Raw genomic sequence first — 57,082 nt, 5'->3', positions numbered from 1 at the left:
CGAGCGGATCGTGCGGCCCGGCGCCAGGACGGCACCGTCCAGCGGCGTCAGCGCGTCCCGCACGACGGCGTCGCTGCCCGGGGCGTCGTACGAGTAGAAGCCGCGGCCGGACTTGCGCCCGGTCAGGCCCGCCTCGCTGAGCTGCTTGAGGATGGGCGCGGGGGCGTGCAGCCGGTCGTGCGACTCGGAGTACATCGCCTCCAGGACGGTTCGCGCGGTGTCCACACCGATCAGGTCGAGCAGCGCGAGCGGGCCCATGGGCAACCCGCAGCCGAGCTTCATCGCCGCGTCGATGTCCTCGCGGGAGGCGTACTTCGCCTCGTACATCGCGGCCGCCTGGTTGAGGTAGCCGAAGAGCAGTCCGTCGGCGACGAAACCGGGGCGGTCGCCGACCGCGACGGGCTCCTTGCCGAGTTCGAGCGCCAGGTCGGTGACCGCGGCGACGGCCGTCGGCGCGGTCAGCACCGAGGAGACGACCTCGACGAGCTTCATCGCGGGCGCCGGGTTGAAGAAATGCAGGCCGAGCACGCGCTCGGGGTGGGCCGAGTCGGCGGCGAGGCGCGTCACGGACAGCGCGTTGGTGCCCGTCGCGAGGATCGCCTCGGGGCGCACGATGGTGTCGAGGGCCCGGAAGACCTGCTGCTTGATCTCGTACGACTCCGGGGTCACCTCGATGACGAGGTCGGCGTCGGCGGCGGCCGCGAGGTCGGTGAAGGTGCGGAAGCGGGCGAGGGCGTCCGTGCGCTCCGCGTCGCTCATGTGCTCGCGGCGCACGGCGCGGGCGGTGGAGGCTTCGAGGGTGGCCACGGCCTGGGCGGCCGCGGCTTCGCTGATGTCGATGCCGATGACGTCACGGCCGGCTCGGGCCAGGACTTCGGCGATGCCGGTGCCCATGGTGCCGAGGCCGATGACGGCGACGGTCTTCAGCGGGGACAGAGGGGTGTCGGACAGGGGAGTGGCCATCGCGGGACTCCTGGAAGAGGTGACGTCTGAGGAGCGCACGCGGGTACGCCGACAGGCGCACACCGTGCGGAGGTTGCGGGTGTTTCCGGGCTGACGAGCGCACACGCCCGGTGCCGTCCCGAAGCGCCGACGAACGGGCGCCCTTGGGCGGTGAAAGCCGACCGGCCCTGTCCCGGAGCCATGTCGTACTGAGGTACCTGAGGTACCGAACCGACTGCTCTCACGATGGCTGCGTCACCAGGCCACCGCGAGGTTCGATGCGAGTGGGTAACTCGCTCGTCTGAGCTTAACCCGTCAGTAACGAGCGCGCCAGCCCCCGACTTTGTGATGTACGTCCCCGCACCTCACGGGCCTGCCTAAGCTCGGCCCATGGACGAAGCGTTGCGATCACTCACGGAGCGTCTGCGGACCGAGGCCGGGTCCGGGGCCTCGGCGGCGTTCGAACGTCTTGCGGTGACCGAGGACCCCGACGTGCTGGCCGCCGCGCTGACCGAGCCCGGACAGCCGCTCTGGGCAAGGGAGTTGGCTGCCTTCCGGCTCGGCACGGCCGGGGACCGGCGGGCCTTCGAAGCGCTCGTCCTGCTGCTCAACCACCGCGATCCGCAGCGCTGCGCGTCCGCCGCGCACGCCCTGGCCCGGCTCGGCGACCCGCGTACGGCCCGCGCCGCCGCGGCGCTCGCTACGAACGAGCTGCGGGTCGCCTATGCCCTCCAGCCGGTACGGCTGCTGGTCGAACTGCGCGCGCCCGAAGCCGTACCCGCGCTGATCACCACCCTGGAACGCAGGCTGCGCCCGCACGACCCGTACCGCAGGGTCGCCCTCGCCTGCGCGGAAGGCCTGGGTCTCCTGGGCGACGTCCGCGCGAGACCGGTCCTGAACGAAGCGCTGGCCCACCCGGCGCTCGCGGAGACGGCCGTGCGCGCCTTGGCCCGGCTGCCCAAGGAGCAGGTCTAGGCGCACCTGCTCGTACGTCCCTCCGCTCACGTCGGCCGACGGCGCGCATGTACCGGTGCCTGCGCACGCGGTCCGCCGTCAGCGCGCACCGCCGTCTGCAGCCGGAGCGCGGCGTGAGCCCCAACCGGCTGCCCCTCGGTCGAGACCGGCGCCGGCTCGGACCCGGCCTCCCTCAGCCGAGCCCCGTGCCGGTCAGTACGCGCGCGTAGCGCACCTCGGGCACCTCGACCCCGGCCGCCTCGAAGGGCTCCTCGGCGCCGTCGGGGCAAAAGCCGGCCCGTTCGTAGAAGCGGCGGGCCGTGGTGTTCTCCTTGAGGACCCACAGCAGCATGCGCTCGTGCCCGGCCGCCGCACAGCGGTCGGCGGACTCCCGCAGCAGGGCGCGCCCGACCCCCTGGCCCAGGTGGTCGGGATGCACGTAGATCGCGTACAACTCGACGTCCCCGGCGCGCACTTCGCTGTCACGGTGCGGTCCGTGGCAGGCCCAGCCGACCACGGAGCTGTCCCGCTCCGCGACCAGGTTCACGATGCTGCCGTCGCGCTGTTCGAAGTTACGCCGGCGGCGCGCCGCGTCCTCGGCGACGCTGAGCCCGTCCAGGTACGACTGCGGTATCAGGCCCTTGTACGCGCTCTGCCAGCCACGCACCCGGATCTCGGCCACCCGCGGACAGTCGTCCAGCGTCATCTCACGGACCCACAGCCCGCTCACCCGCCGACCACCGCGAACGCCTCGATCTCCATCAGGAACTCGGGACGGATCAGCGCGGCGACCTGGACCGCCGAGGCGGCAGGAAGACGGTCCGCGGGTATGTGGGCGGCGCGGGCCGCCCGGATCGCGGGCATGTGGGCCATGTCCGTGACGAAGAAGGTGAGTTTGACGACGTCGTCGAAGGTGGCTTCCGCCGCCGCCAGGCACCGGCGCAGATTCTCGAACACCTGGCGGGCCTGCGCCTCGGCGTCACCCTCGCCGACGAGCTTGCCGTCCTCGTCCAGGGGGAGCTGGCCCGACACCGCGACGAAGCGGCCCGTGCCCGTCACGACATGGGAGTACGCGGCGGCGGGGGCGAGCCCGTCGGGGGCGGGGATGCGCGTCGGCCTGCTCATGGGTCCATGGTGGACCATGGGTCCGACAACGCCCCCGACGGGCGTCACCGCGAGGGAGGTTCAGCCCCGGTAGCCGAGCAGTCCGTGCAGCGTCGAACCCCGCGAGGAGGTGGACGCGGCCTTCGTGGCCAGCGGCTTCGGGTCGGGCAGTGTCCTGCACACCGCGTCGGCCTCGCCGCTGCCGTGCGGCACCTTGCCGTTGGTCAGATACGCCGCCAGGTACTTGTCTAGGCAGGCGTTGCCGCTCAGTGTGATGCCGTGGTTCCCGCCCCCCTGCTCGACCACCAGGCTGGAGCCGCGCAGTTGGTGATGGACGGTGACGCCCCCCTCGTAGGGAGTGGCCGCGTCGTTGGTGGCCTGGAAGAGCAGGGTCGGCGGCAGGTGGCGGTTGGAGATGTTCACCGGCCGGAGCGAGTCCGTGGGCCAGAACGCGCACGGCGCGTTGTACCAGGCGTTGTTCCAGGCCATGAAGGGCGCCTTGTCGTACACCGCCCAGTTGTCCTCGCGCCACTGGCGCCAGTCGCGCGGCCAGGACGCGTCACGGCACTGCACCGACGTGTAGATGCTGTAGCCGTTGTCGCCCGAGGCGTCGACGGCGGCGAAGTTGTCGTAGGCCTCGACGAGCGCGTCCGAGTCCTTGCTGTTCACATAGGACGCGAACGCCTCCGCGAGGTAGGGCCAGTAGCCGTTGTAGTAGCCGCCCGGGATGAAGGTGTCCTCCAGCTCGGAGGCGCCCACCTTCTTCTGCGCGGGGTTCTTGGCGAGCGCCGCGCGCATCGCGTACCACTTGGCCTCGACCTTGGCCGGGTCGGTGCCGAGCTTGTAGGCCGCGTCGTTCTTGGCGACCCACGCCAGGAACGCCAGGTGACGGTCGTTGAAGGCGTAGTCCTGGCTGAGGTTGTCGTCGTACCACACACCGGTGGGGTCGACGATGGAGTCCAGGATCAGCCGGCGGACCCGCTGCGGGTAGAGCTTGGCGTACACGGCTCCCAGGTAGGTGCCGTACGAGTAGCCGAAATAGTTGATCTTCTTGGCGCCGAGCGCGCCGCGGATCGCGTCCATGTCCCGGACCGCGCTCACCGTGTCCATGTACGGCAGAAGCTTCGCGTACTTCGTGCCGCACGCCTCGGCGAAGGACTTGGCGCGACTGAGGTTGGCCTTCTCGATGGCCCGGGTGCTCGGGACGGTGTCGGGGCGGACCGGCTTGAAGTGCCCCGGCTTGCAGTCCAGCGCGGGCCTGCTGGCGCCGACCCCGCGCGGGTCGAAGCCGATGACGTCGTACTGCGCCGCCACGGCCTTGGGCAGCGTGGAAGCGACGAATCCGGCCAGCGTGAGCCCGCTGCCGCCGGGACCGCCCGGGTTGACCAGCAGCGGCCCCTGGTACGTCTTCGCGGTGTGCGGGACGCGGGACAGGGCGAGGGTGATCCGCTCGCTGTACGGGTTCGTGTGGTCCAGCGGCACCTTCAGGGACGCGCATTGGAGCGTCGGATAGTCGCTGGTGCCGCACTTCTTCCAGCTGGGTTTCGCGGACGGGGTGGAGGTGGTGCGCGGTGCGGCAGCGGAGCCGGCGCTCGCGTCGGCGGGGATCGAAGTGATCATCCCGGCCAACACGGCGGCCGCCCCGCACAGAGCAGCTGCGCGTTTCTTCACAAGGCCTCCCAGGACGGAGGATTTGAGCCGTGCACGCCACGGCCTTCGCCGTATCGTCCCGGACGGGGGTCCCGGAAGAACGCGTTCCGGGAAGACTCGACCCGATTGGATCGCGGGATGCGCTCGGATGCCGTCAGAAGCGCTGCCTGCGGCCGTCGGGGATCCGACGGTTTCGCGGAAGCGCGCGAACCCCCTGTCGTGCTGGATTGCCGTGCTGGATTGCCGTGATGGATCGTCAGAGCAGCGTCAGCTGAGTCGGTCCGGGTGCCGCGGACGCCGATGGCGCCGTGGGCACTATGGGGACCGCGGGCTCGGGGGCGGTGATCCGGCGCGGCATTCCCGCGCGCGTGGGACCGATGCCGTACTCCTGTGCCAGCTCGTGGACCTGACGGGTGATCCGGCGCTGGTACCACTTCGGGGCGTAGGCGCCCTCCGCGTACAGCCGCTCGTAGCGCGGTACGAGGTGGCGGTGGTGGCGCTCCAGCCAGGCCATGAACCACTCGCGGGCGCCGGGCCGCAGATGCAGCACCAGCGGGGTCACCGAGGTCGCCCCCGAGGCAGCGACGGCCCGTACGGTGGCGCGCAGCTGGGCGGGGTGGTCGCCCAGGAAGGGGATCACGGGGGCCATCAGGACGCCGCAGCCGATGCCGTGGTCCGTCAGGGCGCGGACGACGTCCAGGCGGCGCTCGGGGGCCGGTGTGCCCGGCTCCACGGTGCGCCACAGCTCGGTGTCGGTGAAGCCCACGGAGACGGAGATCCCGACGTCGGTGACCTCGGACGCCTGCCTCAGGAGGTCGAGGTCGCGCAGGATGAGCGTGCCCTTCGTCAGGATCGAGAAGGGGTTCGCGTGGTCGCGCAGGGCCGCGATGATGCCGGGCATGAGCGCGTACCGGCCCTCCGCGCGCTGGTAGCAGTCGACGTTGGTGCCCATCGCGATGTGCTCGCCGAGCCAGCGGCGCGAGGCGAGCTGGCGGCGCAGCAGCTCCGGGGCGTTGACCTTCACCACGATCTGCGAATCGAAGTCGAGTCCGGTGTCGAGGTCCAGATAGCTGTGCGTCTTGCGGGCGAAACAGTAGACACACGCGTGCGTGCAGCCCCGATAGGGGTTCACCGTCCACTCGAAGGGCATGCGGGACGCCCCCGGCACCCGGTTCACGATCGACCGCGCCCGGACCTCGTGGAACGTGATTCCCCGGAACTCCGGAGTGTCGAAGGTCCGCGTCGTCACCGCGTCCGCGCCGAACAGGGCGGCGTCCCGGGCGGGGCCCCCGGCGGGGTCCGCGGTCAGGTTCTCCCAGCGCATGGCGCCTCCTCGATAGCACTGGACAGAGAATAGAACACATGTTCCCTTGATCGTGCGACCTGTTTCCGGCGGCACCCCGCCCGTGTGGCCCGCATCCCCACGGGGACCCCGATTTGGGTGGCCGGGCCGCCGGGTGGTTGGCTGACCGCACACCCCCGAGGAACCAATTGCTGGAGGAAGTGCCATGGCGCAGGTCGAAGCGACGACGGAGCGGGTCATCGCGGCGGACGCGGAGGCGGTGTTCGACGCCCTGGCCGACTACAGCGGCACGCGCCCGAAGCTGCTGCCCGAGCACTTCAGCGAGTACGAGGTGCGCGAGGGCGGCGACGGCGAGGGCACCCTCGTCCACTGGAAGCTCCAGGCCACCAGCAAGCGCGTCCGTGACTGTCTCCTGGAGGTGAGCGAGCCCACCGACGGCGAACTCGTCGAGAAGGACCGCAACTCCTCGATGGTCACCACCTGGCGTGTCACCCCGGCCGGTGAGGGCAAGTCGCGCGTCGTTGTCACCAGCGTCTGGAACGGCGCGGGCGGCGTCGGCGGCTTCTTCGAGAGGACCTTCGCGCCCAAGGGTCTCGGCCGCATCTACGACGCCCTGCTCGCCAACCTCGCGACGCAGACCGAGAAGTAGCCCCCGGAGGCCCGGAGACAGGTGACTCCCGGGGGCCGAGGTGCGGCCCCCGGACGGCGACTTGGCGGGCGCGTCCGCCAAAAGGCCGCGCCCGAGGGCGTGTTGTGCCCTCACCGTTTAGGGTGGATCTCCCCTTCGTATGGCAGTACGCCGTAACTCGTCACGCTTGCTCGCAGTTGTCGCGATTAGCGGGAATTGTGCGATGGGTGCGACGAGGGGAGCGGTACGTGGGCGGGATCACTCTGGTGCAGGACGAACCGGCCGTCGCACCCGCGCGGAAGCCCGCTCCGGTGGCCGCCGAGCCTGTCCGACCGGCCCCGCGCCAGGTGCGGTTGATCTTCTGCGGGCTGATCCCGGCCCTGCTCCTCGCCGCACTTGAGCAGATGATCGTGGCCACCGCGCTCCCGAAGATCGTCGGAGAGCTACACGGCCTCGACCGGATGTCCTGGGCGATCACCGCCTATCTGCTCACCTCCACCGTCGGACTCCCGGTGTACGGCAAGCTCGGCGACCTCTACGGCCGCAAGGGCGTCTTCCAGTTCGCCATCGTCGTCTTCGTCATCGGCTCCGCGCTCGCCGGACGGGCACGGACCATGGACCAGCTGATCGCCTTCCGCGCGGTCCAGGGCATCGGTGCCGGCGGCCTCATGATCGGCGTGCAGGCGATCATCGCGGACATCGTGCCGCCGCGCCGACGGGGCCGGTTCATGGGGCTGATCGGCGCCGCGTTCGGGCTCGCCTCGGTCGCGGGACCCCTGCTGGGCGGCTACTTCACCGACCATCTCTCGTGGCGGTGGTGCTTCTACATCAACGTGCCCTTCGGCCTGGTCACGCTGGCCGTCGTCACCGTCGTACTGAAACTGCCGAAGCCCGCCGTCCGAGGACGTGTCGACGTCCTCGGAGTGGTGCTCCTCGCCGCCGCGTCGACCTGCGCGGTCCTGCTGACCAGTTGGGGCGGCACCGAGTACGCCTGGGGCTCACGGGTCGTCCTCGGACTCGCGGCGGGCGCGGTCGCCACGACGGTGCTCTTTCTCGTCGTCGAGCGCTTCGCGGTCGAACCCCTCATCCCGCTACGGCTGTTCAGGGACCCCGTCTTCAACGTCACCGCGCTCGTCGGTCTGGTCGTCGGAGCCGCACTCTTCGGGGCCGCCGGTTATCTCCCCACGTTCCTGCAGATGGTCGACGGCGCCGGTGCCACGGAATCCGGGCTCCTGATGCTCCCCATGATGGGCGGCATCGTCGTCGCCTCCGTCGTCTCCGGGCAGCTCATCAGCCGTACCGGCCGCTACAAGGTCTTCCCGGTCCTCGGCTGCGCCCTCTCGGCCCTCGGCATGTGGCTGCTCTCCCGCCTGGATGCCGACACTCCCCGGCTGCACTACAGCGTCTGGATGGCGGTCCTCGGCGTCGGCATCGGCATGGTGATGCCGGTCCTGGTCGTCGCCGTGCAGAACTCCGTGCGCGTGTCCGACCTCGGCACCGCGACCAGCGCCAACAACTACTTCCGGCAGATCGGCGGCAGCATCGGCGCCGCCGTCTTCGGCACGCTCTTCGCCGACCGGCTGGCCGACGCGCTCGCCGACCGCCTCCCCACGCGCGCGGGGACGACCCCGGACTCCGAGTCCATCACACCGCAGCTCGTCCACGCGATGCCCGCCGCGCTGCGCGACCAGTACATCGGCGCCTACGCGGACGCCATGCCGCGGATCTTCCTCTACCTCGTGCCGGTCCTCGTCCTCGGCCTGTTCATCGCCTTCTTCCTCAAGGAGAGACCGCTGGTGTCCCACAACGCATCCACCTCCGACCCGGAGGCCGCGCGGATGAACGTCCGCATTCCGCAGGCCCGTTCGGGGTACGCCGCCGGGATCCCCGTCTGCGGCACGGTGCAGCACCCCGACGGCACCGCCGTGGCGCGCGCCGCGCTCACCCTCATCGACATCGGGGGACAGCAGATCGGGCGGGGCGCCAGCGCGGAGGACGGCCGGTACGCGCTGTCCACGCCCGGCGCAGGCTCGTACGTGCTGATCGCCGCGGCAGGCGGCCACCAGCCGCAGGCCGTCTCGGTGACCGTCGGCGAACGGCCGGTGGAACTCGACGTCGTGCTCGGCGGCGCGGGGCGCCTCGCCGGCAGCGTGCTGACCGCGGACGGCACCCCGGTGCGGGACGCCACCGTCACCCTCACCAACGCGCACGGCGAGGTGGTGGCCACCACCCGCAGCGCACGCGAGGGCGGTTACGTCATCACGGAACTGGTGGCCGGCGAGTACACCCTCGCCGCCGGCGCGCCCGCGTTCCGCCCGGCCGCGCTCCCGGTGACCGTCCAGGCGGCCCGGGAGACCCGCCAGGACGTCGAACTCGCGGGTGGCGCCGTGCTGCGCGGCACCGTCCGGGCGGGCGGCGGACGGCCCGTCGAGGACGCGCGCGTGACGCTGCTGGACGCCGCGGGCAATGTCGTGGACACCCTCACCACCGGCCCTGACGGAACATTCCGGTTCATCGATCTGTCGTCCGGCGAGTACACCGTCATCGCGGCCGGCTACCCGCCGGTGGCCACCGTGCTCCAGGTCGCCGGGGGCGGCCGGACGGAACGGGACCTGCAACTCGGGCACGAGGACTGACCCAAGGTCACGCGCGATCCGGGTATGCGGTCCGGGTCGGCGGGCTGGGTGCGCGATGTGGGGACCCGGGCCGGGTACCCGGCCCGGGCCCACGGGCCGGGCGGACCGGAACAACAGGCGTCCCGAGGGGCGCGCCGCGCGCCGGAGCCGCCCCCGCGGAGGTCAATTCACCTGTTGCCACACATCTCGACGGGCCGCCGCCGTACGGTAGTGGGGGCGGCGCAGATCTTGCGGAGCCGTGGGGAGAGAGGGCCTGGGCCATGGACCGTGGCACCGAAATGGGCGCAGCTCCCAGCCGCGGAGCTGGGAACGGCGCGGTGGGGCACGCCGCCGCCGGTCGCATCCCGCTGGCCGTGGTCGTCGTGGATCGCGGCGGGCTCGTCTCCCACTGGAGCAGCGGCGCGCGGCGCATGTTCGGCGCCCCCAAGGAGGAAGCGCTGGGCCGGCACGTCGTCGACCTGCTCCCCGTCTCCGGCGCGCTCCCCGAGGACACGGACGCGGCCCCCTTCGGGAGTTACGCGACGTACGACGGACTCGGGCGCGGCCTGGAGTCCTCCCTGGACGGGCGGCTCTCCTATCCGGCCGCCGGCCGCGCCCGGCTCACCGTGGCGGGTCCCGGCCGGATCGACGTCCTGTGGTGGGCCTACCCGCTGGTCGGCCCCGGCAAGGAGCGGCTGCTCGTGCTCGCCGCCGACGCGGCCGCGATGCGGCACGAGGACGACGTCTCCTTGGAGCGGATCGCGCCCGGCTTCGCGCTGCACACCGACTTCCCCGGTTCCGAGGAGCTGGCTCGCCGGCTGCCCGAGATCCTGCCCAGCATGAGCGTCGGCGAGAGCGCCCGGATCGTCTCGCAGGTTCTGGAACTGGGCTATCCCGTCCTGGAGTTCAGCCAGAACGATCTGGTGCCCGTCACCCCCGACTGGGGAGTGCCCAGGCGCGCGGAACGCAAGGCGCGCCGCGAGCGTGCGGCGCGGGCGGCGGTCTCCGGCGTGCCCGTGACGCAGAACCTCCCGGACGACGAGGGCGAGGACCTCGAGTACGTCGCCGTGCGTGAGCGCCTGGAGTTCCTGAACGAGGTCAGCGGGCGCATCGGAACCTCCCTCGACCTGTCGCAGACCATCCTGGAGGTCAGCCGGGCCGTCGTGCCGCGCTTCACGGACGTGGCGGGCACCTATCTGCGTGAGCAGGTCGTCGCCGGTGAGGGCTTTCCCGAAGGCGTGCCCGACACCACCACGATGTGGCACCGGGTCGCCCTGGAGCACACGGACGAGCCGGGTCGCTGGGACGATGTCGTGCCGGTCGGCGAGGCCATGCCCTTCCCGGCGCACACACCGTTCTTCCAGTGCATGACCACCGGTGAACCCGTGCTCGTGCCGCGCATCAGCGAGCAGATGGGACACATGATCGCCGCGCAGTTCGAGAAGCGCGACATCAGGCCGCTCATCACCCACCGCTCCATGCTGGTCGTGCCTCTCAAGGCCCGCAATGTGGTCCTCGGGTTCATGATCCTGCTGCGTCACCCGGAGCGCGTCGAGTTCAACGACATGGACCGGGTCACCGGCGCCGAACTGGCCGCCCGCGCAGGCCTGGTGCTGGACAACGCGCGCATGTACACGTACCAGGAGAGCGTCGCCGAGACCCTTCAGGACAGTATGCTGCCGACCATCGCGCCCCGGATGGCCGGCTGTGACATCGCCACCCGCTATCTGCCGGGAACGCTCCTCGGACGCGTCGGTGGCGACTGGTTCGACTCGGTGAAACTGCCCGGCTCGCGCACCGCCCTGGTCGTCGGAGACGTCATGGGTCACGGCCTCAACTCCGCCGCGATGATGGGCCAGTTGCGCACCGCCGTGCAGACCATGGCCGCGCTCGACCTGCCGCCCGCCCAGCTTCTGCGCAACCTCGACGACCTCGCCCAGCGCCTCGGCGACAACTATCTCGCGACCTGCCTGTACGCCGTCTACGACCCGATCGCCGGAAAGCTGCACATCGCCAACGCGGGCCACATCCCGCCGGTCCTGGTCCGTGCCGGGGACGGCCGCAGCGAGCTGCTCGATCTGCCGACCGGAGCGCCCATCGGGGTCGGCGGAGTGCCCTTCGAAGCGGTCCACGTGCGCGTGGAGCCCGGCGACCGGCTCGTGATGTGCACCGACGGGCTCGTCGAGGTGCGCGGCGAGGACATCGGTGTCGGCCTCGCCACCCTCTGCGAGTCCGCCGCCCACCCGGCCGCCTCCATGGACCACGCCTGCGACACCATCATCCGCGCACTCAACACCCGCGGTGGGCGCAAGGACGATGTCGCCCTGCTCATGGCCCGGCTCAACGGAATCGAGTCCGCGGACGTCGCCGCATGGCGCCTGGTGCTCGACCCGGTCGAGGTCGGCAGGGCGCGCGCCGTGGTCCGCGAACAGCTGCACGTGTGGGGTCTGTCAGGCCTCGCCGACAACGCCGAGCTGATGGTCGGCGAGCTGGTCACCAATGCCGTACGGCATGCGCACAGCCGCCGGATCGAGCTGCGGCTCGTTCGCGGCGACACCCTGCTGTGCGAGGTGGACGACGACGACCACACACTCCCGAACCTGGTCAGCGCGGGTCCCGGCGACGAGTTCGGGCGCGGCCTGCGACTGGTCAGCGCACTGTCCCGCGAGTGGGGGGCCAGCCGCACGAGCGCGGGCAAGACCGTGTGGTTCGAACTGGCGCTCCCGCGAAACTGAGTTGATCCCGCGACGCCGTCATGTCCTCCCGGCAGAAGGTTCGTTCCCGTGATGCGGACACGCATCCGTGACGCCCGCACGGCATGAGGCAGGCTCGGCGTGCGAGGGCGTACGGACTTCGAATGCGCGGTGAAGGAATGCGCCGTCGGCTTGTCGCCGCACGCCGGGCGCGATAGACCGAGCAGGCCCGCCGGGACCCGGCGGGCGCGGTCGCGACCCCGGGAGCGGGCATGAGCGTGAGCAGTCGGTACAGAGGGGCCTGGGAGGGCTTCTGGCGCGAGGCCCCCGGCGAACAGGGCGGGGTCTTCTGGGACGCCGAGCCCGCGCTCACGGCCGCGGTCCACCTCGCCCTCTTCGAGCCGCGCTTGACGGCACCCGACCTGCCCCTTGTGGACCTCGGCTGCGGCAACGGCACCCAGACCCGCTTCCTGGCCGACCGTTTCCCGCAGGTCGTCGGCACCGACCTCGCGCCGGCGGCGCTCGACCACGCCCGCACCGCCGATCCGACGGGCCGGGCCCGCTACCGCCTGCTCGACGTGGCGGACAAGACCGAGACCGAGGCGCTGCACGCGGAGCTCGGCGACGCCAACGTCTATATGCGGGGCGTGCTCCACCAGACCGAGCCGGACGACCGGCAGCCGCTGGCGGACGGACTGGCCACTCTGGTGGGGGAGCGGGGCCTGGTCTTCCTGGTCGAGCTCGCCGAGGCCGCCGGTCCGCTCCTGCGGGGGCTGGCCCAGAGTCCGGACGGCCCTCCGGCCAAGCTGGCCCCGGTGTTCCGGCACGGCATCGCCCCGGGCGAGGTCACTGACAACGCCGTCCCCGAGTACCTGCGGCAGGCGGGCCTCCTGGTCCTCGCGAGCGGCGAACTCCCGCTCGTCACGACCGAGCACATGCCCGACGGCACCGCCATCGAACTTCCGTCGCGGTGGCTGGTGGCCGGACGCTCCGGGTGACATCAGTGGTCTGGACCGGTGAGAGTTGTCCACAGGCTCTGCCGGGCCCAGGCCGAAGCGCGTACGGTTTCGGGCATGAAGATCCTCATCAGCGCCGACATGGAAGGCGCCACGGGTGTGACCTGGCCGGCCGACGTGCTGCCGGGGACACCCCAGTGGGAGCGGTGCCGCGCGCTGTTCACCTCGGACGTGAACGCCGCGGTCCTCGGCTTCTTCGACGGCGGCGCCGACGAGGTGCTGATCAACGAAGCCCACTGGACCATGCGGAACCTGCTGCTGGAGAGGCTCGACGAGAGAGCGGAGATGCTCACCGGGCGGCACAAGTCGCTGTCCATGGTCGAGGGCGTGCAGCACGACGACGTGGACGGCATCGCGTTCGTCGGCTACCACGCCGGAGCGGGCATGGAGGGCGTCCTCGCGCACACCTATCTGGCGAACTCCATCACGGGCGTGTGGATCAACGACGTACGGGCCAGTGAAGGGCTGCTCAACGCCCACGTCGTCGCCGAGTACGGCGTACCGGTCGTGCTGGTCACCGGCGACGACGTGGCGTGCGAGGACGCCCTCGGGTACGCGCCCGAGGCGCTGAAGGTCGCCGTGAAGGACCATGTCTCGCGGTACGCGGCCGTGTGCCGCACACCGGTCAGGACCGCCGCGGACATCCGGGCGGCGGCCAAGGAGGCGGCGGCGCTGGCCGTGCGGCACGAGCCGGTCGTCGGCGGCCCGTTCACCATCGCCCTGGAGTTCGACGCCGAGCACCTGGCGATGGCCGCCACCGTCGTACCCGGTGTCGGCCGCGTCGGGGAGCGGAAGATCGCGTACACCAGCGACACCATGTACGAGGGGATTCGGACCTTCAAGGCGGTCACCACGATCGTCTCGGCCGCGGTGGAGGAGCAGTATGGCTGACGCACGGGCACTCGAAGAGGTCGTCCGGTTCACCTCCGACCTCATCCGGATCGACACGACCAACCGCGGCGGCGGAGACTGCCAGGAGCGCCCGGCCGCCGAGTACGCCGCCGAGCGGCTGGCCGAAGCGGGCCTCGAACCCACACTCCTGGAGCGCACCAAGGGGCGTACGAACGTCGTCGCCCGGCTGGAGGGCACCGACCCGTCCGCCGACGCGCTGCTCGTCCACGGTCACCTGGACGTGGTGCCCGCGCAGGCCGAGGAGTGGAGCGTCCACCCGTTCTCCGGAGAGATCCGCGACGGCGTCGTCTGGGGACGGGGCGCGGTCGACATGAAGAACATGGACGCGATGATCCTCGCCGTCCTCCGGGCCTGGGCGCGCGAGGGGGTACGGCCCCGGCGCGACCTGGTCATCGCCTTCACCGCCGACGAGGAGGCGAGCGCCGAGGACGGCTCGGGCTTCCTCGCCGACAAGCACTCCGGACTCTTCGAGGGCTGCACCGAGGGCATCAGCGAGTCGGGCGCGTTCACCTTCCACGACGGCAGCGGCCGACAGCTCTATCCGATCGCGGCGGGCGAGCGCGGCACCGGCTGGCTCAAGCTCACCGCCCGGGGACGGGCGGGCCACGGCTCCAAGGTGAACCGGAGCAACGCGGTGACCCGCCTCGCCGGCGCGATCACCCGCATCGGCGCCCATGAGTGGCCGCTGCACATCACCCCGACCGTGCGGGCCGCCCTGACCGAACTCGCCGCCCTGTACGGCGTGGACGGCGGCCTGGACGACGTGGACGCCCTCCTGCGCAAGCTCGGCCCGGCCGCCGCGCTCGTCGAGCCGACCGTCCGCAACAGCGCCAACCCGACCATGCTGAGCGCCGGTTACAAGATCAACGTGATTCCGGGGGAGGCCGTCGCGTACGTGGACGGCAGATATCTGCCCGGCGGCGAGGAAGAGTTCCGTTCGACCATGGACCGGCTCACCGGGCCCGACGTGGAGTGGGAGTTCCATCACCACGAGGTGGCCCTCCAGGCGCCGCTGGACTCGCCGACGTACGCGAGGATGCGCGCGGCCGTCGAGGAGTTCGCACCCGAGGGCCATGTCGTGCCGTACTGCATGTCGGGCGGCACGGACGCCAAGCAGTTCTCCCGCCTCGGCATCACCGGCTACGGCTTCGCGCCATTGAAGCTCCCGGAGGGCTTCGACTACCAGGCACTGTTCCACGGAGTCGACGAGCGCGTCCCGGTCGAGGCGCTCCACTTCGGCGTCCGCGTTCTCGACCGCTTTCTGCGTACGGCCTAGGGGGACGAGATGCAGACCACGCCATACGGCTCATGGCCCTCGCCGATCGACGCGACGCTCGCCGCCGCGCACGACGGACATCCCGAGTTCGTCGGCTTCGTCGGCGACGAGGCCTGGTGGACCGAGCCCCGGCCGACCGAGGGCGGACGGCGCACACTGGTCCGGCGGAAGACGGACGGCACCGAGGAGCCGGTGCTCCCGGCCCCCTGGAACGTGCGCAGCCGCGTGATGGAGTACGGCGGCAATCCCTGGGCGGGGGTGATGCGACCCGAGGGCCCACTGGTCGTCTTCGTGAACTTCGCCGACCAGCGCCTCTACCGCTGTGAACCCGGCGGTGAACCGCGCCCGTTGACCCCCCTCTCGACGGTGGGAGGCGGACTGCGCTGGGTGGACCCGCAGCTGCGGGTGGAGCGTGGCGAAGTGTGGTGCGTCATGGAGGAGTTCACCGGGGACGGACCCACCGACCTGCGCCGGGCCGTCGTCGCGGTGCCGCTGGACGGCTCGGCGGCGCAGGACCGGGACGCCGTGCGGGAGCTGTCCGACGGGCGGTACCGGTTCGTCACCGGGCCCCGGCTCTCGCCCGACGGCCGGCAGGCGGCCTGGCTCGCCTGGGACCACCCCCGGATGCCCTGGGACGGCACCGAGGTGATCCTCGCGGACGTCACCGAGGACGGCACACTGTCCGCCCCGCGGACCGTCGCGGGGGGCCCGGACGAGTCCGTCGCACAGGCCGACTGGGCGGCCGACGGCACCCTGCTCTACGTCAGCGACCGCAGCGGCTGGTGGAACCTCCACCGGCTCGGCGCGGACGGCGAGGCGATCGCCGTCTGTCCGCGCGAGGAGGAGTTCGGCGGACCCCTCTGGAGGGTCGGACAGCGCTGGTTCGCGCCCCTGGACACCGGCCTGGTCGCCGTCGTCCACGGACGGGGTGCCACCGCGCTCGGGATACTGGACCCGGAGACCGGCGAGCTCGTCGACGCGGCCGGCCCCTGGACCGAGTTCGCGCCGACACTCGCCGTGCGGGGCAGCAGGGTCGTCGGCGTCGGAGCCAGCCCCCGCAGCGCCCACGAGGTCGTCGAACTGGACGCCAGCACCGGGCGGGCCCGGGTGATCGGCGCCGCCCACGACGACCCGGTCGACCCCGCGTACTACCCGGAACCCCGGATCCGCACCTTCACCGGCCCCGCCGGACGCGAGGTCCACGCGCACATCTACCCGCCGCACCACCCCGACCATGTCGGCCTCGGCGACGAACTCCCGCCGTACGTCGTATGGGCCCACGGCGGGCCCACCAGCCGGTCGCCCCTCGTTCTCGACCTGGAGATCGCCTACTTCACCTCGCGCGGAATCGGCGTGGCCGAGGTCAACTACGGCGGATCGACCGGCCACGGACGGGAGTACCGCAACCAGCTGCGCGAACAGTGGGGCGTCGTCGACGTCGAGGACTGCGCGGCTGTCGCGCTCGCGCTCGCCGAAGAGGGCACCGCCGACCTCCGCCGGCTCGCGATCCGGGGCGGCAGCGCGGGCGGCTGGACCACCGCAGCCTCGCTGGCCACCACCGACGTCTACGCCTGCGGCACGATCCTCTATCCCGTCATCGACCTCACCGAATGGGCCTCGGGCGAGACCCACGACTTCGAGTCGCAGTACCTGGAATCGCTGGTCGGTCCGATCGCCGAGGTGCCGGGCCGGTATGCGGAGCGGTCGCCGTCCACCCACGCCGACCGGATCACCGCGCCCTTCCTGCTGCTCCAAGGACTCGATGACGCCGTCTGCCCGCCCGTGCAGTGCGAACGCTTCCTCGCCCGTCTCGAGGAGCAGGGCCGCCGTGTTCCGCACGCCTACATCGCCTTCGAGGGGGAGGGGCACGGCTTCCGGCGCGCCGAGACGATGGTGTGTGCCCTGGAGTCCGAACTCTCCCTGTACGCCCAGGTCTTCGGACTGAACCCGCCCGGCATTCCCACTCTGGAGCTGTCCAAGTGAGGCCGCCGGCCGTCGGGGAGCGGACCGGGCCGAGCCGGGTCGGTTCGGGTCGGTTCGGGCCGCCGTGGCAGCCTGGACCCTGTCACGCGGCCCTTCGCGAGCCCCGGCGCGAGACGACCGCGACCGGATGAAGCACCAGGAACTGGAGCAGTACGAGTGACCCGAACGACCGCACCGATCACCGCCCTGACCCGACCCGCGCGGCTCGCCGCCGGGGCCGGGGTCGCGGTCGTCGCGCCCAGCGGGCCCGTCCCCGAGGAGCGGCTGGAGGCCGGTCTCGACATCCTGCGCGGCTGGGACCTCGACCCGGTCGTCGCCCCCCATGTCCTGGACCGGCACGCCGAGTTCGGCTACCTGGCGGGCACGGACGCGGACCGGGCCGCCGACTTCCAGGCGGCCTGGTGCGACCCGGACGTGGCCGCGGTTCTGTGCGCCCGTGGTGGTTACGGCGCCCAGCGCATGATCGACCTGCTCGACTGGGACGCCATCCGGGCCGCGGGCCCCAAGGTCTTCCTCGGCTTCAGCGACATCACCGCACTGCACGAGGCGTTCGCCACGCGGGTGGGGCTCGCGACCCTGTACGGGCCGATGGTCGCGTCCGTGGGCTTTCTGAAGAACGCCCGGTCGCAGGAGCATCTGCGGGCGACCCTCTTCGAACCCGAGTCGGTGCGGACCATCGCCTCCGGCGAAGCCGTCCCGCTCGTTCCCGGGAAGGCCCGCGGTGTCACGCTCGGCGGCTGCGCGAGTCTGCTGGCCGCGGATGTCGGCACACCGCACGCCCGTGTCTCCGCCCGGGACGGGCTGCTCCTGATCGAGGACATCGGCGAGGAGGCCTACCGATTGGACCGGATCCTGACGCAACTGCTGCGCACCGGCTGGCTCGACGGGGTGGCCGGGGTCGCGCTCGGCTCATGGGTGGACTGCGGACCGTACGACGGACTGCGCGCAGTGTTCGCCGACCGGCTCGGCGGTCTCGGCGTTCCGGTCGTCGAGCACTTCGGGTTCGGGCACGCGGAGGGGACGCTGACGATGCCGTTCGGCGTCCGCGCCGAACTCGACGCGGACGCGGGGACACTGACACTGGACGAGCCGGCGCTGCTCTGACGTCACGGGAGCGCCGCGCTGAGGGGTGCGCCCCTTTCGCGGTCGTCGGCCGTCCGCGCTCGTGCGTAGCTCACGGTCGCGCCCCATTCGTGGTCGCGTCCCGCACGCGTCCACCCTGGTCATGGCCGGTCGGGGGCGCGGTCCTGGGCGCCGTCGCGGGCGCGACGCCCGGGACGCCGGCAGGCCGGTGCCCCGGTGGCCGGGGACGAGCGGCGCCCGTCACCTCGGTCACCCGGAGGATGCTCCCGCCGCGCGTACCGGCGCCTTCTGGATCATGCTGAGCGCATGAGCCCGAAGACTTCCAAGAGCGCCGGTACGAGCGGCGGCAAGGGCACCCGCGAAGGGCCGCTGACGCCGGCCAGGGTCGCCGTCCTCGTACTGGCCGTCCTTGCCCTGATCTTCATCTTCGAGAACACCCGCAGCACCAGCATCCGGCTGCTCATCCCCGAGGTGATCATGCCGCTGTGGGTGGCGCTGCTCGCCACCGGGCTGATCGGCCTGGTGTGCGGTGCGTACGCCGCGAGACGCAGACGCTGAAACACCTGCTCGCGTAAGGTGACGGGATGCCTGAGAACGCCGGTTGTCTCGCCGAGGGCCCCCGTGTGGGCATACGGCATTTCACCCTCGACGACGCCGCGGAGTTCACCGCGCGGGCCAGGGAGAGCAAGAGCCTCCACCAGCCGTGGCTCTTTCCGCCCGGCAGCGTCGACGCCTATGCCGCCTACGCGGGGCGGCTCATCGAGGACCCGACCAAGGCAGGGTTCCTCGTCTGTGAACGGGACGGCGGGGGGATCGCCGGTTTCATCAACGTCAACAACATCGTCGAGGGCGGCTTCCTGTGCGGTGCCCTCGGCTACGGCGCCTTCGCGCACGCCGCGGGGCGCGGGCTGATGACCGAGGGGCTCGGTCTCGTCGTGCGGTACGCCTTCGGGGAGATGGGCCTGCACCGGCTGGAGATCAACGTGCAGCCCGGCAACGCGGCGTCGATCGCACTCGCCCGGAGCTGCGGTTTCCGGCTCGAAGGCTTCTCGCCGGCCTTCATCCACATCGACGGTGCCTGGAGGGACCACGAACGGTGGGCGATCACCGCGGAGATGGTCACGCCCCGCTGACGACAGCCCACGCCCCGCTGACGACAGCCCACGCCGGCCGACGACAGCCCACGCCGGCCGAGGACCGCTCGCGGGTGAGCGCGGGCGGGCACCCCGGGAGACGGCACCTACTGTGGCTCCCCGGTACACGCGGGCACCCCGGCCACCCCGGCGCACGCGACTCCCCCGGGCACACATGCCTCCCCCGGGCACACATGCCTCCCCGGGCACACATGCCTCCCCGGGCGCACATGCCTCTCCGGGCATACATGCCTCCCCGGGCATACATGCCTCCCCCGGCATCCGCGACTACGACGACCGCGACGAACTCGCCGCACTGAAGATCCCCACGACGACCGTCAGGGAGCTGCGCACCTGGGGGGTGGACGCGATCGCGCGGGCCACCCTGGCGACCCTCGAACTTCCGCACCTGGACGGCTTCTGGGTGCATTTCGACGCCGACGTGCTCGATCCGACCGTGATGCCCGCCGTGGACAGCCCGGACCCCGAGGGCCTGTTCCCCGACGAACTCCTCACGCTGCTCGGCCCGTTGGTCCGCTCCCCGCACTGCGTCGGCCTCAACGTCACCATCTACGACCCCGACCTGGACCCCGACGGCACCGCGGGAGCGCTCCTCGCGGACCTGGTCGTCGGCGCCTTTGCGGAATCCTGACCTGATTCTGACGAGCGGATACCCTGGTCAGGAGGCCGATGACCATGTTCCATGGTCATCGTGACGACGATCCGACGTGACGTACTGACCCTCCCGGCAGCGGAGTTGGGCCCGAGCAACCCGCTGCCGCCCCTGCGGACCCTCGACGAGATGCACACCATCGACGACCGCGACCGCGTCGGCCTGCCGAGCGACATGGCCCGGCAGATCGGGTACGAGCCGCTGCGCAGCGTGCTGCCTGAGCGCATACGGGACGGCTACGAGCGAGAACGGCCGCTCCGCGAACTCGACACGATCGTGATCGAGAACGACCGGCTGCGGGCCACCGTGCTGCCCGGCTTCGGCGGCCGTATCGTCTCGCTCTTCCACAAACCCTCCGCGACGGAACTCCTCTACAGCAACCCGGTGCTCCAGCCGGCCTGCTTCGCCCTCAACGGCGCCTGGTTCTCCGGCGGCATCGAGTGGAACATCGGCGCGACCGGGCACACCACCCTGTCGTGCTCACCCGTCCACGCCGCCCGCGTTCCCGCCCCCGACGGCGGCGAGATGCTGCGGCTGTGGGAGTGGGAACGGCTGCGCGACCTCCCCTTCCAGGTCGACCTGTGGCTGCCGGACGGCTCCGACTTCCTGTACGTCGGCGTCCGCGTCCGCAATCCCCACGAGAAGCCCGCCCCGCTGTACTGGTGGTCCAACATCGCGGTCCCCGAGGGGCGCAGGGTGCTCGCCCCGGCCGAGGAGGCCTATCACTTCGGCTACGAGCGACGGCTGCGCCGGGTACCTGTGCCGACGTACGACGGGATCGACCGGACGTACCCGCTCAACAGCACTTTCCCCGCGGACTACTTCTACGAGGTGCCCGACGGGCGGCGCCGCTGGATCGCCGCGGTCGACGACGCGGGCGAGGGGCTGGTCCAGACGTCCACCGATGTCCTGCGCGGGCGCAAGCTGTTCGTCTGGGGCTCGGGGCCCGGCGGGCGGCGCTGGCAGGAGTGGCTCACCGAGCCGGGGACCGGCGGGTACTGCGAGATCCAGGCCGGACTCGCCCGCACCCAGCTCGAACACGTACGGCTCGAAGCCGAGAGCGATGTTTCCTGGCTGGAGGCCTACGGGCCGTTGTCCGTGAGTGCGGAGACGGCGCACGGGGCGGACTGGGAGGCCGCGCGGGCGGACGTCGAGGGCCGGCTGGAGAGCGCCCTCACCCGGGACACGGTCGACGCCGCGTACGCCGCCTGGCTGCCGCACGCCGACTCGGATCCCGGCGAGGTGCTCGCCGTCGGATCCGGCTGGGGAGCACTCGAAGTGCTGCGCGCCGCCCACAAGTTGCCCGGTACGCCCTTCGACGAGAGCACGCTCGGCGACGACCAGGCGCCGTGGCGGGAACTCCTGCGGTCCGGCGCGTTCCCGGAGCCCCGGCGGGTCGGGCCGCCCGGCGAGACCCTGGTGGCCTCGCACTGGCGCGACATGCTGGAGACGGCACCGGCCGTACCGATCGCCGAGTACCACCTCGGAGTCGCCCAGTGGCATGCCGGTGATGTCGCCCAGGCCGTGCGGAGTTGGGAACGCGCACTCGAACTCGCGCCGTCGCTCTGGCCGTTGCTGCGCTGCCTCGCCGTCGCCGACCAGGAGGCCGGCAACCACGAGCGCGCCGCCGACCGTTACGCCGAGGCTTTCGACGACCTGTGCCGGGAGCGTCGCGACGACGGGGAACGGTGGACCGCGGCGACCGCCGCGCTCGGCCGCGAGGCCGTCGAGGCGCTGCTGACGGCCCGCCGTCCGGCGGACGCGCGGGCCGTGTGGGATCGGCTGCTCCCCGGAACCCGGGACCGGGGCCGGTTCCGCCTCGTCGAGGCCGAACTGCTCCTCGCCGAGGGCCGCCGCGAGGACGCACGGGCGATCTTCGACGCGGGCTTCGAGGTCGCCGACCTGCGGGAGGGAGCGGAGACCATCGACCGGCTGTGGTCCCGGCTCGGTGACGAGCCGCTGCCGGAGCGCTACGACTTCCGCATGCGGCCGCCGTCCACGCTCTGAGCCCGCCGCGCGCACGACCTCGCATGCTCTGAGCCTGCCGCGCGCACGACCTCGGGTGTCCCACCGCACGGCGGGGTGGGGCACCTGAGGTTTGTCGCGTCTCAGGTCCGTCGCGTCTCAGGTCCGGTGCGTCCGCGTCTCAGCTCCGGCGGTCCGCGTACTCGTACACCGACCCGTCCGGATGCACGGCGATGAGGTTGCGGCCCCCGGGTGTCTCCACCGGGCCCGCGACGACACGGGCGCCGAGGCCGGTGAGGACCCGGCCGGTCTCCTCGACGTCCTTGACGGCGATGGTCGCGGCGATCTTGCGCAACACGTCGAGTTCGGACTCGGGCCCGCTCATCAGCAGGAAGCAGCCGATCGCGGCGACCGACACACCGCCGCGCTCGAAGCGGAGCGCTCTGCTGCCCGCGAGCTGTTCGTAGAAGGGGACCGCAGTCTCCAGGTCGTCGACGCAGACGCGCAACGTGGTTCCCAGAATCTCCATGGGAACGAGCCTAGTTGGGGCGGGCGGAGCAGGAGATCGTTTCGGCTGGTAGCTGGTAGCTGGTAGCTGGTAGCTGGTAGCTGGTAGCTGGAAGCTGGTCGCCGGTCACCCGGTCACCGGTCGCGGGTCGCCGACTGGTGATCGTCGGGCGCCCGGGGCCTTCCCGTTACGGGTCCGGTCGGCCGGGTACCCGCACACCATGAAGCGCATCGAGCACCTGGAACATCTGGAGCATCTGGACAGGGAACTCGTCGACGAACTCACCATGGTGGCCCGCCAGACCATCAGGGACGAGCTGCGCGAACAGACGGGCAAAAAGCGCCGGACGGCCGCGTTGTACGCCGCTTCGGGGGCCGCCGCGCTGTACTCCGGTGCCGCCCTCGTCCTCGCCCTCGGACTGGCGCTCGCGTCGGTGCTGCCCGGATGGGCCGCCGCACTGATCGCCGCCGCGGTGCTCGGGGCCGTCGCCCACGTGCTGCGGGGCATGGCCCGGCCGTCCGCGCCCCGGCCCACGACCCGACACGCGCACGAGCTCGCGCCGCCCGGCCGGGTCGTCGGCGGCAGCCCGCCCGCCTTCCCGCCCGGCGGCATGGGCCTGCCGTATCCGCCGATCCGGTCCGGGACGCCCGATGTCCGCGGCACGGGCACAGGTACGGGCCTCTCCGACGACCCCGAGGCATGGCTCCGCCGGGCGCGATGACCTGGGCCCCTTCGAAGCCTGCGAAAAGTCGGAGGTGCCCATGTTTGGGCACCTCGGTCAGGGATACGCGGAAAGCCCCCGTACGACGAGCGATTCCGTCAGAGGAGCACCGTGAGTCGACCCCGCATTCTGATCGTCGGTGCCGGCTTCGCCGGGTACCGGACGGCCCGCGTCCTGTCGCGGCTGGTCCGGCACGAAGCCGACATCACCCTGCTGAACCCGACCGACTACTTCCTGTATCTGCCGCTGCTGCCGCAGGTCGCCGCCGGTGTCCTGGAGCCACGCCGCGTCACCGTCTCGCTCTCCGGCACGCTGCCCCACGTACGTCTCGTGCTCGGTGAGGCGCAGTCCGACGGGATCGACCTCGAAGCGCGGACCGTGCGCTACAGCGGCCCGGAGGGCGACAGCGGCACGCTGACGTACGACCGTCTCGTCCTCGCCGTCGGCAGCGTGAACAAACTGCTGCCCGTACCCGGTGTCGCCGAGCACGCGCACGGCTTCCGCGGGCTGCCGGAAGCGCTGTATCTACGGGACCACGTGACCCGGCAGATCGAACTCGGCGCCGCGTCGGACGACCCGAAGAGCCGCGCCGCGCGCCGCACCTTCGTGGTCGTCGGCGCCGGGTACACCGGGACCGAAGTCGCCGCCCAGGGAAAGCTGTTCACCGACGCGCTGGTGCGCAAGCGGCCACTGCGTGAAGGAACCCGACCGCGCTGGCTGCTGCTCGATGTCGCCCCGCGTGTGCTGCCCGAGCTGGACGAGAGGCTCTCGCGCACCGCCGACCGCGTACTGCGGCAGCGCGGCGTCGACGTGCGCACCAAGACGTCGGTCGAGGAGGCCACTCCCGACGGAGTCCGGCTCAGCGACGGGGAGTTCGTCGAAACCCGGACGCTGGTGTGGTGTGTCGGCGTACGGCCCGATCCGCTGGTCGAGGGACTCGGGCGGCCCCTTGAGAGGGGGCGGCTCCTCGTCGATCCGCATCTCCAAGTGCCGAGCCATCCAGAGGTGTTCGCCTGCGGGGACGCTGCGGCGGTGCCCGATCTGGAGAGGCCCGGTGAGTACACGCCGATGACGGCCCAGCACGCCTGGCGCCAGGGGAGGATCGCCGGCCGCAATGTCGCCGCCTCGCTCGGAATCGGCGAGCGCCGCGCCTACCGCCACCGTGACCTGGGTTTCACCGTCGACCTCGGGGGCGTCAAGGCCGCGGCCAATCCGCTGGGCATTCCCCTGTCGGGTCTGGCGGCCGGAGCCGTCACCCGCGGCTACCACCTCGCCGCCATGCCCGCCAACCGGGTCCGGGTCGCGGCCGACTGGCTCCTGGACGCCGTACTGCCGCGCCAGGCTGTGCAGTTGGGCCTGGTCCGCTCGTGGTCGGTACCGCTCGACACGGCCTCGCCCGAGTTGGCGCGGGTGGCGGGAGCACCCGCGGCGGGGGGAGCGCCTGAAGCACCCGGAGCTTCTGGAGCACCCGGAGCCCCTGCGGCCGCGGAAGCGCCCGCGGTGCCCGCAGCGCGTGACGCATCGGACGCACCGGGCTCGGACGGTGCGCGCCCGAGCAGTCCAGGAGCCGTGAGCCGCTCGGAAGGAGCGTCATGAACACCCGCCAACTCATAGATCTGGCCCAGCAGTTGCGCGTCGACAGCGTTCGAGCCGCCGACGCCGCGGGCTCCGGGCATCCGACATCGTCGATGTCCGCCGCCGACCTGATGGCGGTCCTGCTGGCCAACCGTCTGCGCTACGACTTCGAACGCCCTCAGCACCCCGGCAACGACCGTTTCGTCCTCTCCAAGGGCCACGCCTCACCCCTGCTGTACGCCGCGTACAAGGCGGCCGGTGCCGTGAGCGAGGCCGAACTGCTCACCTTCCGCAAGGCGGGCAGCCGCCTCGAAGGGCATCCGACGCCCCGGCAGCTGCCCTGGGTCGAGACCGCCACCGGATCGCTCGGCCAGGGACTGCCCGTCGGCGTCGGCATCGCGCTCGCCGGCAAGCGCCTCGACCGCACCGGATACCGGATCTGGGTGCTGTGCGGTGACAGCGAACTCGCCGAGGGATCCGTGTGGGAGGCCGCCGAGCACGCCGGGTACGAACACCTCGACAACCTCACCCTGATCGTCGACGTCAACCGCCTGGGCCAGCGCGGGCCGACCCGGCACGGGCACGACCTGGACGCCTACGCGCGCCGGTTCCGGGCGTTCGGCTGGCACGCCGTCGAGGTCGACGGCCACGACGTGGACGCGATCGACACCGCCTTCGCCGAGGCGGAGTCCACCAGCGGCAGGCCCACCGTGGTCCTCGCCCGTACCCTCAAGGGCAAGGGCGTGGCATCGGTCCAGGACCGCGAGGGCCTGCACGGCAAACCGCTGCCGGACGCCGATCAGGCGATCGCCGAACTCGGCGGTGTGCACGACCGGCGAGTGGAGGTCCGGCAACCCCCCGTCGCGAGGACGCTGCACGCCGTACGGTCCGGACACCTCGACCTGCCGCGGTACGACACCGGCGACGAGATCGCCACCCGGGACGCCTTCGGACAGGCCCTCGCCGCGCTCGGTACCGCCCGCGGCGACGTCGTCGCCCTGGACGGCGAGGTCGGCGACTCGACGCGCACGGAGTTCTTCGCCAAGGAACACCCCGACCGCTTCTTCGAGTGCTACATCGCCGAGCAGCAACTGGTCGCCGCAGCGGTCGGCATGGCCGCGCGGGGCTGGGTCCCGTACGCCTCGACGTTCGCGGCCTTCCTCACCCGCGCCCACGACTTCGTGCGGATGGCCTCCATCAGCGGCTCCGGCATCAACCTCGTCGGCTCGCACTGCGGCGTCTCCATCGGCCGCGACGGGCCCTCCCAGATGGGCCTGGAGGACCTGGCGATGTTCCGGGCGGTGTACGGCTCGACCGTGTTGTACCCGTGCGACGCCAACCAGACCGCGAAGCTGGTCGCCACGATGGCGGACCTGGAGGGCATCCGCTATCTGCGCACCTCACGCGGTGAGAGCCCCGTCATCTACAGCGCCACCGAGGAGTTCCCGGTCGGCGGCAGCAAGGTGCTGCGTGCCTCCGCCGGGGACCGGCTGACGCTGGTGGCCGCGGGCGTCACCGTCCATGAGGCCTTGGCCGCCGCGGAGACACTCGACCGGGCGGGCATCCAGACCCGTGTGATCGACCTCTACTCGGTGAAGCCCGTGGACCGCGCGACCCTGCGCGAGGCCGCCGAGGAGACCGGCTGCCTGGTCACCGTCGAGGACCACCGGGAGGAGGGCGGGATCGGGGACGCGGTGCTCGACGCCTTCACGGACGGCCGTCCCGTGCCCCGCCTCGTGCGCCTCGCCGTCCGTGGGATGCCCGGCTCCGCGAGCCCGGCCGAGCAGCTGCACGCCGCGGGCATCGACGCCGAGTCGATCGCGGCGGCGGCCCGGCTGCTGGTGGAGACGGTCGTGGTGCGCTGACCGGAGACAGAAGGGCACCATGGTCAGTACGCCGACGGCGCGGGCCGGCTGTCCGGCCCGGCGGACGGGGCGAGCCCGGCCCCACGCTCCGCCGACCGGTTCGCGGAGCGGGGGCGAGGGGAACCGCGGGAGGAGACCTATGAGCGCTTTGCGCTACGTCTACGCGATCTGCCGCCCCTTCGCGGCGGCGCTGTCGGCCGAGCTGGCCGGGGTCGCGGGCGTCCCGCCCAAGCTGCTGCGGCACGGCGACCTGATCGCCGTGGTCGGCTCGGTCCCGGAGCGGGAATTCGCCGCCGAGCCGCTGCGCCGACGGCTGGAGGACGTCCAGTGGCTGGAGGCGACGGCTCGCGCCCATCAGGGCGTCATCGACGCGCTCACCGCCGTCACCAGCCCGCTGCCGCTCCGGCTCGCCACCGTGCTCCGGGACGACAGCGGCGTACGCGTGATGATGAAGGAACGCAGGGAGGATTTCCTGCGGACCCTCGACCGCCTCGACGGGCAGGTGGAATGGGACGTGAAGGTGTACGCCGAAAACACCGAAACCGTCGGGGATTCCGGGACTTCCGAAACCTCCGGGACCTCCGAAACCAACGGTAACTTCGGGACTTCCGGGACTTCCGGGAAAACCCTGGAACGCGCGGACGAATTCACGCGCCGATTGCACGGCACCCTTTCCCGGTGTGCCGGGGAAACCCGGCTGCGCACCCTGCCGAATCCGGAATCCGCACCTTCCGAAGTGGCGGGCACCGAGGTCCTCGATGCCGCCTATCTCGTGCCGCGCGCGAAATCGGAGGAATTCGTGGAGCGGGTGAACGGAAGCGCGCGCGACGAGCCGGGGGTGCGAGTGGAGCTCACGGGGCCGTGGGCGGCTTACTCCTTCACGGGTTCCACGGGCCTCACCGGCTTCACGGGTGTCACGGCCTTTACGAGGAAGGCGTCGTGACCGTGTCCCTCACAGGGTGAGCGGTGCGAAGCGCGGCCCCAGGTCCAGAACCATCCTGGACCTCGGGCCGGGTCTATCGCGTACGAAGGCCTACCACCTGTACCAGCGGCCCCTGCCTCCGGAGGCACTCGTGCCACGCACCAGGAATCCGAGCAGCCACAGGACGATGACGACCAACGCTATCCACCACAGAATCTTCAGTGCGAATCCCGCACCGAAGAGAACCAGCGCCAGCAACAGAACGAGCAGGATGGGAACCATAGTGTTGACCTCCTGCATTCCGTGTTTCCCGATATCGCGGGATCAGGCCTCCTTTCGGCAGAGAATTTCCCCGTGCAGTACGGAGAACCAGCCGTCCTCCTGACGCCCCCACTGCCGCCAGGCGTCCGACACCGCCCGCAGTCCCTCCGTGGTCGCGTGGCCCCCCTCCGTCGCGCGCTCCGCGTACGCCGAGGCCAGCGTGCGGTCCGCCCACAGGCCGCTCCACCACTCCCGCTCGTCCTCGGTGGCGAAGGTCCAGGTGCTCGACGTGGCCGTGATGTCCCGGATCCCGGCGGCCAGTGCCCATGATTTGAGACGCCGGCCCGCATCGGGCTCGCCCCCGTTGGCGCGGGCGACCCGCAGGTACAGGTCCAGCCAGTCGTCCATGCCCGCCGTCGACGGATACCAGGTCATGGACGAGTAGTCCGCATCGCGGGCGGCGATGAACCCGCCGGGCTTGGTGACCCGGTACATCTCGCGCAGCGCCTGTACCGGATCGCCCACGTGCTGGAGCACCTGGTGGGCGTGGACCACGCAGAACGTGTCGTCCGGGTACTCCAGCGCGTGAACGTCGGCGACCGCGAACTCGACGTTGCGCAGGCCGCGTTCGGCCGCAACCTGGCGTGCCTGGTCCAGGACGCCGGACGCCTGGTCGACGCCGGTGACCTGGCCGTCCGGCACCCGTTCCGCCAGGTCGGCGGTGATGGTGCCCGGTCCGCAGCCGATGTCGAGGATCTTCATGTGCGGCTTCAGCGAGTCGAGCAGGTACGCCGCAGAGTTGGCGGCGGTGCGCCAGGTGTGCGAGCGCATCACCGACTCGTGGTGGCCGTGGGTGTAGACGGCGGTCTCCCGCGACTTCGGCATGACCGTTCCCCTTCTCGTCGTACGGGCCTCTGTGAGGCGTGTGCGCACTCCCTGAGGTAATGGCATCACCGTACGCGCTCATGTCGAATAATGAGACTCGTATCTTGCCATGTGGACAGCGGTGGCGGGGTGTTGTGCCTACGGGGGACCCGATGGAGCCAGGGGTTGTCGCCGAGTGCGTGGGTGCACGGCTTGAGTGCATCGGTGTGTCGACAGCTTGAGCGCAATTGGGCGCGGGCGGCGTCGGTGCATGCGTGCTCGGACGGCGTCAGTGCGCGGGAAGCGGGCGGTAGACGGTCAGCGCCTCGGGGCTCTTGCGCAGTGTCACCTCACCGCTCACCTCGGTGACTTCACCGTCGTAGGCGAGCAGCGTGCCGGGCGCGACGCCCTCGACGCGCAGACGGCCCACCCGTACGGCCGCGTGGGCCGGGGAGCGCGTGAGCGGGCCCGCGAAGGCCGCGGCCAGCAGCCGCACCGCGGGATGGCGGCCGCCGTGCACGACCCGTACGTCGAGCCGCCCGTCCGCGAGGTCGAAACGGCGGGCGGGCGCCAGCCCCATCCGGTGGTAGGTGCCGTTGCCGGCGAACAGCAGCCACAACGGGTGCGTACGGCCACCCAGTTCGGCCCGCAGCGGGTGATGGTCGGCGCGCAGCACGCGCAAAGCGCCCAGCACGCCCGCAGGCCAACTGCCGATCGCCTTGGACCAGTTCTCCCGCTCGCGCACCAACTCCGGATAGATGCCCAGGCTGCAGGTGTTGAGGAAGATGCCCTCCTTGCCGCCGGAGGCCCACCGGCCCACGTCCACCTGGACCGCCCCGCCCTCCTGGAGAGCGCGCACCAGGTCGCGTTCGCCCTCCACGCCGAGGTCGTGGGCGAAATGGTTGAGCGTGCCGCCCGGCAGGACGGCAAGGGGGATGCCGTGGCGCAGGGCGACCTCGGCCGCGGCGTTCACCGTGCCGTCGCCGCCGCACACGCCCAGTACCCGGGCGCGGGCCGCCGCCTTCTCCAACTCCTCCTGTATGTCGGAGGGTTCGCATTCCATGATCTCCGCGCGCGGCAGCGCTCCGGCCAGCGCGCCGACCCGCTCCGGGGTGCCCGAGCCCGTGTTGGCCACCATGACCAGGCCCTCGCCCTCAACCAGCGCGGGCGCGTCGGTGCGCGGACGGCCGGGCGGGGTCACCTGGTCCCGGGTGGGCACCAGTCCGCGCACGGCGTACGCGGCGCCGACGCCCAGGGCCGCACCCGCCAGGACATCGCTCGGGAAGTGGACGCCGGTGTAGACGCGGGACAGCGCGACCGCGGCGGCGAGCGGGGCGACGGCCGCGCCCCAGCCGCGGGACTCCAGCGCCACCCCCGCCGCGAAGGCGGCGGCGGAGGCGGCGTGCCCCGACGGGAACGACGTGGTGATCGGCTGCCGCTTCAGCTGCCGGACGAGGGGGACAGGGTCCAGCCCGGGGCGGGTGCGGCGCACCGAGCGCTTGCCGAGGGTGTTGATGGTGGCGGAGGCGAGCGCGAGCGAGGCGACACCCCGTACGGCGGCCCGGCGGGCCCGCGGGGTGCGGCTCGCCGCCACGGCGGCGGCCGTGGCGAACCACAGGACACCGTGGTTTGCGCCCCGGCTGAGCCGTGGCAGCACGGGGTCGGCGCCCGGCCAGTGCCGCGCGGCGACCGCCTCGAACAGCCGGCAGTCCACGGAGAGGAGGCGGTCCCGAAGGACGTGGCGGCCCGGTACCAGGGCGGTGAGGTCGACATCTGGGGTCGGTGTCATGCGGGTCCGTCTACCCCGGATCGGACGGTTCCCGCCCCGGCGCCGGGCCCCGCGTCGCATACGCGTTTGCCCCGCACCCCCGCTCCCCGGAGAATGCCTGCCCATGGGACATCTCGAAGCCGCACATCTTGAGTACTACCTTCCCGATGGGAGGGCGCTGCTCGGCGATGTGTCGTTTCGGGTGGGGGAAGGGGCCGTCGTCGCCCTGGTGGGGCCCAACGGCGCCGGGAAGACGACCCTGCTGCGGCTGATCTCGGGGGAGCTCAAGCCCCACGGGGGGACCGTCAACGTGGGCGGCGGGCTCGGGGTCATGCGGCAGTTCGTGGGCTCCGTACGCGACGAGACGACCGTGCGGGAGCTGCTCGTCTCCGTGGCCCCGCCCCGGATCCGCGAGGCGGCGAAGGCCGTGGACGACGCCGAGCACGCGATGATGACCGTGGACGACGAGGCGGCGCAGCTGCGCTACGCGCAGGCGCTGTCCGACTGGGCCGAGGTCCGCGGATACGAGTCCGAGACCCTCTGGGACATCTGCACGACGGCCGCCCTCGGCGTCCCCTACGAGAAGGCGCAGTGGCGGCTGGTCCGGACCCTGTCCGGGGGCGAGCAGAAGCGCCTGGTGCTCGAGGCGCTGCTGCGCGGCACCGACGAGGTGCTGCTGCTCGACGAGCCGGACAACTATCTCGACGTGCCCGGGAAGCGCTGGCTCGAGGAGCGGCTCAAGGAGACCCGCAAGACCGTGCTGTTCGTCTCCCACGACCGCGAGCTCCTCTCCCGCGCCGCCCAGAAGATCATCAGCGTCGAGCCCAGCCCGACCGGCGCGGACGCCTGGGTGCACGGCGGCGGCTTCGCCACGTATCACGAGGCCAGGAAGGAGCGGTTCGCGCGCTTCGAGGAACTGCGCAGGCGCTGGGACGAGAAGCACGCACAGCTCAAGAAACTGGTGCTGAATCTCCGTCAGGCGGCCTCCATCAGCCATGAGTTGGCGTCCCGCTACGCGGCGGCGCAGACCCGGCTGAGGAAGTTCGAGGAGGCCGGACCGCCTCCGGAGCCGCCGCGCGAGCAGGACATCAGGATGCGGCTGCACGGCGGGCGGACCGGAGTGCGGGCCGTGACCTGCAAGGGACTTGAGCTCACCGGCCTGATGAAACCCTTCGACCTGGAGATCTACTACGGCGAGCGGGTCGCCGTCCTCGGCTCCAACGGCTCGGGGAAGTCGCACTTCCTGCGGCTGCTCGCGGGCGGCGACGTCGCGCACACCGGCGAGTGGAAGCTCGGCGCCCGCGTGGTGGCCGGCCACTTCGCGCAGACACATGCCCACCCGGAACTGGAGGGCCGCACGCTCCTCGACATCCTGTGGACCGAACACTCCCAGGACCGCGGAGCCGCGATGTCCCGGCTGCGCCGCTATGAGCTGACCGCGCAGGCCGAGCAGCGCTTCGAGAAGCTCTCGGGCGGCCAGCAGGCGCGTTTCCAGATCCTGCTCCTGGAACTGGAGGGCTCGACGGCCCTGCTGCTGGACGAGCCGACCGACAACCTCGACCTGGAGTCCGCGGAGGCCCTTCAGGAGGGTCTTGAGGCGTACGAGGGGACGGTCCTGTCGGTCACCCACGACCGCTGGTTCGCCCGCTCCTTCGACCGCTACCTGGTCTTCGGCTCGGACGGCCGCGTCCGGGAGACACAGGAACCGGTGTGGGACGAGCGGCGCGTGGAACGGGCCCGGTAGGCGGACCGGAACGGCGGGTTCTTGCGCGGGAGCCCCGTCGGGGGGGCGGGCAGCCGAGCTCGTCCCGGGGAGGCCCGGCACCCCGGATGTTCGTAGAGTGGGGGGAGTAGGTCTCGATCCATGGCTCCCTCCCGGACGCCGCTCGGGGCAGTGTCTGCCCGGGGCGGGTGCCCGGACCGCACCGACGGCCACGACGAGCGGGGTAGCACCATGACCGGAGTCGACCCGGACCGGCTGGACGACCAGCAGCTGATGAAAGAGCTGGAGGCCATCCACCGCACCCGCCACGACACGCTGCTGCACGGTTCGAACGACGCGCTGCACACCCACAACGTGCGCATGGCCCAGCTGGAGGGCGAGTATCTGCGCCGCCACCCGCGCCGGCCCGTCTCGGCGGGCCGTACCCGTGACGGCGCCCGGGAGCGCGGACCCGCGGGGGTGCCGCCGGCATGACCGAATTGAACCCGATCCTGACCCGGCAGGCGGCGGCCCTGGAGCTCTTCGGCCACCGCGTCCACGCGATCCGCGACAGCCAGTGGGACGCCCCCACGCCGTGCACCGCCTGGAGCGTGCGCGACCTCGTCGGCCACCTCGTCTCCGAGCAGGCGTGGGTGCCCGCGCTGGTCCGGGACGGCGCCACCGTCGACTCGGTCGGCGACAGCCTGGAGGGCGACCTGCTCGGCGCGGACCCGGTCGCCGCCTGGGACACCGTGGCCGACGCCTCCCGCGCCGTGTTCGCCGAGCCCGGCGCGTTCGACCGCACGGTCCATCTCTCCTTCGGTGACATGCAGGCGGGCGACTACTGCGCGCAGCTGGTCACCGACCTGACGGTCCACACCTGGGACCTGTCCCGTGCCATCGGCGCCGACGAACAACTCCCCGAAGACCTGCTGACCTTCGCGGTCCGGGAGGTCACCCCGCACGCGGCGGAACTCGAGAGGAGCGGACTCTTCGCGGCCCCGGAGGAGCCACCGCCCGGAGCCGACGTCCAGACGAAACTGCTCTGCCTGGTCGGGCGCCGGCCCTGAGAATGCGCGCCACCCGGACCGGCACGCGCACCCGCTGTGAGTAGGCCGCCGCCGTCAGTGACGGCCAGGTGATGGCGGCACAGCCGTCCCAGCCCCCGGGAGGACGCAGCCCCCGCCCCCGGGAAGACGGGCGGCCCGGCGTGGGTGAGAATAGGAAGGTGTTTGTCCCGCATGGCGTGGGGCAGACGCTGTTGCAGTGCTTCGGACAGGAGGCACGTCCGTGGGAGCGGCTATCCGCGCCATGGGTGTACCCGTCCGGCGTACGGGTGCGTTCCCACGATGACTGTCCATGACACGGCACCATCAAGGGAGTTGCGACGCATCATGCGAACTCAAGCGAGCGCGACGCACCATCCGCACGACGACGCCCCCGACACCGCGGAGGCATTCCGCAGGCTCGCCAGGCTCCCCCCGGGTCAGCAGCGCGACACTCTCCGTGCGGAGATCGTGGAGTCCTGGCTGCCGATGGCCGATCGGCTCGCGGGCCGTTTCCGCAGCCGCGGCGAGAACTACGAGGACCTGCGCCAGGTCGCGGCGCTCGGCCTGGTCAAGGCCGTCGACCGCTACGACCCCGAGCTCGGCAACGCCTTCGAGAGCTACGCGGTGCCGACGATCACCGGCGAGATCAAGCGTCATTTCCGCGACCACATGTGGACCCTGCACGTGCCGCGCCGGGTCCAGGACCTGCGCAACCGGGTCCGGTTCGCCAGCCAGGACCTGTCGCAGACCATCTCCGGCCGTAGGCCCACCGTCGCCGAGATCGCCGAGCACGCCCGGATGAGCGAGGAGGACGTCCTGGCGGGTCTGGAGGCCCTGGAGAGCTTCACCGCGCTCTCCCTGGACGCCGAACTGCCGGGCAGCGAGGACGGCTACTCCCTCAGCGATGCCCTCGGTTCGCCCGATCCGGCCCTCGACACCGTCATCGACCGCGAGGCCGTCAAGCCCCGGCTCCAGGCCCTGCCCGAACGCGAACGCGCCATCCTCTACATGCGGTTCTTCAGCGACATGACCCAGAGCCGGATCGCCGACGAGCTGGGCATCTCCCAGATGCACGTCTCCCGCCTCATCAGCCGCTGCTGCACCCAGCTGCGCGACCAGATCATGCGCGACGCGGCCTAGAGGCTGTCGTCCGGGGAGGCCGCGGGAGGGGTCGGCTCAGTCCGACCATGCCAGCCTCAGGGCGATGTGACGGGACATCAGGTCCATCGCCTGCGCCTCGGCCATCGAGAAGGCGGGTCGGCTCCCGCTCCTGAACAGCGTCAACACCCCGCGTACGGAACCGGATGCGCCGGGCAGCGGCACACACAGCAAGGACGTCACGTTGGCGCGGACGAGGACCGGGGCGCCCGAGGCGTCACGGCCGAAGGCGTCCGGGTCCTCGGGACGCACCTGAAGAGCCGTGGACCCGCCGCGTACCGCCTCGGCGACGACGGGGCACGCGGCGGGATCCTGCGCGGCCACGGCCGCCACCTCCTCGCCGCACCCGGACGGGCCGAGCACGGCCGTACGGGACAGCCGCCCGTCCCCGGTGTCGGCCACCACCCAGTCCGCGAACCGCCCGTGCAGCACTCCGGCCGCCCGGTCCAGCACCGCCGAACGGTCCCCGCCCGGACTCCCGAGCAGCGCCGTGGTCATGACGTCCACCAGATCCATCAGTGCCGCGTGCCGGGTGGTCGCGGACAGGCTGGGCACCGCTCGCCCCGGCGCACCTCGCCCCGAGGCATCCGGGGAGTGCGAAGGATTCCCCTCGTCCACCGGCTGGAGCACGACGAGTACGGCGGTCCGCGGCTCCCCGCTGGGCCGCAGCGCGACGAGCGTCGCCCGCACGGGCACCGACGGCTCCTGCTGGAGATGCACGGTGAGCCCGCGGTCGCCCTCGCCGCGGGCCACCGCCGCCGCCTGGGAGCGGAACGCGGCCCGGTCGGCGTGCGCGAGGAACCCGGTCAGCGGCCGGCCGGTGGCGTAACCGGCCCGGACACCGGTGAAGGAGGTCGCCGCGAAGTTCATCCGGCGCACCACACTCTCGCGGTCCACCAGCACGACCGGCGCCGGCACCCGCTGGAACAGCGCCTTCAGGAGCTGCTGCTCCTGGCGGTCCACGGAGCCGATCCCGGAGGGACCGGCCGCCGAAAGACGCTGGAACGCCGGCCACAACTGCTCCGCCACATGGTCGAGTTCGAAGATCGCCGCGTCGAGCACCGTCGGCAGTTCCTGGGCGGGCACGGAACGCGCCGCCTTCAACTCCGAGACGCGGCGCACGAAATCCGCGAGTTCTTCACCGAATTCGTCCGTCTGCGCCATGCGATGAACGTAACGCGGCAGGGGCGTGCCGCGGGCGGCGGGGGTGGAACCCGCGGGACTTGTCCGGCGCAGGTGAGGGCACTTGATTCCGGCCTGGGCGGGCGTGTTCGTTTTCGGCACGGATGAGCGGGAAGGTGGGAAGGCGGGAAGAAGGGAGGAGGAGCGAGTCATGCCGGAAACCGATCAACTCGGCCTTCTGGGACCGGAATCACCCGAGTCGGCGCTTCCCGGGAGGAGGCTCTCGGAACTCGCCGAGCAGGCCACGCGCTGCGTCACCGACTGCTGCGGCGCCAGCAGCCTGGTGTCCGAGGGCGGCACGGAGCGGCCCGCCGCGGTGACCCACCCCGACCTCGCCGGACTCGTCTCGGTACAACTGCGCTCCGGCGACGGGCCGATCCCGGCCGCTCTGGAACGCGGCGAACCCGTCGACTCGGCGGACCTGCTGGTCGAGGAGCGCTGGCCCGGCTACCGGGCCATGGCCCTCGACGCGGGGGTGCGCTCCAGCGTGACCATCCCCTTTCGCCGCTCCGGGCTGACCGTCACCCTCAGCCTCTACAGCTTCCGGCCCGGCACCCTCGAAGGAGCCCCGCACGGCGCCGCCCGCGCGCTCGGCGATCAGACCGCGACCTGCCTGGTCCGCGACCGTTCCTACCGCGCCGCACTCACCGAGCTCGACCAGTTGGGTGCCGCGCTGCGCTCCCGACCCGTCGTGGACCAGGCCTGCGGCATGCTGATGCACGTCCTGGGCTGTGACGCGGACCGGGCCTTCGCGGTCCTGCGCCGCATCTCCCAGGGCACCAACCGCAGACTGTCCGACGTCGCCGCGGCCGTCGTGGACAAGCGGGGACACGGACTGGAGAAGCACCTGGTGTCGTCCAGGCCGCCTGACGCCTGACGCCTGACGCCTGACGCCTGACGCCTGGCGGGCGGTGGGTGGCGTACGGACTGCGGCAGTGGGTGTCGTACGGCCGCGGGGGCGGCTGTCGTACGGGCCGCGGCGCCGGATGTCGTACGGGCAGGGGGTGGGGGTGGGTCTTGTACGGGGCGGCGGGTGCCGCGCCGTACGCAGGGGCCCGTCGCTGCCCCGCCCCGATGTCACCCGCTCGGGCCCCTGTTTTCCCGCGAATGGTGCCCGGCCGTTCGCGCCCGGCGGGACGGCGGGCTCTGATGGGCCCGAGGGACACGACGGCCGTGGCTCTCGGACCGCAGCCCGCCGAAGGAGCCCCGCTCATGCGCCGTACCGCCCGTGTCCTGTACGCCACCGCCCTGGCCGGCGCCGCCCTGGGCGCCGCCGCGTCGGGCGCGTCCGCGGATCCGGCCGCGGAGGTCAGCCCGGGATCCGTCGAACCCGGCGGCACCGTCACCATCACGGTCAACTGCGACACTGTCGGGGGGACCCCGCCCGACTTCATCGACGCCAGCTCCCAGGGTTTCCAGGAGGGCAAGGTCCAGCTGCACCGCGTCGAGGGCACCGACTCCAGCGCCGCCGACGCCGCCTCCTACAGAGGGACCGCCCACATTTCGTCCGGCGAGTCCGGCGCGGCCCCCGACACGGCCTCGGACTCCGGCACGGCGGGGTCCGACGCGGGGCGCGGATCCGCCGGAGTGAGCCCCGGTACGACGGGTCCCGGCACGTCGGGCGCCTCCGACGCGAAGAATCCCGACGCCGCGAGCGCGGAAGCGGTGAGCCCCGCCCCCAGGAGCGCGGACACCGTCGCGCCCGATGCCCTGGCACCCGCTCCCGTCGCCGGCGACCCTGTGGTCCCCGACCCGCTGACCCCCGACGCCGTGGGTCCGGAGACCGTCGGTCCGGACACCGTTGGCCCGGATGACGTGGGGCCGGACACGGTAGGTCCCGACACGGTGGGCCCGGATTCCGTGGGTCCCGACACCGCGGCTCCCGACACCGCGGTTCCCGACACGGCGGGCCCCGACAAGGTGGGCCCGGATTCCGGTGGCGCCGACGGGCCATGGAACGTGGACGGCGTCTGTCCCGCGCCGGCCGGCGGTCAGGGGAAACAGTGGACCGCCTCGTACTCCGTGGCCCGGGGTGCCACGGCGACGCGCGGCCCCGACAGCGGGACCGGCTCCGACCGCGGCACGGGCACGGGCTCCGGTGAGCGTCCGCCGACCGTCCAGGGTGGCGTGCAAGCCGGTGAGGGCGGTGTGTTCACCGACTCTGTGCCGGCTCTGATCGCCGGCAGCGTGCTGATCGCAGGGGCCGTGGGCGCGGCCGCGTACCGGCTGAACCGGCTGAACCGGCTGAACCGGCTGAACCGGCTGAATCGGGTGCGCCGGCGGCGGGCGTAGAGGGGGGAGGCACGTGACGGTCGGCGGCGCGGCAGGTGACGATGTGACGGGCACTCTCCCGAGAGCGCTCACGAGACACCTCCCGAGCCCATTTCCGAGAGACCTCACGAGAGACCTCGCGAGAGCATTCATGGGACGGTATGCCTCTGCGTACTGAGCGGCCCACGGCGCGAGCCGGCGAGTCGCGCGAGGTGAGCTGTACGAGGGGACGAAGGCACCCGGAACCGTACGGACGAGCAGGCTCCGGAATAGGGAACGGCGGTACCCACGGTACGGAGGCAGGTATGCGGCGGACGGCCCCGGAAGGCCATGGACCGGTCCGGTACGGGCCGCCGCTGCCGGACCAGGGCCTGCCCGTGCTGCCGGAACTCCGCTCCGCGCTGGCCGCCGCCGCGGACCGCTCCGACGCCGAGTTCTTCGGCGGCGGCCCCGCGCTCCTCGACGCCGCCCGCGGCTACTGGACCCGGCGCGGACTGCCCGCCTCACCCGATCGGGTGGTGGCTGCCCCCGGAGCCCCCGCACTGCTGGTGGCGCTGACCGCGGCACTCGGCGGCGATGTCCTCGCGCCCCGCCCGTGTGCCGCCTGGTGGGCGCCGCAGGCACGCCTGCTGGGCAGATCCGTGTTCCATGTGGCGACGCCCGCCGAATGCGGTGGCGTCCCCGATCCGTACGCCCTCCTGGAGACCGTCCGCAGGGTCCGCGCGGAGGGCGGCGACCCGCGCCTGCTCCTGCTGTCCGTGGCCGACGACCCGACCGCCACCGTCGCACCGCCCGAGGTGGTGCACGAGGCCGTGGAGGCCGCGGCGGGCGAGGGACTGCACATCGTCAGCGACGAGACCTGGCGCGACACCCTGCACCGGCCGCACGACACCGTGCTGCTCAGCCCCGCCGAGATGCTCCCCGACGACGTCACCGTGATCACCGACCTCGCGGGCGCCTTCCTGCCGCAGGGCTGGCCGGCCGCCGTCGCCCGCTTCCCCGACAACGACGCGGGTGCTCTGCTGCGTTCGCGTGTCCTCGACGTGCTCACCGCACTCGGCGCGCGCGTCGCCGAACCGGTCGCCGCGGCGGCCGCGTACGCGCTCGGCGAGCCCGCCGCGATCACCGAACGGCTCACCGCCGCCGTACGTCTGCACGCGCGCGTCGCCGATGCCGCGCAGCGCGCGGTGGGCACCGCGGGTGCCGTCGCGCGCCCCCCGCAGGCCGGCCGGCACCTGTACGTCGACCTCGGCCCGCTCCGCTCCGCCCTCGGCGCGCACGGCGTCGGCGACGCCCAGGACCTGGAGGACTACCTCTCCGCCCGGCTCGGCATGCCCGCGCCGGGCGGACACCGCTTCGGCGACGACCTCGCCGCGCTCCGGGTGCGCCTCGGCACCGGGGCGCTGCTCGGCTCGACTGACGCGGAGCGGGAGGAATCGCTCACCTCCCCGTCGCCACTTGAACTGCCGCATGTGCGCAGCGCGTTGACCCTGTTGGGGTCGGCCTTCGACGATCTCCGCGACGACGCTCAGCGACGGGAGTCTCCTCGATGACGCAGCAGTCCGAGTCGACCACGAGCACGACGACCCAGGACACCGACGATCCCGCGCCCCCACCTGCCCCGGCGTCGGCGCCGGGGCACCCCACCGTCCTCCCTCCCTCTCCTCCTCCCCTCGCCGAGCCCCGCCCGCTCGGCGAGCGGCGTGTCTGGCCGCGGTCCTTCGTGGACCGGCTGACCGCGCCGCTGCCTGGGCTCCGAGCCTTCGCACGGTTCGCCCGTGAGGGCGCCCTGCGGCCGGGCGCCGAAGGGCTCGCCGACATCCCGCTGCTGCCCTTCGAGCCGGGACCGCTGCCCCGCGTGGACGCCCGTACGGTCGCCGTCTCGTGGGCGGGGCACGCGAGTTGGGTGATCCGGATCGGCGGGCTGACCGTCCTCACCGACCCGGTCTGGTCCCGCAGGATCATGGGAACTCCGGCCCGCGTCACCCCGGTCGGCGTGGCCTGGAGCGTGCTGCCGCGTGTCGACGCGGTCGTCATCAGCCACAACCACTACGACCATCTGGACGCACCGACGCTGCGCCGACTCCCGCGCGACACACCGGTGTTCGTACCCGCGGGACTCGGACGCTGGTTCAGACGCCGCCGGTTCACCCGGATCACCGAGCTGGACTGGTGGGAGGCGGCCCAACTCGGCGGCGTCCGACTCGACTTCGTCCCCGCCCACCACTGGTCCAAGCGCACCCTCACCGACACCTGTCGTTCCCTGTGGGGCGGCTGGGTTCTCACGGCGCCCGAGGGACAGCGCGTGTACTTCGCGGGCGACACCGGATACGGCCACTGGTTCGGCGGCATCGGGCAGCGCCACCCGGGGATCGACCTCGCCCTCCTGCCCATCGGGGCGTACGACCCCCGGTGGTGGCTGAGTGATGTGCACTGCGACCCGGAAGAGGCGGTGCGGGCGGCCGTCGACCTCCGCGCGCGGCGGATGGCGCCGATGCACTGGGGCACGTTCGTGCTCTCGGCGGAACCGGTGCTCGAGCCCCTGCGGCGGGTGCGGGCCGCCTGGGAGCGGGCGGGCCTGGCCCGGGAGAACCTGTGGGACCTGGCGGTGGGAGGCTCCCGGGTACTGGAGTGACCGCGTCCCTACGACGATGTCCTGCGGAACCTGCGCCAGACACTCGGCGCCGCGCTGATCGCGAGGGTCAGGGCCACCGCCGCCACCACGCCCTCCCACGGCTCGGGGAAGAGCGAGCCGCCGAGGATGCCGATGATCTGGTAGGTGGCCGCCCACGCGAGACATGCCGGGATGTCTCCGCGGGCGAAGACGCGCATCGGCATCTTCGCCATCAGACAGGCCAGCATCACCGGAATGCGGCCCGCCGGAACGAGGCGGGACAGGACGAGGACCGCGATGCCGTGCTCGGCGAGCTTTTGCTGCGCCCGGGCGAGCCGGTCCTCGGGCGCGCGCTCCCGGATCGCCTCCAGCCAGCGTGACCCGTTCTTGGAGCCCATGCCGCGCCGGCCCAGCCAGTACAGCGATATGTCGCCGAGGAACGCGGCGACCGAGGACACGAGGAACACCATCAGCAGCGCGAAGGGCGACGTCGACGTCTGATGGAAGGCCACCACCGCCGCCGAACTGACCAGCGCACCCGTCGGAACCACCGGTACCAGCGCACCGATCAGCACCAGCAGGAACAGGGACGGATACCCGATGGCCTGCTGAGTGGACTCCGGCGGCACGGCCGGGGCCGTGGCGGCCAGGAACATCACTGGAGCGGAGCCCTCGACCGACTGGAGGAGCGAGGGGACCGCCGCCCCCGCGGCGGACCAGTGGATCACCGAGCGGCCTCCGGACGTACGCTCTCGCCGTGCCCCAGCAGGTGCACCGCCACCTGGGGCGCACGCTCGGCGGCCAGGCGCACGAACTCCTCACCCGGCGCATGGAATTCATGGGGGCGCACGGCATCCATCCCGATGGGCCAGAACGTGCCGTAGTGCACCGGCACAGCGCTGCGCGGCCGCAACGCGGCGAGCGCCTCGGCGGCGCGGCCCGCGTCGAGATGCCCCTCCCCGAGATACGGACCCCAGCCGCCCACCGGCAGCAGTGCCACGTCGACCGCTCCGACCTCTTCGGCCATCGACGCGAACAGTCCCGTGTCCCCGGCGAAGTACGTCCGCGCCTCGCCCTCGACCACGTACCCCACGGCGGGGGAGCGGTGCGGTCCGATCGGCAGCCGCCGTCCGTCGTGCCGCGCGGGAACCGTGCGTACGACCAGGTCACCGACCCGGGTGCGATCACCGGGCGCGACCTCGGTGAGCCGCAGATGGACCAGCCTGCGCAGTCCGGGCACCGAGCGCGGGGCGCCCCGCGGCACGAGCAGTCGGGTGCCCGGAGCCAGCCGCGCCAGCGACGGCAGATGCAGATGGTCGGCGTGCAGATGGGAGACGAGTGCCACGTCGGCGACCGCCGCCGGGGGAGGGGGCGGCGCCCCGCGCCTGCGCCGCAGGTGTGCGAGCCGGCGCGCGAAGAGGGGATCGGTGAGCACGCGTGTACCGGAGTCCTCCAGCGTGCAGGTGGCGTGCCCCCACCAGGTGATCTCCACCGGCACCTCTTTGCCTCCTTCGCACGACTCCCCCCGAGCCTACGGGCAGGAGTAGGGTCTGCGGCGAAACCCGGAGGTGAGGGGGGACGCCATGAGAGACGCACGCGCTGCCTCCGCCACGCACGCCCTCAAGCGCTCGCACGAGTGGAGCGGCCCCGCGCCGCGGCCCCCGTCGCTTCGCGTCATGGCGATCGCGAGCCTGACACCTCTGGAGGAACTCGAAGCGGACCCCTTCCTCGTCGACTCCCGCAGCCAGCACGCGATGTGCGCCCGCTGGGCCGCCGAGCACGGCTACGTCGTCACCCGGGAACTTCTCGTGCGCGCTCTGCGCCCCGACCACCGCAGCCTGTGGGCGGACGTCGAGGCCGGCCTCGTGGATCTGTTCGTCGCGCCCAGCCGCCGGGTGCTGGAGCGCGCCCTCGCCTCGGTCGAGGAGTTCACCGCCGAGTGCGTACGCCGCGGCGTACGCGTCGAGACGGTGGGCACCGCCGAACCGTCGTACGACGCCCAGATGAAGGCCAGGGTCCACCGCCGCCTGTCGATGCCGACGGCCGGCTACGACGGCCGTTGATCTCTCCCCCGGGGAGGCACCCGGGGGAAGCCCCGAGGAAGCACTCACGGAAGCCTCAAGGGAAGCCCCCCGGGGGACTCCCCGCGGCTTTTGGGGACTTCTGGGGATCTCCGGCCGTTGTGACAGGGTGGGAGCAGGCCGCGCGGACCGGGCGGGCCGGGACGTGAGGTGGACTGGGCGTGGACGGAGGACGTTGGCGGCGCGTCGCCGGCGCGGCGGGGCGGAGTATCACGGTGTGGGCCGTGTCCACGGTCACGATGCTCGTCCTCGCCGGTCTGCTGCCCGATTTCCGGCTGCAGTCGGACAGCGGGGACAGTGCGACCCGGATCGCCGTCACCGCGGCGGCCGGCGCGGGCGTCTTCGGCCTTCTGTCGTCGCTGGTGTGGCCTCTCCTCGTACGGGCCCTGCTGCTCGTCCCCGCCCTGGTGCTCGGCCTGCTCGTCTTCTTCCTGAACGGCTCGCTGCTGCTGATCGCCCTGCGGCTCAACCCCTCCGGGCACGGTGAGGCGGCCCCCGAGACCGCCGTGGTCGTGGCCGCCGTGATGTCCGCCGTCGCCTCGGCCACCGGCGGCGCCCTCGCCGTGCGGGACGACGACGCGTACCGTCGCCGGCTCTACCGGCTCGCCGACCGCCGCCGCCGGCGCTCCGGCGGGCAGCCCGGTCCCTCGACGCACGGTGCCGTCTTCCTCCAGCTCGACGGGGTCGGACACGACGTGCTGAGGGAGGCGATCGGCAAGGGGCTGATGCCGACCGCGGCCCGATGGCTGGGCGGTACCCGTTCCACCCACCGGCTCACCCCGTGGCGCACCGACTGGTCCAGTCAGACCGGCGCCAGCCAGCTGGGCATCCTGCACGGCACCAACCACGACGTCCCGGCCTTCCGGTGGTACGAGAAGGACACGCAGGAGGTCATGGTCTGCAACCGGCCGACCAGCGCTGCGGAACTGCAGCGCCGGGCCGTCGCGCGCACCGGTGACGGCGGACTGCTCACCGTCGACGGCGCGAGCCGCGGCAACCTCTTCAGCGGCGGCGCCGACGAGCTCGCCCTCGTGCTGTCCGTGGCCGCGCGCAGGGGGCGGGACAACCGCTCACGGGCGGGCTACTTCGCGTACTTCTCCGACCCCGCCAACGCCGTCCGTACGGCGATGTCGTTCGTCGCCGAGGTCTTCAGGGAGACGGGCCAGTCCATTTGGGCCCGGATCGAGCAGCGACGGCCCCGGGTCAAACGCGGCGGGCTGTACCCGTTCATCCGCGCCTTCGCGACCGTCGTCGAGCGGGACGTCGTGGTCGCCGCGGTGATCGGCGACATGCTCGCCGGGCGCAACGCGGTCTACGCGGACCTGGTGGCGTACGACGAAGTGGCACACCACTCCGGGCCGCGGAGCCGGGACGCCGAGAAGATCCTGGAGCGGCTCGACCGGTCGCTCGCGCTGATCGAGAAGGTCGCCGAGCACGCCCCGCGGCCGTACCGGATCGTCGTGCTCTCCGACCACGGTCAGAGCCCTGGGGAAACCTTCCTCACCCGCTACGGCCTCAGCCTCGGCAATCTGGTGCGAGCCGGCTGCGGGCTGCCCGTGCCCCGCAGAGCCCGGCACACCCACAGCGGTGCCGAGGCACGGACCGCCGTACGAGCCGCGCTGCGCAGGCCGGTCGAGGAGCGCGAGGAGCGGCGCGGACCGTCGGGGCGCCGCTCCGAGCCCCTCGTCCTGGCCTCCGGCAACCTCGGTCTCGTCTCCTTCCCCGACGTGCCGCACCGGATGAGCCGGGAGGAGATCGACCGCCGCCATCCCGCGCTGCTGTCCACGCTCGCCAACCACCCCGGCGTCGGCTTCCTCCTGGTCCGCAGCGAGGGGCACGGCGGCCTCGTGCTCGGCGCGCACGGCGTCGAGGTGCCGGTGGACCGCCTCGACGACGAACACCCGGGCCCACTGGCCGACTTCGGCCCCGGCGCCGCCGACGCCGTGCGGCGCACGCACTCCTTCCTGCACGCCGCGGACATCATGGTCAACTCCTGGTACGACCCCGCCGAGGGCGAAGTCCTCGCCTTCGAGGAGCAGATCGGCTCGCACGGCGGGCTCGGCGGCGCCCAGGGGCGGCCCTTCCTGCTCTCCCCGGTGGCCCTGTCCACACCGGTCGGCACGGACACCGAACTCGCCGGCACGGACACCGAACTCGCCGGCACGGACACCGAACTCGCCGGCACGGACACCGAACTCGCCGACTCGGACACTGAACTCGTCGGCGCGGACGCTGAACTCGTCGGCGCGGAGCGGGTGCACGACGTGCTGCGACGCTGGCTGCGCGAGTGCGACGGCCCTCAAGTACCGCTGCCGGCCCGCCCGGACGAGCAGGCCGCCTGAGCGGGACCCTCCCCGGTGGCCCGGTGGCCCGGTGGCCCGGTGGCCCGGTGGCCCGGTGGCGGCGGCACCGTGCTGCAGCCGGGCATCGACCTGCTGCACCGCGCCGACGACTCCCCGCCGGGCGCGCCCGTCCTGGTGATCACGGACGGATACTGCGACGTTCTGCGGGTGCGACGCGAGCACGCCTACCTGATCCCGCGGAGCGCGCGGCTCCCGTTCACCGCGCGGGGACCGGTCTTCCGGGTGACCTGACACCCCGTCCACGGTGCGTCAGCAGGCCTCTCCCCGGGCCTCGTCGGGGAAAATCACGGACACGCCCCGGCAGGTCGCCGCCCGATCCGCGGGGTGCACCGGGCCCAGGTGTGATCGGATGGGGGACACGGACCCCGGCAACGGGACCACACCCGAAAGGAATCATCGTGGCAACCACGCGCACCGCACACACCGTGTGGGAAGGCAACCTGCTCGAGGGCAACGGCGTCGTCACCTTCGACTCCTCCGGCATCGGCCAGCAGCCGGTGACGTGGGCGTCGCGGGCCCAGGACGCGAACGGCAAAACCAGCCCCGAGGAACTGATCGCGGCCGCCCACTCCAGCTGCTTCTCGATGGCGCTGTCGCACGCCCTCGCGGGTGCCGGCACCCCGCCCACCAAGCTCCTCACCAACGCCGACGTCACCTTCCAGCCCGGCGAGGGCATCACCGGCATCCACCTCACCGTCGAGGGCACGGTTCCGGGCATCGACAACGACGCCTTCGTCGCCGCGGCCGAGGACGCCAAGAAGAACTGCCCGGTCAGCCAGGCCCTGACCGGCACGACGATCACCCTGTCGGCGAAGCTCGCCTGACGTTCGTACGCCGATGCCGCGTCCTCCCCGTGGGGGCGCGGCATCGGCGTGTCCGCCCCGCCGGGCCGTCCGCGCCATTGACAAGCGGTAACGCGCGTCTTGTGCTTGAGGGCGGGCAGAGCCCTGGCGGAAGGGGACGGACATGGCACGTGCGGTCGGAATCGATCTCGGTACGACGAACTCGGTGGTGGCCGTACTGGAAGGGGGTGAGGCGACGGTCGTCGCCAACGCCGAGGGAGCGCGCACCACGCCCTCGGTGGTGGCCTTCGCCAAGAACGGCGAGGTGCTGGTCGGCGAGGTCGCCAAACGGCAGGCCGTGACGAACGTGGAGCGCACCGCGCGGTCCGTGAAACGGTACATGGGCGATGTGACCTGGCGGTTTCCCGAGAAAGGCACCATCGACGGCACCCGCTACCGTGCGCAGGAGCTCTCCGCGCGCGTGCTGCAGAAACTGAAGCGGGACGCCGAGGCCTATCTCGGCGAGGACGTCACGGACGCCGTGATCACCGTGCCCGCCTACTTCGACGACGCGCAGCGCCAGGCCACCAAGGAGGCGGGCGAGATCGCGGGCCTGAAGGTCCTGCGCATCATCAACGAGCCGACCGCCGCCGCCCTGGCCTACGGGCTCGACCGCGGCGAGGAGCAGACCGTCCTCGTCTTCGACCTGGGCGGTGGCACCTTCGACGTCTCTCTCCTGGAGATCGGCGACGGCGTCATCGAGGTCAAGGCGACCAACGGGGACACCCGGCTCGGCGGCGACGACTGGGACCAGCGGATCCTCGAACACCTCGCGCAGCGCTTCAAGGCCGCGCACGGCATCGATCTCGGCCACGACAAGATGGCGCTGCAACGGCTGCGCGAGGGTGCCGAGAAGGCCAAGATCGAGCTGTCCTCGGCCACCGAGACCAACGTCAACCTGCCCTACATCACCGCCACCGCCGAAGGCCCTCTGCACCTCGACGAAAAGCTGACGCGCGCTCAGTTCCAGGAACTCACGGCCGACTTGCTCGACCGTTGCAAGACCCCCTTCCACCAGGCCGTCAAGGACGCCGGTGTGAAGCTGTCCGCCGTCGACCACGTCATCCTGGTCGGCGGGTCCACCCGGATGCCGGCCGTCACCGACCTGGTGAAGGAACTCACCGGCAAGGACCCGCACAAGGGCGTCAACCCGGACGAGGTCGTCGCCGTCGGCGCCGGACTCCAGGCCGGTGTGATCCGGGGGGACGTGAAGGACGTGCTGCTCCTCGACGTCACCCCGCTGTCCCTCGGCATCGAGACCAAGGGCGGCATCATGACCACGCTCATCGAGCGCAACACCACGATTCCCACGCGGCGTTCGGAGATCTTCACGACGGCCGCCGACAACCAGCCCTCGGTCGGCATCCAGGTCTACCAGGGCGAGCGCGAGATCGCCGCGTACAACAAGAAGCTCGGCGTCTTCGACCTCACCGGTCTGCCGCCCGCGCCGCGCGGGGTCCCGCAGATCGAGGTCGCCTTCGACATCGACGCCAACGGGATCATGCACGTCTCGGCGAAGGACCTGGCCACCGGGCGCGAGCAGAAGATGACCGTCACCGGCGGCTCGGCGCTGGCCAAGAACGACATCGACCGCATGATGCGCGAGGCCGAGCAGTACGCCGAGGAGGACCGGCGCCGCCGGGAAGCGGCCGAGACCCGCAACCACGGCGAGCAACTCGTCTACCAGACGGAGAAGTTCGTCCGCGAGAACGACGAGCGCGTCCCCGCCGACACGAAGACCGAGGTCGTCGCGGCCGCCGCCGAACTGAAACGGCTCCTGGAGGACTCCTCCACCGACACAGCCGCCCTGCGCGGCGCCATCGAGAAACTGGCCACCGTCAGCCAGCAGATGGGCCAGGCCATGTACGCCCGGGCCCAGCAGCAGACACCCCCGGAGGGCCAGCCGCCCACCGAGCACGCCCCGGGCGAGGACGAGGGCGTGGTGGACGCGGAGATCGTGGACGAGGACCTGGACGGCCACCCGAAGGACGGGGCCGCCTAGGCGTATCGATCCGCCGCCCGCGGAGCGGGGATGTCCGGTCCGGGAGCCCGCTCAGTAACGCTCGCGGAACTCCTGGAGGATCTCCTTGGTGCGCTGGGCGGAGGCGGAGTGGGCCGACATGTGGTCCAGCACCTCCAGGTGCAGGGCCACCTCCTCGCGCGCGTCGAGGTAGAGGGCGCCGGTCACGTACTCGCTGTAGACGATGTCCGGCAGCTCCCGCTCGGCGAAGCGGAACAGCGCGAAGGAGGTGTACGTCCCCGGGTGCGGGCCGGCTGCGAACTCGGCAACCTGGAGCGTGACGTGATCGAGCTCGACCCATTCGAGGAGCCGGTCCATCTGGTCGCGCATGACCTCACCGTGGATGCTCACCGGACGCAGCAACGCCGTCTCGTCCATGATCACCCAGAGGTGGGGAGGGTTCTCGCGGGTGAGCAGCGCCTGCCGCTTCATGCGCAGCGCCACATGCCGATCGATGGCCTCGGGGCCCGTCTGCCCGACCGTCCCGGCCTCCAGCACGGCCCGCGCGTACTCCTCGGTCTGCAACAGCCCCGGCACGAAGTGCGGTTCGTACGAGCGGATCAGCTGGGCGGCGCCCTCCAGGCTGACGTGCATGCTGAACCAGTCCGGCAGCACGTCGTGGTACCGCTGCCACCAGCCCGGCTCGTTTGCCTCCTCGGCCAGCGCCACGAAGACGTCCGCCTCGTCGTCGGCCACACCGTACGTCGTCAACAGCACCTGCACGTAGGGGATCTTGAGGGCGACCTCGGCCATCTCCATCCGCCGCACGGTCGCCGGCGCGACCCGCAGGACACGCGCCGCCTCTTCCCGCTTCAGGCCCGCGGCCTCGCGCAGCTCCTGCAGCCGTCGCCCCAGAACCACCTGCCCCACCGTGGGCGCTGGTCGCCGCTCACTCACGCCACGCCTCCCCACGCGCCGAAGTATGCGTGCAGTGTGCCACGCCTGTGGAGAACCATCAGAGGTTGGCCCCAACACAACGACACCCAGGCCGATTTGGGGCACCGAACGCCTGATGTGTACCGCACTCCGCAGCCGGCCCCACGAGTGCGGCGGAGCCGTTCGGCGCCGCCGACGCGAGACCGCCGCTGACCGACCATCACGAATGCGGTGAATGAAGGTACTTGGCCGTAGCCGGGTCCGCCGGGAGGAGCGTCTCGATGGCCAGCTCGGCGACCGTCACGTCCATCGGGGTGTTGAACGTCGAGATGGTCGAGATGAACGACAGCACCCGGCCCTCGTGCTCGATCCGCAGCGGGAGCGCGAAGCGGGGTGCGGGGCCGAGAGGCTCGTCGTCCTCGGATGCGTCCCGGTCCGGGACCGGATACGCCGCCACCTCCTCGTACAGCGCGCGCAGCGGCCGCGAACGGCGCAGCGCGACCTGCCGGTCCATCTGGGCGAGCAGATGGTCCCGCCACGCCCGCAGATTGCGGATGCGCGGCGCCAGCCCCTCCGGGTGGAGGGTCAGCCGCATCGCGTTCAGCGGCGGCACGAGGAGTCGTTCCGGGACACCCTCCAGCAGCATGGCGATGCCGCTGTTCGCGGCCAGAACGTCGTACGTCGCGTCGACCACCAGCGCCGGATACGGCTCGTGGCCCCGGATCAGCCCCTCCATGCCCTCGCGCAGCGCGTCCATCGAGGGGTCGTCGAGCGGGGTCTCCGGATAGCGCGGGGCGTAACCGGCCGCGAGCAGCAGCGCGTTGCGCTCCCGCACCGGCACGTCGAGGTGTTCGGCGAGCCGCAGCACCATCTCCTCGCTGGGGCGGGAGCGGCCCGTCTCGACGAAGCTGATGTGACGGGCCGAGGAGCCCGCCCGCAGCGCCAGCTCCAGCTGACTCACCCGCCGCTCCTCCCGCCAGCCGCGCAGCAGCGGCCCGACCCCCTTCTCTGCGGAGGCACTTGAGACGGCGGCGGGACGGGGCGGGACAATGCGCATACGAGGACCGTAGTCGAGGAGTGGCACGTGGACGACTTGTGGAACCTGTCGTGGGAGGCGGAGGCCCTTTACCGGGCACGCGTCCGCGGCTGTCTGCTGGGCGGCGCGCTCGGCTACCCCGTCGAGTTCGACTCACTGGACCGGATCCGCGCCGCGCACGGACCGCGCGGGGTGAGCGGACCCGTCCCCGACGCCGACGGGGTGGTGGGCCGGATCAGCGACGACACCCAGATGACCCTGTTCACGGTGGAGGGCCTCCGACAGGCGCACGCACGCGAGCGGCTGAAGGGCATCGGGGGCGGCTGGTCACGGCTGGTGCGGTGGGCGTACGGGCGATGGCTGGACACGCAGAACGCGCCCGGACCCGGCCCGGACGTCCACGGCGGACTCGCCGCGCAGAGCTGGCTGTACGCCCGCCGGGCGCCCGGCAACGCGTGCCTCACCGGGCTCCAGCAGGACCATTTCCCCGACCCGACGAGCGAGCTGGGGCCACCCGGACCCGTCAACCCGGACTCCAAGGGCTGCGGCGCGGTCATGCGCTCGGCGCCCTTCGGGCTCGCCCGCACCCCGGCCGGGACCGTGTTCGGCATGGCCGCCCGCTGCGCCCAGATGACCCACGGCCACCCCACGGGGTACTACGCCTCCGGCGCCCTCGCCGCCATCGTCGCCCACCTCGTCTCCGGGGACTCCCTGGAGGGCGCCGTCCTGCGCACGCTGCGGCTGCTCGCCCGCCATCCCGGGCACGAGGAGACCACGGCCGCCCTGAACCGCGCCCTCGACCTCGCCTCGGAAGGCGCTCCGACCGCCGAGAAGGTCGAGTCCCTCGGCGCCGGCTGGATCGCCGAGGAGGCCCTGGCCATGGCCGTCTACTGCGCCCTCGCCGTGCCCCGGGTCACCGACGCCCTGCTCCTGTCCGTGAACCACTCCGGCGACAGCGATTCCACCGGCGCCATCTGCGGCAACCTCCTCGGCGCCCGGCACGGCGACCACCGTCTCCCCCAGGAGTGGCTGGAACACATCGAGGGCCGCTCGACGATCACACTCCTGGCGGACGACTTCGCGACGGAGTGCGTACGACGGTGAGCCCCGGGGCGGCGGGGACCGCCCCGCCCACGCCGCCGGACGAGGGTGCGCGTCGCCCATCCCGCCACCGACGAGTCACCCGGCAGAGCCGCCCGAGAGTCCCCGGGCCGGGCGGCCGGCCAGTCCCCCCGGGCCGGGCAGTCGGGCGGCCCCTCGCCGGGCAGCCCACTAGTCACCCGGGTCGTACCTTCGGCGAGGCAACCGGGCAGCCCACCGGTGAGCCGCGCCGCTCGTGCCCTGCCTGCCGGGTGCGGCTGTGGCACGCTGGCAAGGGCCCGATCCGAACCCATCGCCCCACCCCGGACATCTCACCCGCCGTACGAAGGGACACCGTCCATGGCCGTCGAAGCGCTGGCGCAGAAGGAGATCGAGGAACGGCTGGCGGAGTTGCCCGGTTGGTCGCTGGAGGGTGACCGGCTCGCCCGTACCTACCGGCTCGGCTCGCACTTCGCGGCGACCGCGATGGTCGTGCACATCGCCCAGGTGCAGGAGGAGCTCGACCATCACTCCGACCTCACCCTCGGCTACAACACGATCGCCCTCACCGTGAACACGCACAGCGTCGGCGGCGCCGTCACCGCGCTCGACTTCGACCTCGCCCGCAGGGTGGAGGAACTCGCGCCGGGGCACGGGGCGAACTGACCTCTGTGCTGGACTACGACAAGGAAGCGGACGGGTACGACGCGACGCGGGGCGGCGAGCCACGGGCCGCCGCGGCCGCCGACGCCGTGCTCGCGCTGGTCCCCGACGACGCCCGCAGTCTGCTCGACCTGGCCTGCGGCACCGGCATCGTGACGCGCCGGCTCGCGGCCGGGCGGCCCGGGCTCAGGGTGACGGGCACGGACGCGGCGTACGGCATGGCGCGCAGGGCCGCGGCGCGTCTGCCGGGAGCCGTCGTCCTGGCAGACTGCCGTCAACTCCCGTTCCCGGACGGATCGTTCGACTCCGTCTCCGCCGTCTGGCTCTTGCACCTGCTGGACGACGCGGGCCCCGTCGTCACCGAGGCCGCGCGTGTGCTGCGTCCCGGTGGAGTGTTCGTCACCACCGTCGACAAGGCCGCGGCCCATCATGTCGGCAGCGACATAGACGCGTTGGCCGCGCCGTACCGCACCGGGCGCGCCGCGGACGGGTCCGAGCGGGTCGCGTCGTACGCCGCCGAGCACGGACTGACCCTGAGCGGCACGGCCCGTTTCCGGGGCCACGGTCAGGGCCGGACCCCCCGCCGCGTCGCCCGCTACATCCGGACCGGTGAGCTGTACGCGGCCGGCGGCCCCCAACTCGCCGACCGCGTCGAGATGTTGACGGACCCGGATGTCCCGCGCCAGGAACCGGAGTTCACCCTGCGGGCGTTCCGCAAGCGGTGATCCCACCTGAACTGCTGAGCCCGCATGAATGTGCGCGAACCGCGCCCCGGCGCAGGGTCAGACGGCCTTCCGTCGCGTGAACTCCATCGTCCAGTTGGTCAGCCAGGTGTTCTCCCCGTCCACGGAGAACGCCTGCTCCCACCGGGCCGTCGTCTCCGAGATCCCCGACCACACGAACCGCACGCGCACGTCCTTCCCGTCATGGGTGTCGTCGCCGTGGAACTCGCCCCGCCCGTCCGGCCCGAACCGCCCGAGCACCGGAGGGAACAGCTTCCCGCTGCGGCTGGAGGACCAGTTCAACGACCACCGCTCGGTCTCCAGGTCGAAGAGCCGCAGCGTCAGCCCCTTCCATCCCTGACTCGGCACGTCGATCTCGTCGATGTTCGCCGCCCCGCCGAACAGGTTCCAGCAGCGGCTGACGGCAGGGAACTCCTCCCAGTCGCTCTCCGGGTCGAGGAAGTCGGTACGGCGGCGGTTGACGACGTCCCAGTCCCCGTGGAAGAAGTCGAAGTCGCGGAGGGCGGCGGCGTTGTCGCGGGCGTTGCTCATGTGCGGTCTCCCGTGGCTCCCTCGGGCAGCGAATCGGTCAAGTAGGCCTCCAGGTCGGGTACTTCGGAGGCGAGAAGGTGCCGCACCCAGGCGTCCCGCTCGTGCAGGATCGGCGGCAACTCCCAGACGCAGCCGATCCACGGGAGGTCCGGGGTGATGAAGTGCGCCGGGTCCCGGTCGGGGCAGCCCAGCACCGGTTGGCCCGCGGCGGCGCCCCGGAAGTGCAGGACGTTGTCCCACACCCAGCTGTAGGCGTTGAGGTAGGCGCCGTCGTCGCCGCCCCGGTGCAGGACGACGAACGTGGCGGGCGGGGTGCCGTCCGGTTCGGGGAGCAGCCTCGGCAGCATCGCGTACGCCGCCCGCTCGACCTCGGGCTCGATACCGGCCGGGTCCGCGGTGACGTGGTACCGCTTGATCCGCCGTCCCGCCACCTCGATGGGCGGCGGCACGGTCAGGAACTTCTCCCTGAAGGCCGCGGGTGGCGGGGAGGCCGCGGAATCCCCGGAAGGCGCGGAAGCGGCCGATGCTGTGGAGCTCGCGGAGCCGGTCGAGGCCGCGGAAGTGCCGGCGTCCGCAGATGTGCCGGCGTCCGGAGAAGTCGTGGAGGTCACTGAAGCCATGGCAGGACGTTAAGCCCGCTTCACTGACACCATATGTCAGTGAAGTCCAGCCGTCTCATCTCGATCCTGCTGCTGCTCCAGACCCGCGGCAGACTGACCGCCGCCCAGCTCGCCGAGGAACTGGAGGTGTCGGTCCGGACGGTGTACCGGGACGTCGAGGCACTGGGCGCGGCGGGCGTCCCGCTGTACGGCGACGCGGGGCACGCGGGCGGTTACCGGCTGCTCGACGGCTACCGCACCCGCCTCACGGGCCTCACCACCGAGGAGGCCGAGGCCCTCTTCCTCGCCGGGGTACCCGGACCCGCCGCCGAACTCGGTCTCGGTTCGGTGCTCGCCGCGGCCCAGCTCAAGGTGCGCGCCGCCCTCCCGGCCGAACTGCGCGAGCACGCCGACCGGGTCAGCGGCCGCTTCCACCTGGACGCGCCGGGCTGGTACGCGGACGCCGACGAGACCCCGTACCTCTCCGCCGTCGCCGACGCCGTCTGGAACGGTCGCGTCCTGCACATCCTCTACCGCCGCTGGCGCGAACCCACCGACGTGGAGCGCCGCCTGGAGCCGTACGGGCTCGTCCTGAAGGCGGGTCGCTGGTACGTCGTCGCCGGCCCCGGGCCGCGCACCTTCCGGGTGGACCAGATCCTCGAACTAACCTCCTCCGGTGAGGAGTTCACCCGACCCGAGGGGTTCGACCTGGCGGCGTACTGGACCGCGTACCAGCGGGACTTCCACCAGCGGCTGCACCGGGCGGAGGCGGTCGTGCGGATCGCGCCCGGTACCCGGCTGAGCGGTCCCGCGGCGCAGGCGGTGGCAGCCAACGGCCTTACGGAAAAGGGTGGTTGGACGCTCGCCACGGTTCCCATCGAATCCGAGGACCAGGCCCACGACGACTTCCTGCGGCTCGGGACGGCGATCGAGGTTCTGGAACCGCCCGAACTTCGCGCCCGCATCGCCGAAACCGTCGTCGAACTGGCTCGCAGATACGCGTAGAGAGCGCTTGCTGCGGAGCGGCAACTCCTGTGCGGGCAGCGGCGACTGAGAGGGCAGAAGCAGTCCGTCCTCTCAGGAGGTATCCATCGTGCAGCACCCGCAACGGCAGCACCGCAGACGCGCCATCGGCTCGGCCCTGGCGGCCGCCGCCCTTATCGCCGCCGGACTCACCGCCCTCGGCGCCGGGCCGGCCCAGGCCGCCACGGCGAGGCAGGTCGAAGCCCTCGACCGGGGCGTCGTCAGCGTCCACACCGACAGCGGCAACCTGGTCAGCTGGCGCTGGCTGGGCACCGACCCGAACGACGTGTCGTTCAATGTCTACCGCGCCGGTATGTTGGTCAACTCCACCCCGATCACCGGCTCCACCAACTACTTCCATTCGGGCGTACCCGCGCAGGCCGACTACACGGTCCGCGCGATGGTGAACGGTGCGGAGCAGGGCGACTCCGTCCATGCCATCCAGTTCCGTACGGGCTACATGGACGTTCCCATCACCCCGCCCGCCGGCGGCACCACCCCCGACGGGGTCGCGTACACCTACGAGGCCAACGACGCGTCCGTCGGCGACCTCGACGGCGACGGGCAACTCGACTTCGTCCTCAAGTGGCAGCCGACGAACGCCAAGGACAACTCCCAGTCCGGCTACACCGGCGACACGATCGTCGACGGCGTCAAGCTCGACGGCACCCGGCTGTGGCGCGTCGACCTGGGCAGGAACATCCGCTCGGGCGCCCACTACACGCAGTTCCAGGTGTACGACTACGACGGCGACGGCAAGGCGGAGGTCGCCATGAAGACGGCGGACGGCACAACGGACGGGAAGGGCACGGTGATCGGCAGTTCCTCCGCCGACTACCGGAACTCCAGCGGCTACGTCCTGTCCGGGCCCGAGTACCTGACCATGTTCAACGGCCGGACGGGCGCGGCCATGGGCACCGTCGACTACGTGCCGGCGCGCGGCACGGTCTCCTCCTGGGGCGACTCGTACGGCAACCGTGTCGACCGATTCCTCGCGGGAACAGCCTACTTGGACGGCTCCCGGCCCTCCCTCGTCATGGCGCGCGGCTACTACACCCGTACGGTCATAGCCGCCTGGGACTGGCGGGGCGGCGCGTTCACCCGGCGCTGGACCTTCGACACCAACTCCTCGACCAACAGCGGCAAGGGGTACGACGGCCAGGGCAACCACCAGCTGTCCGTCGCCGATGTCGACGGCGACGGCGACGGCAAGGACGAGATCGTGTACGGCTCGATGGCCGTGGACGACAACGGCAACGGCCTGTGGACGACCAAGAACGGTCACGGCGACGCGATGCACGTCGGCGATCTCGACCCGTCCCGCGCGGGCCTGGAGGAGTTCAAGGTCGACGAGGACTCCACCAAGCCGGCCTCGTGGATGGCGGACGCGAAGACCGGCGCGATCCTGTGGTCGACGGCCGCCAACGGTGACAACGGCCGGGGCGTGTCCGGGGACGTCTGGGCGGGCAGCGCGGGGGCCGAGTCCTGGTCCTCCCACGCCGACGGCGTCCGCAGTCCGCAGGGCACGGTGGTGGCCACCCGCAAGCCGGGCAGCGTCAACTTCCTGTCCTGGTGGGACGGGGACACAGTCCGCGAACTCCTCGACGACACCCACATCGACAAGTACGGCACGTCCGCCGACACCCGCCTGCTGACCGGCTCGGGCGTCCATTCCAACAACGGCACCAAGGCGACGCCGTCCCTGTCCGGCGACATCCTCGGCGACTGGCGCGAGGAGGTCGTCTGGCCGACGACGGACAACACGGCCCTCAGGATCTACTCCACCCCGTACGAGACGACCACGAAGATCACCACGCTGCTCCACGACACCCAGTACCGCACAGCCCTGGCCTGGCAGAACACGGCCTACAACCAGCCCCCGCACCCGAGCTTCTTCATCGGCAGCGGTATGGCGACGGCGCCGCGGCCGACGGTGTACACGCCGTGACCCGGGAAAGTCACCCTCCGAGTTGAGATCAAAAGGCGGCCGTCCGACCCGGACGGCCGCCGAATGCCTGATCCGACCGCTTGGAGCTACGGACAGGACTCGCCGAACTTGACTGCGGTGAGGGTCACCGGCTGCCCGTTCAATGCCGCGCGCGCTGCCGGGGTCTGAGTGCACACCTGCCAGTTGGATTCGATCAGTACCCAACGGTCCTGCCCGCCGGCGTCCTTCACGTCGATCGAAGTGCCGCTGTCGAGCGCGGCTCGCGCCGCCTTCACGGACTTCCCCTTGAAGTCCGGCATCTTCCCACCGACGGCGGACGGCGCCTGCATGTCCTTCGCCGGGCAGGTCTCTTCGAGCTTCACAGCCCCGAAGTCGAGAGTCGTGTCGACGGGGATCGTCTTCCCGGCCTGGTAGTTCTGGCTGCACACCTTCCAGTTGCGGTCGAAGGCCTGCATGCGGTCCCGGCCGAGCGAGTCGTGCGACTTGAGCGAGTAGAAGCCCTGCGCCTGCGCCGCGTCCTGCGCGGACTGCAGGCCCATGCCCACGAAGACGGGCACCTTCTTCCGCGCTGCCGCGGTGGGCTTGTCGTCCTTCGCCGCAGACCCGTCGCCCGTCGGCACTCCCGTGACGCCGGGATTCGCGCCGGTGGACTTCGTTCCGCTGGACTTCGTGCCGTCGGTCGGCTGGCAGGCGACGAGGCCGCCGGCCGCGACGGTCAGCAGGATCGCGCTGATGATCCGGGTACGCACAGATTTCTCCTGAGTGATGCTGGTGCAGGCGAAATACGCTAAACCATATGTAGTGGGGGAGTTGACGACGTGACTCCTTCGTGACAGTGCGAAGGTGCCCGGCACGTGACGCGACTGCGCCCCGTCCTTCGAGGGCGG

At 71.9% G+C, this 57,082-nt stretch carries 51 protein-coding genes and 1 pseudogene (1 of these 52 running past the window's edge); 35 read left to right on the top strand and 17 right to left on the bottom strand.

Annotated elements, in window-relative coordinates; all coding sequences use genetic code 11:
* Nucleotides 1-963 carry the 5' portion of a 3-hydroxyacyl-CoA dehydrogenase family protein gene (locus ACFYR3_RS06475; RefSeq protein ID WP_355840284.1) on the bottom strand. 843 nt of this gene lie to the left of the window's left edge, so only the first 963 of its 1,806 coding nucleotides appear in the window; its start codon is at nt 961-963; its stop codon lies beyond the left edge, outside the window.
* 369 nt (nt 964-1,332) lie between these two features.
* Here ACFYR3_RS06475 and ACFYR3_RS06470 point away from each other — a divergent pair, with 369 nt between their 5' ends.
* Nucleotides 1,333-1,917, top strand: coding sequence for an adenylosuccinate lyase (locus ACFYR3_RS06470; protein WP_355840285.1), 585 nt, complete (start codon nt 1,333-1,335; stop codon nt 1,915-1,917).
* Between the two features lie 172 nt (nt 1,918-2,089).
* Here the strand turns inward: ACFYR3_RS06470 and ACFYR3_RS06465 are convergent, their stop codons facing one another.
* The 4 genes from ACFYR3_RS06465 to ACFYR3_RS06450 all read right to left on the bottom strand — a co-directional run bounded on the left by ACFYR3_RS06465 (nt 2,090) and on the right by ACFYR3_RS06450 (nt 5,974).
* Nucleotides 2,090-2,626 carry a GNAT family N-acetyltransferase gene (locus tag ACFYR3_RS06465; RefSeq protein ID WP_355840286.1) on the bottom strand — a complete coding sequence of 179 codons (537 nt, stop codon included), beginning with the start codon at nt 2,624-2,626 and terminating at the stop codon, nt 2,090-2,092.
* The gene (locus ACFYR3_RS06460) at nt 2,623-3,021 is read right to left on the bottom strand and encodes a RidA family protein (protein WP_355840287.1); all 399 of its coding nucleotides are present in this window, start codon (nt 3,019-3,021) and stop codon (nt 2,623-2,625) included. The genes ACFYR3_RS06465 and ACFYR3_RS06460 overlap by 4 nt, the downstream gene beginning before the upstream one ends.
* Before the next feature lie 60 nt (nt 3,022-3,081).
* Complete coding sequence (locus ACFYR3_RS06455; protein ID WP_389281786.1) at nt 3,082-4,671, bottom strand: alpha/beta hydrolase; 1,590 nt, start codon at nt 4,669-4,671, stop codon at nt 3,082-3,084.
* A gap of 235 nt (nt 4,672-4,906) precedes the next feature.
* A complete protein-coding gene (locus ACFYR3_RS06450) occupies nt 4,907-5,974 on the bottom strand; it encodes an Rv2578c family radical SAM protein (protein WP_389281784.1) in 1,068 nt (355 codons plus the stop codon).
* A 184-nt stretch (nt 5,975-6,158) separates the two neighbouring features.
* On the opposite strand from ACFYR3_RS06450, the gene ACFYR3_RS06445 reads away from it, so the two are divergent.
* The 12 genes from ACFYR3_RS06445 to ACFYR3_RS06390 all read left to right on the top strand — a co-directional run bounded on the left by ACFYR3_RS06445 (nt 6,159) and on the right by ACFYR3_RS06390 (nt 21,972).
* Nucleotides 6,159-6,602 carry an SRPBCC family protein gene (locus ACFYR3_RS06445; protein ID WP_355840290.1) on the top strand — a complete coding sequence of 148 codons (444 nt, stop codon included), beginning with the start codon at nt 6,159-6,161 and terminating at the stop codon, nt 6,600-6,602.
* 227 nt (nt 6,603-6,829) lie between these two features.
* A complete protein-coding gene (locus ACFYR3_RS06440; protein ID WP_389281782.1) occupies nt 6,830-9,217 on the top strand; it encodes an MFS transporter in 2,388 nt (795 codons plus the stop codon).
* Between the two features lie 260 nt (nt 9,218-9,477).
* Nucleotides 9,478-11,931, top strand: coding sequence for a SpoIIE family protein phosphatase (locus tag ACFYR3_RS06435; RefSeq protein WP_389281780.1), 2,454 nt, complete (start codon nt 9,478-9,480; stop codon nt 11,929-11,931).
* A gap of 230 nt (nt 11,932-12,161) precedes the next feature.
* Nucleotides 12,162-12,887 (top strand): class I SAM-dependent methyltransferase, encoded by a 726-nt coding sequence (locus tag ACFYR3_RS06430; protein ID WP_355840293.1) that lies wholly within the window; start codon nt 12,162-12,164, stop codon nt 12,885-12,887.
* 75 nt (nt 12,888-12,962) lie between these two features.
* Entirely contained in the window at nt 12,963-13,796 is an 834-nt protein-coding gene (locus tag ACFYR3_RS06425; RefSeq protein ID WP_355840294.1) for a M55 family metallopeptidase, read from the top strand.
* Nucleotides 13,789-15,093 carry a M20/M25/M40 family metallo-hydrolase gene (locus tag ACFYR3_RS06420; protein ID WP_355840295.1) on the top strand — a complete coding sequence of 435 codons (1,305 nt, stop codon included), beginning with the start codon at nt 13,789-13,791 and terminating at the stop codon, nt 15,091-15,093. The genes ACFYR3_RS06425 and ACFYR3_RS06420 overlap by 8 nt, the downstream gene beginning before the upstream one ends.
* Before the next feature lie 9 nt (nt 15,094-15,102).
* On the top strand, nt 15,103-17,076 hold the full coding sequence (locus ACFYR3_RS06415; RefSeq protein WP_355840296.1) for an LpqB family beta-propeller domain-containing protein: 1,974 nt from the start codon (nt 15,103-15,105) through the stop codon (nt 17,074-17,076).
* Nucleotides 17,077-17,253: 177 nt separating this feature from the next.
* The gene (locus tag ACFYR3_RS06410) at nt 17,254-18,180 is read left to right on the top strand and encodes an LD-carboxypeptidase (RefSeq protein WP_355840357.1); all 927 of its coding nucleotides are present in this window, start codon (nt 17,254-17,256) and stop codon (nt 18,178-18,180) included.
* A gap of 285 nt (nt 18,181-18,465) precedes the next feature.
* Nucleotides 18,466-18,717 carry a DUF1049 domain-containing protein gene (locus tag ACFYR3_RS06405; protein ID WP_355840297.1) on the top strand — a complete coding sequence of 84 codons (252 nt, stop codon included), beginning with the start codon at nt 18,466-18,468 and terminating at the stop codon, nt 18,715-18,717.
* A gap of 26 nt (nt 18,718-18,743) precedes the next feature.
* Nucleotides 18,744-19,292 (top strand): GNAT family protein, encoded by a 549-nt coding sequence (locus ACFYR3_RS06400; RefSeq protein WP_355840298.1) that lies wholly within the window; start codon nt 18,744-18,746, stop codon nt 19,290-19,292.
* 175 nt (nt 19,293-19,467) lie between these two features.
* Nucleotides 19,468-19,944 carry an arginase family protein gene (locus tag ACFYR3_RS06395; protein WP_389281776.1) on the top strand — a complete coding sequence of 159 codons (477 nt, stop codon included), beginning with the start codon at nt 19,468-19,470 and terminating at the stop codon, nt 19,942-19,944.
* A 51-nt stretch (nt 19,945-19,995) separates the two neighbouring features.
* Complete coding sequence (locus ACFYR3_RS06390; protein WP_389281774.1) at nt 19,996-21,972, top strand: DUF5107 domain-containing protein; 1,977 nt, start codon at nt 19,996-19,998, stop codon at nt 21,970-21,972.
* 139 nt (nt 21,973-22,111) lie between these two features.
* Here ACFYR3_RS06390 and ACFYR3_RS06385 read toward each other — a convergent pair whose 3' ends face one another.
* Nucleotides 22,112-22,459 (bottom strand): VOC family protein, encoded by a 348-nt coding sequence (locus ACFYR3_RS06385; RefSeq protein WP_355840301.1) that lies wholly within the window; start codon nt 22,457-22,459, stop codon nt 22,112-22,114.
* A 208-nt stretch (nt 22,460-22,667) separates the two neighbouring features.
* On the opposite strand from ACFYR3_RS06385, the gene ACFYR3_RS06380 reads away from it, so the two are divergent.
* The 4 genes from ACFYR3_RS06380 (at nt 22,668) to ACFYR3_RS06365 (ending at nt 27,542) form a co-directional block, all read left to right on the top strand.
* The gene (locus ACFYR3_RS06380; protein WP_389282024.1) at nt 22,668-23,159 is read left to right on the top strand and encodes a phage holin family protein; all 492 of its coding nucleotides are present in this window, start codon (nt 22,668-22,670) and stop codon (nt 23,157-23,159) included.
* Between the two features lie 111 nt (nt 23,160-23,270).
* Nucleotides 23,271-24,755: an NAD(P)/FAD-dependent oxidoreductase gene (locus tag ACFYR3_RS06375; RefSeq protein WP_355840303.1), complete on the top strand. Its 1,485-nt coding sequence runs from the start codon at nt 23,271-23,273 to the stop codon at nt 24,753-24,755.
* Nucleotides 24,752-26,599, top strand: coding sequence for a transketolase (locus tag ACFYR3_RS06370; protein WP_389281772.1), 1,848 nt, complete (start codon nt 24,752-24,754; stop codon nt 26,597-26,599). Before ACFYR3_RS06375 ends, ACFYR3_RS06370 begins: the two co-directional genes overlap by 4 nt.
* Nucleotides 26,600-26,738: 139 nt before the next feature.
* Nucleotides 26,739-27,542: a GvpL/GvpF family gas vesicle protein gene (locus tag ACFYR3_RS06365; protein ID WP_389281770.1), complete on the top strand. Its 804-nt coding sequence runs from the start codon at nt 26,739-26,741 to the stop codon at nt 27,540-27,542.
* A 90-nt stretch (nt 27,543-27,632) separates the two neighbouring features.
* Here the strand turns inward: ACFYR3_RS06365 and ACFYR3_RS06360 are convergent, their stop codons facing one another.
* The 3 genes from ACFYR3_RS06360 to ACFYR3_RS06350 all read right to left on the bottom strand — a co-directional run bounded on the left by ACFYR3_RS06360 (nt 27,633) and on the right by ACFYR3_RS06350 (nt 30,435).
* A complete protein-coding gene (locus tag ACFYR3_RS06360) occupies nt 27,633-27,803 on the bottom strand; it encodes a hydrophobic protein (protein ID WP_261705026.1) in 171 nt (56 codons plus the stop codon).
* 42 nt (nt 27,804-27,845) lie between these two features.
* A complete protein-coding gene (locus ACFYR3_RS06355) occupies nt 27,846-28,667 on the bottom strand; it encodes a class I SAM-dependent methyltransferase (RefSeq protein WP_389281768.1) in 822 nt (273 codons plus the stop codon).
* Nucleotides 28,668-28,935: 268 nt separating this feature from the next.
* A complete protein-coding gene (locus ACFYR3_RS06350; protein ID WP_389281766.1) occupies nt 28,936-30,435 on the bottom strand; it encodes a bifunctional phosphatase PAP2/diacylglycerol kinase family protein in 1,500 nt (499 codons plus the stop codon).
* A gap of 103 nt (nt 30,436-30,538) precedes the next feature.
* Here ACFYR3_RS06350 and ACFYR3_RS06345 point away from each other — a divergent pair, with 103 nt between their 5' ends.
* The 4 genes from ACFYR3_RS06345 to ACFYR3_RS06330 all read left to right on the top strand — a co-directional run bounded on the left by ACFYR3_RS06345 (nt 30,539) and on the right by ACFYR3_RS06330 (nt 34,305).
* On the top strand, nt 30,539-32,158 hold the full coding sequence (locus tag ACFYR3_RS06345; protein WP_389281764.1) for an ABC-F family ATP-binding cassette domain-containing protein: 1,620 nt from the start codon (nt 30,539-30,541) through the stop codon (nt 32,156-32,158).
* A 210-nt stretch (nt 32,159-32,368) separates the two neighbouring features.
* Entirely contained in the window at nt 32,369-32,611 is a 243-nt protein-coding gene (locus ACFYR3_RS06340) for a DUF6158 family protein (protein ID WP_261705022.1), read from the top strand.
* The gene (locus ACFYR3_RS06335; protein ID WP_356782014.1) at nt 32,608-33,186 is read left to right on the top strand and encodes a TIGR03086 family metal-binding protein; all 579 of its coding nucleotides are present in this window, start codon (nt 32,608-32,610) and stop codon (nt 33,184-33,186) included. The genes ACFYR3_RS06340 and ACFYR3_RS06335 overlap by 4 nt, the downstream gene beginning before the upstream one ends.
* Nucleotides 33,187-33,510: 324 nt before the next feature.
* The gene (locus tag ACFYR3_RS06330) at nt 33,511-34,305 is read left to right on the top strand and encodes an RNA polymerase sigma factor SigF (protein WP_355840310.1); all 795 of its coding nucleotides are present in this window, start codon (nt 33,511-33,513) and stop codon (nt 34,303-34,305) included.
* 36 nt (nt 34,306-34,341) lie between these two features.
* Here ACFYR3_RS06330 and ACFYR3_RS06325 read toward each other — a convergent pair whose 3' ends face one another.
* Nucleotides 34,342-35,487, bottom strand: a complete 1,146-nt coding sequence (locus ACFYR3_RS06325) for a PAS domain-containing protein (protein ID WP_389281761.1) — start codon at nt 35,485-35,487, stop codon at nt 34,342-34,344.
* Between the two features lie 169 nt (nt 35,488-35,656).
* On the opposite strand from ACFYR3_RS06325, the gene ACFYR3_RS06320 reads away from it, so the two are divergent.
* The 4 genes from ACFYR3_RS06320 to ACFYR3_RS06305 all read left to right on the top strand — a co-directional run bounded on the left by ACFYR3_RS06320 (nt 35,657) and on the right by ACFYR3_RS06305 (nt 40,411).
* On the top strand, nt 35,657-36,382 hold the full coding sequence (locus ACFYR3_RS06320) for an ANTAR domain-containing response regulator (protein ID WP_389281759.1): 726 nt from the start codon (nt 35,657-35,659) through the stop codon (nt 36,380-36,382).
* A 335-nt stretch (nt 36,383-36,717) separates the two neighbouring features.
* The gene (locus ACFYR3_RS06315) at nt 36,718-37,797 is read left to right on the top strand and encodes a hypothetical protein (protein WP_389281757.1); all 1,080 of its coding nucleotides are present in this window, start codon (nt 36,718-36,720) and stop codon (nt 37,795-37,797) included.
* A 284-nt stretch (nt 37,798-38,081) separates the two neighbouring features.
* Nucleotides 38,082-39,329, top strand: a complete 1,248-nt coding sequence (locus ACFYR3_RS06310; RefSeq protein WP_355840314.1) for an aminotransferase class I/II-fold pyridoxal phosphate-dependent enzyme — start codon at nt 38,082-38,084, stop codon at nt 39,327-39,329.
* The gene (locus ACFYR3_RS06305; RefSeq protein ID WP_389281755.1) at nt 39,326-40,411 is read left to right on the top strand and encodes an MBL fold metallo-hydrolase; all 1,086 of its coding nucleotides are present in this window, start codon (nt 39,326-39,328) and stop codon (nt 40,409-40,411) included. The genes ACFYR3_RS06310 and ACFYR3_RS06305 overlap by 4 nt, the downstream gene beginning before the upstream one ends.
* An 8-nt stretch (nt 40,412-40,419) precedes the next feature.
* On the opposite strand, the gene ACFYR3_RS06300 is transcribed toward ACFYR3_RS06305, so the two are convergent.
* Complete coding sequence (locus ACFYR3_RS06300; protein ID WP_355840358.1) at nt 40,420-41,046, bottom strand: VTT domain-containing protein; 627 nt, start codon at nt 41,044-41,046, stop codon at nt 40,420-40,422.
* Between the two features lie 68 nt (nt 41,047-41,114).
* Nucleotides 41,115-41,888: an MBL fold metallo-hydrolase gene (locus ACFYR3_RS06295; RefSeq protein ID WP_355840315.1), complete on the bottom strand. Its 774-nt coding sequence runs from the start codon at nt 41,886-41,888 to the stop codon at nt 41,115-41,117.
* Nucleotides 41,889-42,066: 178 nt separating this feature from the next.
* Between ACFYR3_RS06295 and ACFYR3_RS06290 the strand changes: the two genes are divergently transcribed.
* The 5 genes and pseudogenes from ACFYR3_RS06290 (at nt 42,067) to dnaK (ending at nt 47,678) form a co-directional block, all read left to right on the top strand.
* A complete protein-coding gene (locus ACFYR3_RS06290) occupies nt 42,067-42,453 on the top strand; it encodes a hypothetical protein (RefSeq protein ID WP_355840359.1) in 387 nt (128 codons plus the stop codon).
* Nucleotides 42,454-42,686: 233 nt separating this feature from the next.
* Nucleotides 42,687-44,813, top strand: a complete 2,127-nt coding sequence (locus ACFYR3_RS06285) for an alkaline phosphatase family protein (RefSeq protein ID WP_389282021.1) — start codon at nt 42,687-42,689, stop codon at nt 44,811-44,813.
* Between the two features lie 51 nt (nt 44,814-44,864).
* Nucleotides 44,865-45,065, top strand: a pseudogene (locus ACFYR3_RS06280) (hypothetical protein); the annotation flags it as partial.
* Between the two features lie 167 nt (nt 45,066-45,232).
* The gene (locus tag ACFYR3_RS06275) at nt 45,233-45,658 is read left to right on the top strand and encodes an OsmC family protein (RefSeq protein WP_356782022.1); all 426 of its coding nucleotides are present in this window, start codon (nt 45,233-45,235) and stop codon (nt 45,656-45,658) included.
* A gap of 142 nt (nt 45,659-45,800) precedes the next feature.
* On the top strand, nt 45,801-47,678 hold the full coding sequence (dnaK, locus tag ACFYR3_RS06270; protein ID WP_389281752.1) for a molecular chaperone DnaK: 1,878 nt from the start codon (nt 45,801-45,803) through the stop codon (nt 47,676-47,678).
* 51 nt (nt 47,679-47,729) lie between these two features.
* On the opposite strand, the gene ACFYR3_RS06265 is transcribed toward dnaK, so the two are convergent.
* A complete protein-coding gene (locus ACFYR3_RS06265) occupies nt 47,730-48,593 on the bottom strand; it encodes a helix-turn-helix transcriptional regulator (RefSeq protein WP_355840317.1) in 864 nt (287 codons plus the stop codon).
* Between the two features lie 199 nt (nt 48,594-48,792).
* Nucleotides 48,793-49,629, bottom strand: coding sequence for a helix-turn-helix domain-containing protein (locus ACFYR3_RS06260; protein ID WP_389281750.1), 837 nt, complete (start codon nt 49,627-49,629; stop codon nt 48,793-48,795).
* Nucleotides 49,630-49,656: 27 nt separating this feature from the next.
* On the opposite strand from ACFYR3_RS06260, the gene ACFYR3_RS06255 reads away from it, so the two are divergent.
* The 3 genes from ACFYR3_RS06255 (at nt 49,657) to ACFYR3_RS06245 (ending at nt 52,076) form a co-directional block, all read left to right on the top strand.
* Nucleotides 49,657-50,712 (top strand): ADP-ribosylglycohydrolase family protein, encoded by a 1,056-nt coding sequence (locus tag ACFYR3_RS06255; RefSeq protein ID WP_389281748.1) that lies wholly within the window; start codon nt 49,657-49,659, stop codon nt 50,710-50,712.
* A 336-nt stretch (nt 50,713-51,048) separates the two neighbouring features.
* Complete coding sequence (locus tag ACFYR3_RS06250) at nt 51,049-51,354, top strand: 4a-hydroxytetrahydrobiopterin dehydratase (protein WP_355840320.1); 306 nt, start codon at nt 51,049-51,051, stop codon at nt 51,352-51,354.
* A 5-nt stretch (nt 51,355-51,359) separates the two neighbouring features.
* On the top strand, nt 51,360-52,076 hold the full coding sequence (locus ACFYR3_RS06245) for a class I SAM-dependent methyltransferase (protein WP_355840321.1): 717 nt from the start codon (nt 51,360-51,362) through the stop codon (nt 52,074-52,076).
* A gap of 57 nt (nt 52,077-52,133) precedes the next feature.
* On the opposite strand, the gene ACFYR3_RS06240 is transcribed toward ACFYR3_RS06245, so the two are convergent.
* Nucleotides 52,134-52,625 (bottom strand): hypothetical protein, encoded by a 492-nt coding sequence (locus ACFYR3_RS06240; RefSeq protein ID WP_355840322.1) that lies wholly within the window; start codon nt 52,623-52,625, stop codon nt 52,134-52,136.
* On the bottom strand, nt 52,622-53,074 hold the full coding sequence (locus ACFYR3_RS06235) for a hypothetical protein (RefSeq protein ID WP_355840361.1): 453 nt from the start codon (nt 53,072-53,074) through the stop codon (nt 52,622-52,624). Before ACFYR3_RS06235 ends, ACFYR3_RS06240 begins: the two co-directional genes overlap by 4 nt.
* Before the next feature lie 210 nt (nt 53,075-53,284).
* Between ACFYR3_RS06235 and ACFYR3_RS06230 the strand changes: the two genes are divergently transcribed.
* Together ACFYR3_RS06230 and ACFYR3_RS06225 are read left to right on the top strand one after the other, a co-directional pair.
* On the top strand, nt 53,285-54,229 hold the full coding sequence (locus ACFYR3_RS06230; RefSeq protein WP_355840323.1) for a YafY family protein: 945 nt from the start codon (nt 53,285-53,287) through the stop codon (nt 54,227-54,229).
* 88 nt (nt 54,230-54,317) lie between these two features.
* Nucleotides 54,318-56,195: a rhamnogalacturonan lyase gene (locus tag ACFYR3_RS06225; RefSeq protein WP_389281745.1), complete on the top strand. Its 1,878-nt coding sequence runs from the start codon at nt 54,318-54,320 to the stop codon at nt 56,193-56,195.
* Nucleotides 56,196-56,281: 86 nt separating this feature from the next.
* On the opposite strand, the gene ACFYR3_RS06220 is transcribed toward ACFYR3_RS06225, so the two are convergent.
* Entirely contained in the window at nt 56,282-56,944 is a 663-nt protein-coding gene (locus ACFYR3_RS06220; protein ID WP_389281743.1) for a hypothetical protein, read from the bottom strand.
* Nucleotides 56,945-57,082: the final 138 nt, after the last annotated feature.

Source organism: Streptomyces sp. NPDC005784, from assembly GCF_042871525.1.
Taxonomy (GTDB): Bacteria; Actinomycetota; Actinomycetes; order Streptomycetales; family Streptomycetaceae; genus Streptomyces.
This window is presented reverse-complemented; position numbering and strand designations above follow the sequence as displayed.

Bases quoted from the DNA above. Each gene is read 5' to 3' on its own strand.
- ACFYR3_RS06460 (WP_355840287.1), bottom strand. From the start codon at position 3,021: ATGAGCAGGCCGACGCGCATCCCCGCCCCCGACGGGCTCGCCCCCGCC.
- ACFYR3_RS06305 (WP_389281755.1), top strand. From the start codon at position 39,326: ATGACGCAGCAGTCCGAGTCGACCACGAGCACGACGACCCAGGACACC.
- ACFYR3_RS06355 (WP_389281768.1), bottom strand. From the start codon at position 28,667: ATGCCGAAGTCGCGGGAGACCGCCGTCTACACCCACGGCCACCACGAG.
- ACFYR3_RS06325 (WP_389281761.1), bottom strand. From the start codon at position 35,487: ATGGCGCAGACGGACGAATTCGGTGAAGAACTCGCGGATTTCGTGCGC.
- ACFYR3_RS06290 (WP_355840359.1), top strand. From the start codon at position 42,067: ATGGCGATCGCGAGCCTGACACCTCTGGAGGAACTCGAAGCGGACCCC.
- ACFYR3_RS06370 (WP_389281772.1), top strand. From the start codon at position 24,752: ATGAACACCCGCCAACTCATAGATCTGGCCCAGCAGTTGCGCGTCGAC.
- ACFYR3_RS06395 (WP_389281776.1), top strand. From the start codon at position 19,468: ATGCCTCCCCCGGGCACACATGCCTCCCCGGGCACACATGCCTCCCCG.
- ACFYR3_RS06300 (WP_355840358.1), bottom strand. From the start codon at position 41,046: ATGTTCCTGGCCGCCACGGCCCCGGCCGTGCCGCCGGAGTCCACTCAG.
- ACFYR3_RS06250 (WP_355840320.1), top strand. From the start codon at position 51,049: ATGGCCGTCGAAGCGCTGGCGCAGAAGGAGATCGAGGAACGGCTGGCG.
- ACFYR3_RS06315 (WP_389281757.1), top strand. From the start codon at position 36,718: ATGCGCCGTACCGCCCGTGTCCTGTACGCCACCGCCCTGGCCGGCGCC.
- ACFYR3_RS06240 (WP_355840322.1), bottom strand. From the start codon at position 52,625: ATGAGCAACGCCCGCGACAACGCCGCCGCCCTCCGCGACTTCGACTTC.
- ACFYR3_RS06430 (WP_355840293.1), top strand. From the start codon at position 12,162: ATGAGCGTGAGCAGTCGGTACAGAGGGGCCTGGGAGGGCTTCTGGCGC.
- ACFYR3_RS06310 (WP_355840314.1), top strand. From the start codon at position 38,082: ATGCGGCGGACGGCCCCGGAAGGCCATGGACCGGTCCGGTACGGGCCG.
- ACFYR3_RS06445 (WP_355840290.1), top strand. From the start codon at position 6,159: ATGGCGCAGGTCGAAGCGACGACGGAGCGGGTCATCGCGGCGGACGCG.
- ACFYR3_RS06435 (WP_389281780.1), top strand. From the start codon at position 9,478: ATGGACCGTGGCACCGAAATGGGCGCAGCTCCCAGCCGCGGAGCTGGG.
- ACFYR3_RS06385 (WP_355840301.1), bottom strand. From the start codon at position 22,459: ATGGAGATTCTGGGAACCACGTTGCGCGTCTGCGTCGACGACCTGGAG.
- ACFYR3_RS06415 (WP_355840296.1), top strand. From the start codon at position 15,103: ATGCAGACCACGCCATACGGCTCATGGCCCTCGCCGATCGACGCGACG.
- ACFYR3_RS06425 (WP_355840294.1), top strand. From the start codon at position 12,963: ATGAAGATCCTCATCAGCGCCGACATGGAAGGCGCCACGGGTGTGACC.
- ACFYR3_RS06420 (WP_355840295.1), top strand. From the start codon at position 13,789: ATGGCTGACGCACGGGCACTCGAAGAGGTCGTCCGGTTCACCTCCGAC.
- ACFYR3_RS06335 (WP_356782014.1), top strand. From the start codon at position 32,608: ATGACCGAATTGAACCCGATCCTGACCCGGCAGGCGGCGGCCCTGGAG.
- ACFYR3_RS06345 (WP_389281764.1), top strand. From the start codon at position 30,539: ATGGGACATCTCGAAGCCGCACATCTTGAGTACTACCTTCCCGATGGG.
- ACFYR3_RS06405 (WP_355840297.1), top strand. From the start codon at position 18,466: ATGAGCCCGAAGACTTCCAAGAGCGCCGGTACGAGCGGCGGCAAGGGC.
- ACFYR3_RS06470 (WP_355840285.1), top strand. From the start codon at position 1,333: ATGGACGAAGCGTTGCGATCACTCACGGAGCGTCTGCGGACCGAGGCC.
- ACFYR3_RS06360 (WP_261705026.1), bottom strand. From the start codon at position 27,803: ATGGTTCCCATCCTGCTCGTTCTGTTGCTGGCGCTGGTTCTCTTCGGT.
- ACFYR3_RS06260 (WP_389281750.1), bottom strand. From the start codon at position 49,629: ATGCGCATTGTCCCGCCCCGTCCCGCCGCCGTCTCAAGTGCCTCCGCA.
- ACFYR3_RS06450 (WP_389281784.1), bottom strand. From the start codon at position 5,974: ATGCGCTGGGAGAACCTGACCGCGGACCCCGCCGGGGGCCCCGCCCGG.
- ACFYR3_RS06330 (WP_355840310.1), top strand. From the start codon at position 33,511: ATGCGAACTCAAGCGAGCGCGACGCACCATCCGCACGACGACGCCCCC.
- ACFYR3_RS06400 (WP_355840298.1), top strand. From the start codon at position 18,744: ATGCCTGAGAACGCCGGTTGTCTCGCCGAGGGCCCCCGTGTGGGCATA.
- ACFYR3_RS06350 (WP_389281766.1), bottom strand. From the start codon at position 30,435: ATGACACCGACCCCAGATGTCGACCTCACCGCCCTGGTACCGGGCCGC.
- ACFYR3_RS06365 (WP_389281770.1), top strand. From the start codon at position 26,739: ATGAGCGCTTTGCGCTACGTCTACGCGATCTGCCGCCCCTTCGCGGCG.
- ACFYR3_RS06340 (WP_261705022.1), top strand. From the start codon at position 32,369: ATGACCGGAGTCGACCCGGACCGGCTGGACGACCAGCAGCTGATGAAA.
- dnaK (WP_389281752.1), top strand. From the start codon at position 45,801: ATGGCACGTGCGGTCGGAATCGATCTCGGTACGACGAACTCGGTGGTG.
- ACFYR3_RS06320 (WP_389281759.1), top strand. From the start codon at position 35,657: ATGCCGGAAACCGATCAACTCGGCCTTCTGGGACCGGAATCACCCGAG.
- ACFYR3_RS06390 (WP_389281774.1), top strand. From the start codon at position 19,996: ATGGTCATCGTGACGACGATCCGACGTGACGTACTGACCCTCCCGGCA.